Source organism: Buttiauxella sp. JUb87, from assembly GCF_004361975.1.
Classification (GTDB): Bacteria; Pseudomonadota; Gammaproteobacteria; order Enterobacterales; family Enterobacteriaceae; genus Buttiauxella; species Buttiauxella ferragutiae.
Window position 1 is genome coordinate 1,704,100 of record NZ_SNVY01000001.1, and the last position, 57,671, is coordinate 1,761,770.

General features: G+C 51.4%; 47 protein-coding genes (2 of these 47 only partly in view). 18 read left to right on the forward strand and 29 right to left on the reverse strand.

Going from position 1 to position 57,671, the window contains the following annotated elements; all coding sequences use genetic code 11:
• A protein-coding gene (locus tag EC843_RS08010) for a DUF1007 family protein (RefSeq protein WP_232886323.1) crosses the window boundary here: on the reverse strand, positions 1–287 show its beginning. The gene continues 349 nt to the left of window position 1, outside the view; 287 of the gene's 636 nt are visible here — the first part of the coding sequence; the start codon lies at positions 285–287; the stop codon falls past the left edge of the window.
• Positions 288–425: 138 nt separating this feature from the next.
• On the opposite strand from EC843_RS08010, the gene csiE reads away from it, so the two are divergent.
• On the forward strand, positions 426–1,706 hold the full coding sequence (csiE, locus tag EC843_RS08015) for a stationary phase inducible protein CsiE (RefSeq protein WP_133522023.1): 1,281 nt from the start codon (positions 426–428) through the stop codon (positions 1,704–1,706).
• Here the strand turns inward: csiE and EC843_RS08020 are convergent.
• A complete protein-coding gene (locus EC843_RS08020; protein WP_133522024.1) occupies positions 1,693–2,844 on the reverse strand; it encodes a 3-phenylpropionate MFS transporter in 1,152 nt (383 codons plus the stop codon). The genes csiE and EC843_RS08020 overlap by 14 nt on opposite strands.
• Positions 2,845–3,060: 216 nt before the next feature.
• Here EC843_RS08020 and EC843_RS08025 point away from each other — a divergent pair, with 216 nt between their 5' ends.
• Positions 3,061–4,149: a hypothetical protein gene (locus EC843_RS08025; protein ID WP_133522025.1), complete on the forward strand. Its 1,089-nt coding sequence runs from the start codon at positions 3,061–3,063 to the stop codon at positions 4,147–4,149.
• A gap of 1 nt (position 4,150) precedes the next feature.
• Here the strand turns inward: EC843_RS08025 and EC843_RS08030 are convergent, their stop codons facing one another.
• The 3 genes from EC843_RS08030 to EC843_RS08040 form a co-directional block, all read right to left on the reverse strand.
• The gene (locus tag EC843_RS08030; protein ID WP_064544410.1) at positions 4,151–4,972 is read right to left on the reverse strand and encodes an aldose 1-epimerase; all 822 of its coding nucleotides are present in this window, start codon (positions 4,970–4,972) and stop codon (positions 4,151–4,153) included.
• 3 nt (positions 4,973–4,975) lie between these two features.
• Positions 4,976–6,415 (reverse strand): sugar porter family MFS transporter, encoded by a 1,440-nt coding sequence (locus tag EC843_RS08035; RefSeq protein ID WP_064544408.1) that lies wholly within the window; start codon positions 6,413–6,415, stop codon positions 4,976–4,978.
• Between the two features lie 77 nt (positions 6,416–6,492).
• Positions 6,493–9,768: a DUF5107 domain-containing protein gene (locus tag EC843_RS08040; RefSeq protein WP_133522026.1), complete on the reverse strand. Its 3,276-nt coding sequence runs from the start codon at positions 9,766–9,768 to the stop codon at positions 6,493–6,495.
• Between the two features lie 115 nt (positions 9,769–9,883).
• Between EC843_RS08040 and EC843_RS08045 the strand changes: the two genes are divergently transcribed.
• From EC843_RS08045 to EC843_RS24525, 6 genes are all read left to right on the forward strand, one after another.
• Complete coding sequence (locus EC843_RS08045) at positions 9,884–11,080, forward strand: ROK family protein (RefSeq protein WP_133522027.1); 1,197 nt, start codon at positions 9,884–9,886, stop codon at positions 11,078–11,080.
• Between the two features lie 215 nt (positions 11,081–11,295).
• Complete coding sequence (locus EC843_RS08050) at positions 11,296–12,687, forward strand: glycoside-pentoside-hexuronide (GPH):cation symporter (RefSeq protein ID WP_064544403.1); 1,392 nt, start codon at positions 11,296–11,298, stop codon at positions 12,685–12,687.
• The gene (locus EC843_RS08055) at positions 12,684–14,882 is read left to right on the forward strand and encodes an alpha-galactosidase (protein ID WP_133522028.1); all 2,199 of its coding nucleotides are present in this window, start codon (positions 12,684–12,686) and stop codon (positions 14,880–14,882) included. The genes EC843_RS08050 and EC843_RS08055 overlap by 4 nt, the downstream gene beginning before the upstream one ends.
• Positions 14,883–15,059: 177 nt before the next feature.
• Positions 15,060–16,418, forward strand: coding sequence for an OprD family outer membrane porin (locus tag EC843_RS08060; protein WP_243739140.1), 1,359 nt, complete (start codon positions 15,060–15,062; stop codon positions 16,416–16,418).
• A 10-nt stretch (positions 16,419–16,428) separates the two neighbouring features.
• Positions 16,429–19,359: a hypothetical protein gene (locus EC843_RS08065; RefSeq protein WP_208111313.1), complete on the forward strand. Its 2,931-nt coding sequence runs from the start codon at positions 16,429–16,431 to the stop codon at positions 19,357–19,359.
• Entirely contained in the window at positions 19,359–19,532 is a 174-nt protein-coding gene (locus tag EC843_RS24525; protein WP_157092929.1) for a hypothetical protein, read from the forward strand. Before EC843_RS08065 ends, EC843_RS24525 begins: the two co-directional genes overlap by 1 nt.
• A 152-nt stretch (positions 19,533–19,684) precedes the next feature.
• Here EC843_RS24525 and glyA read toward each other — a convergent pair whose 3' ends face one another.
• Positions 19,685–20,938 (reverse strand): serine hydroxymethyltransferase, encoded by a 1,254-nt coding sequence (glyA, locus tag EC843_RS08070; RefSeq protein ID WP_121815087.1) that lies wholly within the window; start codon positions 20,936–20,938, stop codon positions 19,685–19,687.
• Between the two features lie 346 nt (positions 20,939–21,284).
• Between glyA and hmpA the strand changes: the two genes are divergently transcribed.
• Positions 21,285–22,475 carry an NO-inducible flavohemoprotein gene (gene hmpA, locus EC843_RS08075; RefSeq protein WP_133522030.1) on the forward strand — a complete coding sequence of 397 codons (1,191 nt, stop codon included), beginning with the start codon at positions 21,285–21,287 and terminating at the stop codon, positions 22,473–22,475.
• A gap of 98 nt (positions 22,476–22,573) precedes the next feature.
• Here hmpA and glnB read toward each other — a convergent pair whose 3' ends face one another.
• The 5 genes from glnB to purL all read right to left on the reverse strand — a co-directional run bounded on the left by glnB (position 22,574) and on the right by purL (position 31,339).
• A complete protein-coding gene (gene glnB, locus EC843_RS08080; protein ID WP_002438074.1) occupies positions 22,574–22,912 on the reverse strand; it encodes a nitrogen regulatory protein P-II in 339 nt (112 codons plus the stop codon).
• A gap of 49 nt (positions 22,913–22,961) precedes the next feature.
• Complete coding sequence (gene glrR, locus EC843_RS08085) at positions 22,962–24,299, reverse strand: two-component system response regulator GlrR (protein ID WP_064544391.1); 1,338 nt, start codon at positions 24,297–24,299, stop codon at positions 22,962–22,964.
• Complete coding sequence (qseG, locus tag EC843_RS08090) at positions 24,296–24,964, reverse strand: two-component system QseEF-associated lipoprotein QseG (RefSeq protein WP_064544389.1); 669 nt, start codon at positions 24,962–24,964, stop codon at positions 24,296–24,298. The genes glrR and qseG overlap by 4 nt, the downstream gene beginning before the upstream one ends.
• Entirely contained in the window at positions 24,961–26,397 is a 1,437-nt protein-coding gene (locus tag EC843_RS08095) for a HAMP domain-containing sensor histidine kinase (RefSeq protein WP_202914406.1), read from the reverse strand. The genes qseG and EC843_RS08095 overlap by 4 nt, the downstream gene beginning before the upstream one ends.
• Before the next feature lie 1,054 nt (positions 26,398–27,451).
• Entirely contained in the window at positions 27,452–31,339 is a 3,888-nt protein-coding gene (gene purL / locus EC843_RS08100) for a phosphoribosylformylglycinamidine synthase (RefSeq protein ID WP_133522031.1), read from the reverse strand.
• 271 nt (positions 31,340–31,610) lie between these two features.
• On the opposite strand from purL, the gene mltF reads away from it, so the two are divergent.
• Complete coding sequence (mltF, locus tag EC843_RS08105; RefSeq protein ID WP_064544383.1) at positions 31,611–33,179, forward strand: membrane-bound lytic murein transglycosylase MltF; 1,569 nt, start codon at positions 31,611–31,613, stop codon at positions 33,177–33,179.
• Here the strand turns inward: mltF and tadA are convergent.
• From tadA to murQ, 4 genes are read right to left on the reverse strand one after another with little or no spacing between them, the layout of a single operon-like run.
• Complete coding sequence (gene tadA / locus EC843_RS08110) at positions 33,064–33,567, reverse strand: tRNA adenosine(34) deaminase TadA (protein WP_074388536.1); 504 nt, start codon at positions 33,565–33,567, stop codon at positions 33,064–33,066. The two genes, mltF and tadA, sit on opposite strands and share 116 nt — an antisense overlap.
• Positions 33,568–33,626: 59 nt before the next feature.
• A complete protein-coding gene (yfhb, locus tag EC843_RS08115) occupies positions 33,627–34,265 on the reverse strand; it encodes a phosphatidylglycerophosphatase C (protein ID WP_064544381.1) in 639 nt (212 codons plus the stop codon).
• A 3-nt stretch (positions 34,266–34,268) separates the two neighbouring features.
• A complete protein-coding gene (locus EC843_RS08120; RefSeq protein ID WP_064544379.1) occupies positions 34,269–35,636 on the reverse strand; it encodes a PTS transporter subunit EIIC in 1,368 nt (455 codons plus the stop codon).
• Positions 35,637–35,652: 16 nt separating this feature from the next.
• A complete protein-coding gene (gene murQ, locus EC843_RS08125) occupies positions 35,653–36,546 on the reverse strand; it encodes an N-acetylmuramic acid 6-phosphate etherase (RefSeq protein WP_064544600.1) in 894 nt (297 codons plus the stop codon).
• A gap of 126 nt (positions 36,547–36,672) precedes the next feature.
• On the opposite strand from murQ, the gene EC843_RS08130 reads away from it, so the two are divergent.
• Both EC843_RS08130 and EC843_RS08135 read left to right on the forward strand, forming a co-directional pair.
• Positions 36,673–37,521 (forward strand): MurR/RpiR family transcriptional regulator, encoded by an 849-nt coding sequence (locus EC843_RS08130; protein ID WP_064544377.1) that lies wholly within the window; start codon positions 36,673–36,675, stop codon positions 37,519–37,521.
• 55 nt (positions 37,522–37,576) lie between these two features.
• A complete protein-coding gene (locus EC843_RS08135; RefSeq protein WP_064544375.1) occupies positions 37,577–37,837 on the forward strand; it encodes a YfhL family 4Fe-4S dicluster ferredoxin in 261 nt (86 codons plus the stop codon).
• On the opposite strand, the gene acpS is transcribed toward EC843_RS08135, so the two are convergent.
• The 11 genes from acpS to rpoE all read right to left on the reverse strand — a co-directional run bounded on the left by acpS (position 37,834) and on the right by rpoE (position 47,196).
• Positions 37,834–38,214: a holo-ACP synthase gene (gene acpS, locus EC843_RS08140; RefSeq protein WP_064544373.1), complete on the reverse strand. Its 381-nt coding sequence runs from the start codon at positions 38,212–38,214 to the stop codon at positions 37,834–37,836. The genes EC843_RS08135 and acpS overlap by 4 nt on opposite strands.
• Positions 38,214–38,945 (reverse strand): pyridoxine 5'-phosphate synthase, encoded by a 732-nt coding sequence (gene pdxJ, locus EC843_RS08145; RefSeq protein ID WP_133522032.1) that lies wholly within the window; start codon positions 38,943–38,945, stop codon positions 38,214–38,216. Before pdxJ ends, acpS begins: the two co-directional genes overlap by 1 nt.
• A 75-nt stretch (positions 38,946–39,020) precedes the next feature.
• Complete coding sequence (gene recO / locus EC843_RS08150; RefSeq protein ID WP_133522033.1) at positions 39,021–39,758, reverse strand: DNA repair protein RecO; 738 nt, start codon at positions 39,756–39,758, stop codon at positions 39,021–39,023.
• Positions 39,759–39,761: 3 nt separating this feature from the next.
• Positions 39,762–40,664, reverse strand: coding sequence for a GTPase Era (era, locus tag EC843_RS08155; protein ID WP_133522034.1), 903 nt, complete (start codon positions 40,662–40,664; stop codon positions 39,762–39,764).
• Positions 40,664–41,344 (reverse strand): ribonuclease III, encoded by a 681-nt coding sequence (gene rnc, locus EC843_RS08160; RefSeq protein ID WP_064513123.1) that lies wholly within the window; start codon positions 41,342–41,344, stop codon positions 40,664–40,666. The genes era and rnc overlap by 1 nt, the downstream gene beginning before the upstream one ends.
• Before the next feature lie 171 nt (positions 41,345–41,515).
• Positions 41,516–42,490: a signal peptidase I gene (gene lepB / locus EC843_RS08165; RefSeq protein ID WP_133522035.1), complete on the reverse strand. Its 975-nt coding sequence runs from the start codon at positions 42,488–42,490 to the stop codon at positions 41,516–41,518.
• 14 nt (positions 42,491–42,504) lie between these two features.
• Complete coding sequence (lepA, locus tag EC843_RS08170; RefSeq protein WP_064544363.1) at positions 42,505–44,304, reverse strand: translation elongation factor 4; 1,800 nt, start codon at positions 44,302–44,304, stop codon at positions 42,505–42,507.
• 205 nt (positions 44,305–44,509) lie between these two features.
• Positions 44,510–44,989 carry a SoxR-reducing system protein RseC gene (rseC, locus tag EC843_RS08180; protein WP_064544361.1) on the reverse strand — a complete coding sequence of 160 codons (480 nt, stop codon included), beginning with the start codon at positions 44,987–44,989 and terminating at the stop codon, positions 44,510–44,512.
• On the reverse strand, positions 44,986–45,942 hold the full coding sequence (gene rseB, locus EC843_RS08185) for a sigma-E factor regulatory protein RseB (RefSeq protein ID WP_064544359.1): 957 nt from the start codon (positions 45,940–45,942) through the stop codon (positions 44,986–44,988). Before rseB ends, rseC begins: the two co-directional genes overlap by 4 nt.
• Entirely contained in the window at positions 45,942–46,589 is a 648-nt protein-coding gene (rseA, locus tag EC843_RS08190) for an anti-sigma-E factor RseA (protein WP_064544358.1), read from the reverse strand. Before rseA ends, rseB begins: the two co-directional genes overlap by 1 nt.
• 31 nt (positions 46,590–46,620) lie before the next feature.
• A complete protein-coding gene (gene rpoE / locus EC843_RS08195; protein WP_064544357.1) occupies positions 46,621–47,196 on the reverse strand; it encodes an RNA polymerase sigma factor RpoE in 576 nt (191 codons plus the stop codon).
• A gap of 433 nt (positions 47,197–47,629) precedes the next feature.
• On the opposite strand from rpoE, the gene nadB reads away from it, so the two are divergent.
• Positions 47,630–49,246 (forward strand): L-aspartate oxidase, encoded by a 1,617-nt coding sequence (nadB, locus tag EC843_RS08205; protein WP_064544353.1) that lies wholly within the window; start codon positions 47,630–47,632, stop codon positions 49,244–49,246.
• On the opposite strand, the gene EC843_RS08210 is transcribed toward nadB, so the two are convergent.
• Positions 49,231–49,968 (reverse strand): tRNA1(Val) (adenine(37)-N6)-methyltransferase, encoded by a 738-nt coding sequence (locus EC843_RS08210; protein ID WP_064544351.1) that lies wholly within the window; start codon positions 49,966–49,968, stop codon positions 49,231–49,233. The genes nadB and EC843_RS08210 overlap by 16 nt on opposite strands.
• 133 nt (positions 49,969–50,101) lie before the next feature.
• On the opposite strand from EC843_RS08210, the gene srmB reads away from it, so the two are divergent.
• Positions 50,102–51,424, forward strand: a complete 1,323-nt coding sequence (gene srmB, locus EC843_RS08215; protein WP_121815084.1) for an ATP-dependent RNA helicase SrmB — start codon at positions 50,102–50,104, stop codon at positions 51,422–51,424.
• Between the two features lie 145 nt (positions 51,425–51,569).
• Here the strand turns inward: srmB and grcA are convergent, their stop codons facing one another.
• Positions 51,570–51,953 carry an autonomous glycyl radical cofactor GrcA gene (gene grcA, locus EC843_RS08220; RefSeq protein WP_064544347.1) on the reverse strand — a complete coding sequence of 128 codons (384 nt, stop codon included), beginning with the start codon at positions 51,951–51,953 and terminating at the stop codon, positions 51,570–51,572.
• Positions 51,954–52,272: 319 nt separating this feature from the next.
• Here grcA and ung point away from each other — a divergent pair, with 319 nt between their 5' ends.
• Positions 52,273–52,953, forward strand: a complete 681-nt coding sequence (gene ung / locus EC843_RS08225; protein ID WP_133522036.1) for a uracil-DNA glycosylase — start codon at positions 52,273–52,275, stop codon at positions 52,951–52,953.
• A gap of 51 nt (positions 52,954–53,004) precedes the next feature.
• Here ung and EC843_RS08230 read toward each other — a convergent pair whose 3' ends face one another.
• Positions 53,005–54,066 carry a tRNA/rRNA methyltransferase gene (locus tag EC843_RS08230; protein WP_064544343.1) on the reverse strand — a complete coding sequence of 354 codons (1,062 nt, stop codon included), beginning with the start codon at positions 54,064–54,066 and terminating at the stop codon, positions 53,005–53,007.
• Positions 54,067–54,277: 211 nt separating this feature from the next.
• Here EC843_RS08230 and trxC point away from each other — a divergent pair, with 211 nt between their 5' ends.
• The 3 genes from trxC to pat form a co-directional block, all read left to right on the forward strand.
• A complete protein-coding gene (gene trxC, locus EC843_RS08235; protein ID WP_064544341.1) occupies positions 54,278–54,697 on the forward strand; it encodes a thioredoxin TrxC in 420 nt (139 codons plus the stop codon).
• 73 nt (positions 54,698–54,770) lie between these two features.
• Positions 54,771–55,472 (forward strand): tRNA-uridine aminocarboxypropyltransferase, encoded by a 702-nt coding sequence (locus EC843_RS08240; RefSeq protein WP_064544339.1) that lies wholly within the window; start codon positions 54,771–54,773, stop codon positions 55,470–55,472.
• A 32-nt stretch (positions 55,473–55,504) separates the two neighbouring features.
• A protein-coding gene (gene pat / locus EC843_RS08245; RefSeq protein WP_133522037.1) for a protein lysine acetyltransferase crosses the window boundary here: on the forward strand, positions 55,505–57,671 show its 5' portion. It continues 494 nt past the right edge of the window; 2,167 of the gene's 2,661 nt are visible here — the first part of the coding sequence; its start codon is at positions 55,505–55,507; the stop codon falls past the right edge of the window.

Here is a 57,671-nt window from a genome sequence, read left to right on the forward strand (position 1 = left end):
TGGCCGTTGTGCCAGAATTCAGTGAAGTAATGTTGCCCTAAAACATTGGCCATCACTTCGGCGGCGAGCTTCTTCCAGACCGGTGAATCAGGCTTTGCGTCACCGGCGTCATACAGTAGATCTGCTGAAGTAATTTCATCCATTGTCCACTGCATTTTCAGACCCGTTAGCTGGTCATCTTTGGTTATAACCGTGGTCACAAGCGTAATAAAGCTGTGCGGATGGGCCAATGCTAACGGGCTAAAAAGCGCCGTACCTAAGGCAAAAAGAACAACTCTGTTACACATTTTCCTGCTCATTATTCTCTCAAGCTTAAAATTCTGTGAGCCAGTCAAAATTCCGTAATTAAAAAGCTCAAATGTGACTCTGTGCGATAAAAGCTTTAGCTACGCTTAGCATTAATCAACTTTGATTTGGTAATGCGGATGATGACACTGCTCTCCTCTCCACCATCTGTACTCTCCAGTCCGCAGCGTCGCTGCCACCTACTTTTGTTGCTTTACTTACCGGGATACACCGTGACTCCAGAGATCCTCGCCAGACTCAACGGGGTTGATGGGACTAAAGCCCTGCAAGATATAGCCGACACGGGGGATGAAATCCAGCGCTATCACCGGCTGAGGCTTATCACACAACAGGATGGTAGCTACCGGATTGAGGGTACGCCTTTAGACCGTCGTCTGTGCTTACTGCACTGGTTACGCCGTGCGCTACGATTAAGCCCACACTTTGTGCAACAACATTTTACCCCAGCGCTCAAAATCCAGCTTAAACAACAAGGGATTTTGACCGCGCTATACGATGAAAAGAATCTCCAGGCACTGATTGGTCTGTGCTCACGACGCTTGCAACGTCAATTTGATAGTCGTGATGTGCAGTTTTTAACGCTATTTTTGCAGTACTGCCTGCATCAGCATCATGCGGGAATAACGCCTGAATTCACCGAGCAACAACGGATATGGACGCAAATGCGCCCGGAGTATCTGGCCGCGCTTGAAATTGCCCGCCACTGGAAGCGCCGGGTGATGCAATCGGCCAATGAAAACGAGCAGCTATTCCTGGCGTTGTTATTCCAGTTACTGCGCACTCCCGATCCGATTCGCGATAACCATCAGCAAGACTTACGCCTGCGTACCGCAATTTGCGGGATGATTACGCGTTTTCGTGAGCAGGGGGGAATGTCGTTTAGTGATGAACAAGGCCTGAGCGACCAGTTGTATATTCATCTTGCTCAGGCACTGGATCGCTGCCAGTACGGTATCGGCATCGATAACAGCCTGCCTGAAGAAATTACTCGTTTATATCCGCGGTTAATGCGCACCACGCGCGAAGTGTTCCGCGACTTTGAAGCGCATTTTGAAATGCGTTTTTCTGACGAAGAAGTCGGTCTGGTGGCGGTAATTTTTGGGGCGTGGTTAATGCAGGAAAATGACTTACATGAGAAGCAGGTTTTACTGCTGACCGGCAACAATATGGAACTTGAGCAGAATATTGAACAGCAGCTTCGCGAATTGACCTTGCTGCCGCTCAATATTAAACATCTGACCATTCACAGCTATCAGAAAGAGGGAGCGCCGAAAGAAGTGGTGCTGGTGATTACGCCCTATTCCACTTCGTTACCGCTCTTTTCCCCGCCGCTGATTCACGTCACGCTGCCGCTGGGCGAACACCAGCAGCAGCAGATCCGTAAGATTATTGAGTGTTAACACAATACGCGATGGGGCGCGGTCGTATGAATAGTGCAGGTACGGCCACCAGCGCCATAATCCAGAATACATCGCCCTGCATGTGCTGATAAAGGTAGCCGGAGAACATCGTCATAATCGCGATACCCCCGCCCATCGCCACGGCAGAATAGACCGCCTGCAAACGGATAACTTCGTTGCCTTCACGCGCGGAGATATAACGCATTGCCGCCAAATGGCAGACGGTGAAACTGCCACAGTGCAGGATTTGCGCGGCAATCAGCCACGGCAACTCGGTCGTGTACGCCATCAGGCTCCAGCGTAGAATCCCGGTAATCCCCGAAAGCAGCAGCAAATCGCGCGCGCTCCAGTTGCGGAACAACTTTTTGCTGAGTGCGAAAACTACAATTTCTGCCACGACCCCCAGCGACCATAAATAGCCAACCACCGAGGCGGAATATCCCGCGCCTTGCCAGTAAATTGCACTGAACCCGTAATATGCCGCGTGCGCACCTTGTAATAACGTCACGCAGGCAAGGAAGCGCCAGGAACCGAGCACCAGTTTCTTCCACGCAGGCCAACCCGCGCCTTCGCTATGGCGGGTTTCACCTTGCGGCATCACCGATGGGCGCAGCAGCATGCCGACAAGCATCGACGCGACACCAATACTCAGCAGTACAAGAATCGCCTGATAGCTAAACACGCTCACCAGTTTGCCGGTCATCGCCGAACCAATCACAAATGCCAGCGAGCCCCACAAGCGCACGCGCCCGTAATCCATGGTGATTTGTCGCTGCCAGGTTCCAGCAAGCGCATCGGTAAGCGGCACCAGCGGTGAGAAAAACAGGTTAAAGCCGACCATCACCACCAGCAGCCAGGTGGCGGTTTGCCCAAACCAGAAAGCCACGGCAAATAGCAGTGTCAGTAAGGCAAGAAGACGCAGGGCAAAAATCAGCCGGGAAGGATCGGTCACACGAGGTGCCAACAGCAAACTGCCGAGGAAACGGGCGATTAAACCGGCCCCAAGCAACAAACCGATAGTTTCTGGAGGCAGACCGACTCCGGCAAGCCAGACACTCCAGAATGGCAGGAAAATCCCGTAACTAAAGAAGTAGGTAAAATAACTGAGCGCCAGCCAGCGCGTTGAATGCAAAACCATGATCCCTCCCGTTTTGGACGGCGTTAGTGTCGCCGAGCACCGACAGGCTTGCAAGCAATCATTAACAGACTAATAACACACATGAACTATATTGTTATGATCTATGTATCGGATTTAACTGTGTAATTTATTTTTGGATGAAACGCTTAACTCTAACGGATACTCATTCCATTAAAATCACGCACCGTAAATTCGAATCAAAAGTTCATTGTATTCATGTCTAACACTACCCTTTTCAGGGGCTTAATCCTGACTTTGTCGATGCTCACGTTACCGGCTACTGCCGCTGAGCCATCCTCTGCTGAAGCCAAAAAAGAGACGCCATCGCCGTGGTTGTTTGTTCCGCTATTCAGCTCCAGCCCAAAACTCGATACTGCCGCGGGTGGGATGGTGGCCTATATGCACCGCTTCGATGAAAAATCGCGCCCTTCGATGTTCGGGGTGTCAGCCAAATACACCACTTCGCAATCACTGATTGCCAACGCCTTTGCCAAAACGTCGTTTGGTGAAGATCACCACCGTATTCTGGGTGGCATGATGGTCGGTGATATTAACAACGACTACGAAAACTATTTGGGATCCGGCCAGCCGCTAAGTACCAACGACAACTACAGTTTCGCTTTTTTGCGCTACCTGTATCGTGTCGAGGGCGACTGGTTCATCGGTGCGCAAGGTGCCTATTCCAACTATGAGTTGCAAGGGCAAGATCCTTCGTCGAGCGAAATCCTCGATGAAATGGGGCTGGTCGGTTACAAGTCCGGCGGTGTGGGTGCGGTCATCATGCACGACTCCCGCGACAGCGATTTTAAAGCCACCAAAGGCTGGTATCTCAACGTTAATAACATGGCGTATCGGGAAGCGTTGGGCGGCGAACAAGACTTTGATATCTGGCGCGTCGATTACCGTGGTTACTGGCAACACGGCGATGGCAACGTCTTTGCCGTGCGCAGCCGCCACCAGTTTTCCAACGATGCGCCAGCTGGCGCCTATTCCCCGGTTTATATTCGTGGTTACACGCCCGGTGAATACCTCGCTCAGCACATGTCTTCCATCGAGATTGAAGAGCGTTACAAACTGGCAGAACGCTGGACCGCAACGGTATTTGCCGGTACCGCCTGTCTTTATGGCGACTCCACCAGCGGTGAGCAACTCAACTGTGGCGACAGTGAAAACCTGTACCCGGCGTGGGGCGCAGGCGTCCAGTATTTGCTTAAACCCGAAGCGGGGATTGTCGTCAATCTCGAGTACGCGATGGGTAAAGATGACAACCAGGGCATCTATTTAAAAATGGGCTACAGTTTCTGATCTACAAAAGCGCAATCTCCATGGTTAACGCCGTTGATTGCTGGTTTGCCAGCAAAACCAGCCCCGGAAGCCCAGCCATATTGTGGGCATTCACCGGGTGGCTTTGCGGTTCCAGGCAAATAAACGGCTCGTCGGCCATGCGGAATACCATCAAGTACGGCGTGGCGCATTTTAACTGCACACGCATCTCGCCCGTTTCAATCAACGCACTACCGCTCCAGCCGGAATAGCCGACATTCAGCCACTGGTTGTCCGGGGTTTTCGGGCTGATGAAATTGGTTTGCGGCGTCAATTCGCCACACCATTGCTGCGGTAAATGATTAGCACCCTCCGGCCAGAATCCAGTGGCAGAAAACTGCACTTGCGTAGCAGGCGTAAGATGGAAAAAGGGGTGAAAGCCGAGGCCATAAACCATCGGTTTGTTGGCCTGGTGAGTCAATTCCAACTCAGCAATAAAGCGTTTTCCTTCTAGCCGGTAAATCAGCCGGGCGTGATAGTCAAACCCGCAGTCATACTGACTTTCAAGGGTAAGGACGAGTTGCAAAACATCATGCTTTTCGACCTGCCAGTCTTTCAGCCAGCCGTCGCCATGCAGAAAGAATTGCTTATCCGCCGGGCTTTGCGGCAGTTCGATTTTCTCGCCATGAAGGGTAAAACTATTCCCGGCGACCCGGTTTGCCAGCGGCAACATCGGGAACAAGGCTTTTTCACCGCCATACAAAATCGCCTGCTGATGTTCCAGAGAATCCAGACTGAGAATTGCCGCCCCTTGCGGGGCGACGGTTAAACGCAGAAATTCATTTTCGAGTAATAAGGTTTCCATAGTTTAATGCGCCGTTCTTTGCGCACGCGCTTTCGCTTCTGCGCCGTATTGGTCCGCCATGCGTTTTTCCAGCGCTTCAAGGCTGACACCTTTGGTTTCAGGCACATAACGGCGCACGTAGATAAAGCCAGCTGCGCAAATCACACCGTACAGCAGGAAACTCCCCGCCGCCCCCAGCCCCGCATTCAATAATGGGAAGGTGTAGGTCAACAGGAAACACGCCACCCACAAGGCCAGCGTCCCTATAGACATCGCAAGTCCTCGCACACGGTTCGGGAAAATCTCTGAAAGCAGCACCCAGGTCACCGGTGCCAGCGTCAGTGCATAAATCGCAATCGCCGCCAGAACCAGAATCAACACCGGCAACCCCATAATACCCAGGCCATATGCCGCGCCGATTAACGCATAAATAATGGTTAAACCCGCTGCGCCAAACAACATCAGTTTGCGACGACCAATTTTGTCCACCAGCGGCAATGCGGCCAGGGTGAAGATCAGGTTAACCAAACCGGTCGCCACAATGGATTTCAACGTGCTGTTAATATCAAACCCGGCAGAGGCAAAAATTTCCTGCGCATAATTGAATATTACGTTAATGCCGCACCACTGCTGGAACACCGCCAGCACCATACCGATGATAATGATCGGTTTGACCTGTGGCTGCCACAACGCACTCCAGGAAACTTTTTGCGTGTCTTTGTTCAGAGTTTGCAGAATGTCATTGAGCGTTTCATCGGCATATTTCTGGTTACCAATGCGTTTGAGCATCTGGTGAGCACGTTCATTTTTACCGGCGCGAGCCAGCCAGCGCGGTGATTCAGGTACAAAGAACATCAGCACTAAAAACGCCAGCGCGGGAACCAGTTCCGCACCAAACATCCAGCGCCAACCGACTTGCCCATTCCAGCTTTCAGTGATTTGCTGCATGGTCGCGGTTGAGGTCACCGGTTCGGCAATCATCAGGTTAATCAACTGAGCCGCCAGCACGCCCACCACGATAGTTAACTGGTTGATGGCAACAAACTTGCCGCGTTTTTCCGCCGGACTGACTTCTGCGATGTACATCGGACTTAACGCTGAAGCCAGGCCGATGCCCACACCGCCAACGATACGAAACACCACAAACATATCGAAGTTGCTGGCCATCGCCGTACCCCAGGCCGAGGCACTAAACAGGATAGCCGACATAATCAGCGGGACTTTGCGCCCGAATTTGTCCGCACTCCAGCCAGAAATCAATGCGCCAAAAATGCATCCAGCCAGGGCAGAACTCATCGCCCAGCCAGATTGAGCCGGATCGGTAATCGAAAAATAGGCTTCGTAGAACGGTTTCGCCCCACCAATCACCACCCAGTCATAACCAAACAGCAAACCTCCGCAGGCGGCGACCAGGCAGATAGTCCAGACATACCCCATGCGTAATTGTGTCGGTGCATTAATCATGTTGTTTCCTCAATAAAATCTTGTAGAGATACAGAGGAGCGGGATTGTTCTCCCGCCGTTTATTGTTATTTCAACGCTCAGGCAAACACACCGCGCTGCACCGCAAGCTGCAATAAATGAGCTTTATCGTGAGCCGGGTTTTGCGACAGCAAGGCTTTCAGTGCTGATTCAAACTCGGGATATTCCTCCAGTCCAAGATGCCCAAGGGCGGCGACAAACAGGCAGTGCTGTTGATGTGCAGATTGACGATCGGCATCCAGCGCGACCAGATCAGGTAGCGAGACGGCGAAGAAATCAGGCTCAGAATGGTGGTTAAAATGTTCATCCGCCCAGGCAATAAAGCTGCGGAATTGCACCTCGGCCTGGTTTTTGTCACCGATACGGCTTAACGCCATCGCTTGATAGAACAGGTAATCGACCGGCTGATCGTTGTAGTAGCGCCCGGCTTCCAGAGTGGCCCCCCCTTCCAGCGCGCGTTCGAAATAGCGCTGCGCACGCTCCGATTGTTGAAGTTGCTGTGCACACCAGCCGAGCAGATACCAGATATCGTTATCGCTCTGGCCGACTAAGCGCCCTTCACCAAGGTTTTCGGGATAGCTCAGCGCCTGCTGTAGCAGTTCTTCCGCTTTGCCATACTGCTTATTAGCAATCGCGTTCAGCGCCCGGCGTTGCAGGTTAATCAGATACTGCCCGGTGACTTTGCCCTCCCCGCCTTCCCACGGATGGAATTTACGCTGCGCCAACACCTGGGCTGCCGCGTCAGTTTCACCATGAATGTTCCACAAGCTGAGTAATTCAGCGGTCAGATCATCGCGTTTGAGGACCACATCGCGACGTACTGCAAGGAATGCGAGCCGCTGCTCGGTTGAGCGGCCAGTGAGTTTTTGCAGATAGTCGAGTTCAAACAGGAAGCGGGCGTTTTCCGGTTCAAGTTCAACCGCATGTTGCAGATACTGTTCCGCCACTTGCGCATTGTGTTGTTTATTCCACGCATGAATGCCCAGCACACGCTGCACCGCGCCAAATTCAGGCAACTGCTGCGCCGCAAACTCCCAGCAGGCGACAGCTTCGCCATAACGACGTTTGCTGTACCAGAAACAACCCAGCAGATATTGCGCGAAGCCATCGTGCGGCAAGCGTTGCAGCATTTGCACTTCATCCAGCGTGTTGGGGAAACGCACTTTGCGAGCAAAGAATTGCTGCGCCTGTTTCACCAAAGCCAGTTGTTGTGCGTGGTCAGTTTCCAGAGCGGCTTGCCACAACAGCGGCATCGCTTCCTGGGCATCGAGAACGCTCAACACTTTTTTGGCCGCCGTTTCCTGACCCAAACTCACCAGCCACCCCGCCAGAACACTGGCGTTGATCCCGCGCCGTCCGGTGACTCGCAGCAGTTCTGCTTTATCAGTTTCGTTTTGCGTGCTGGCCCAACGGGCGTAATGCAGCACGTAGCTCAGCGGATATTCTTCAAGCTGCTGGTCAATCCACTGTTGTGCCTGTTTTACGGCACCCGTTTGCTGTAACAGCAGGGCTTTTAGCCCCATCGCCAGGTTATTACTGCCATTAAATTTCAGACTTTGATTCACAAACGCCAGCGCCTGGGCGTCATCGCCTTTGCGCAGCGCCAGGCGCGCCAGGGCATAAAAAGCCGCATCACGGCAGTTGCCACTCCAGCTCGCTTTGAAGTAATCATCAAACGCGCCTGCAAAGTCGCCCTGCTTCTCTTTTGCCGCACCGCGTAACATGCTGGCGTCGCCGTTTTGCGGGTTCTTGTTCAGGCGATGGGCGCGTTTCAGTGCCGCATCTGCCAACTGCTCAGCAAGCGCCCAGTTCGCACGGTTAAATTCAAGCTGCCCTAATGCCACGTTGCAGCGGTAATCTTCGGGATCTAACGCCAGCGCACGCTGGTAGTAATCGAATGCCGAACGACTGGCGTGCAGATACTGCTCCAGATGCTGGCCGATAAAATACAACTCGTCGCAGTTAGTAATTTCTTGCAGTTTGGCAGGAACGCAGGCGGGCTGTGGCAGCGGCAAGTCTTCTGCAACATGTTCGCAATAAGTGAGAATCAGCTTGCCCTGCGCATCTCGCAAATTCAGGGTCAGGCGTTGCGGCCAGCTGTCTGCGAGAGTTTCCTGCCACGCCTGCGCCGGTTGCAGCGTCAGCGCTGTTTTCCAAAACAGGCTGCCAGCCGATTCAATTTCAAGCGTGGCGCCTGTCAGCGGCGCGATGGCATAAACACCAAGACGGAGTTCGCCATTGTGGCGCTCCAGTTTAATTGCCGCCTGGGTGTTGGCATTCTGCAACGTACCAAGCTGGCTATACGGCAGGAAATTCTGCACGAAGATTTTTTCTTCATACGGCGCAATCCAGGTGAAATCTGGCTGATTGTCGGTGAACACCCCGGTCATCAGTTCAATGTATGGGCCATTTTCATCCGTCAGATTACGATCCCAGGCCTGGCCGAAATCGCAATTGCCCCATGTCCACTGCTTCTTACCCGGTGAAACATGGTGATCGGCGATGTGCAACAGGCCGCCTTGTTCACCGTGATGGTATGCGCCGACAAAATCGTAATCCGATTTATCCGCCATGTACGACGTTGGAACGGGAATGTTTCTGTAGCGTGAGATATCCACGCCTGCGGAATAGTCGACTTTATAGTAAGTGCCGTGGGCAATCGGGAAGGCCGATACGTCGCGTTTGCCGTGGTCGAATACTGCCGTGACATCTGGCGGGAACACGCTTTGGTGCTCATCGCCCCCTTTCACCGCCGGGTTCGCCCACCACAAGAAATGGCGCGGAGTGGCGTTGCCGTTAAATACTTTGCCGGTGATTTCAATCAGCGCTTTTTGCGGATAGAGCGTAAAGCCGGTCATTACCTGCAAACCGCGCATCGGCTCCACTTCACCGAGCCACACCATTTGTGCGCCGTTTTCATGTTGCTGGAAAGTCACATCCACCGGCATAAAGGTGGTTGGGCGGTGGTGCTGCGGCCAGTTAAATTCAATGCCGCCGGAGATCCACGGCCCCACTAATCCCACCAGCGCGGGTTTCACCACTTCGTTGTAGTAAACGAAATCACGCTCCATCACTTTGTCATAAGCACGGTGAATACGGCCACCCAACTCCGGGAGCAGCATGACCCTGATAAAATCGTTTTCAATCCACACGGCTTTGTAATCACGCATCTCACGCTTGCCGGTGAGAGTGTCAATCACACCGTAAGGATAAACAGCGCCTGAAGATCCCTGATAGACACGGTTTTCTAAAAACATCGGATTCGGGTCTTCCGCACCGGTGGTCCAGGTGGGTAAAGCAATAGTCTCTTGCCAGACGTTAACGGCTCCGTACATTTCGCATCTCCAGTAAACATTAAACAGTTAAATAGGATATGTTTGCAGTGTAGGGAACTCATCGCGGCTTAAAACGCTTAATGCTCACGCAATATAGTTAACGGAGTTAAGTGAAATGCAGATTTCAGGGCTGAACAATCAGCGGGTGCGGCAGGTTAATCGCCAGACCATGATGAAGCTGGTGTGGCAGCATAAGCGGCTCAGTAAGTCGCAGTTTTCCCAGTACACCGGTCTTTCTATCCCTGCGGTCAGTAAGATTCTTGATGAGTTAGTGAATGATGGAAAGCTCAACCACTCCACTGAAAATCTCAGTAATCGCGGCCTTAACAGCGGCAGTTACCAAATCCCACCCGACGGTGATTTCATTCTTTGCATGAATGTGACACCCACCAGCATTGAGAGCCAACTGTGCGATGCGCAACTTTCGCCACTGGGCGAATTTGAACGTATTCATGTCAATGCTGCCACGCCGCAGGTTTTGCTGGCAGCGATTGAGAATATCTGGCGTCATCATCATAAAAACTGGCCGAAAAAAACCATTAACCTGGCGTTGGGCATACACGGGCAAGTCGATCCGGTGACAGGTGTTTCACAAACCATGCCGCAAGCACCGTGGCGTGAACCGATTGAAATCAAATACTTGCTGGAAGAAAAACTGGGTATTACGGTACGTGTGGATAACGATTGTGTGATGCTGGCGCTAGCGGAGAAATGGCAGAATCCGGAAAGCCGCCAGGATTTTTGTGTCATCAATGTGGATTACGGTATCGGTTCATCGTTTGTGATCAACGGGCAGATTTACCGTGGCAGCCTGTACGGCAGCGGGCAAATTGGCCACACGATTGTCAACCCGGACGGCATGGCGTGTGATTGCGGAAGGTACGGCTGCCTTGAAACCGTCGCCTCGCTTAGCGCGCTGAAAAAACAGGCACGCATCTGGCTTAAATCGCAACCCAGCTCGCCTAAACTTGACCCTGAAACATTGACGTCAACGCAATTAATTGCCGCCTGGCACGATGGCAACGAGCAGGTGCGGCGCTGGGTTGAGAGCGCCGCCAATGCCATTGGGCTGAGTCTGTATAATTTTCTCAATATCCTGAATATCAATCAGATTTGGTTTTACGGCAGATGCTGTGCGTTTGGTGATGAATGGCTGGCAACCGTTGACCGGCAGATTGGCTTTAATCCCTTTGATCATGGCGATGCGCTGAAAGTGAAAGCAACGCAGATTAATTTTGGCAAGCTAACTCGTGCCCAGCAAATAATGGGAATTGGCTATTTATATGTCGAAAATGCACTGGAAGCAGAGTAGCAAAACCTGGGTGGGAAATATTAAACCTGTTTTTCCACCCGACATATTTCAATAATTCACTGCAATTATTAGTAATCTCTGTTTAGTTAAATATAAACCCCCGCGCAAAGTCCCACCGATTTTAATCCACTACGCTTAGCCACCTTCGGCATATCAGCTTAATTTACCGAATATCTTTCCGAGTTAATTGTTCCATTAACACAGGAGTGGTTCGAATGGAATTAGCCCGTTCAAGTGAAGGTTCTGGTACTGAAAAAGATAGATATCCACGTGACAAAGTGTCCTGGACTACCGCCATTTCCTATGGCATTGGCAGTTACGGCGCAAATGTGATGTACGCGTTTATCGCTATTTACTTAATGTTGTATTACACCGATAGTTTTGGCATTAAAGCCGCTGCCGTCGGATTATTATTTTTAATCGCTCGTCTGGTTGATGGTGCAACAGATATTGCCCTTGGCATTCTGGTAGATAATACCCACACCAAAATGGGGAAATTCAGACCATGGATTCTGATTGGCAGTATTCTGGTATCGCTGACGACGGTCGCCTGTTTCTTAAGCCCAGACTTATCTGAAGCAGGAAAGCTGGCGTATGCCTACTCCACCTATATTTTGTGGAGTATTTGCTTCGCCATTATCGATATTCCCTACTGGTCATTGTCCGCCGCCATCACGCAGGACCCGACCGAGCGCAGTAAAGTCATCACTATCCCGCGCACCATTGCCACCTTTGGCTTTCTCTCTGTCAGTGCCGCAACGCTGTGGTTGGTCAAATTTGTTGGTAGTTGGGCAGGCGTGGCGGTGATTTACAGCGCTATTTTCTTAATCTGCATGTTGATTACATTCTTTGGTGTCAAAGAAAAATATTCCGTACCACGCAAAGAACGGCAAAGTTTTAAAGGATTCTGGACTTTATTAAAACAACATCGCCCGTTACGTCTGCTGCTGACCGGTATGTTTTTATTAGAAATGATTGGTGTTATTCGCGGCACCTTCCAGCTTTATTTCTTCATTTATAATTTGAATGCCGAAATGATGCTGGGTATTTTCCTCACGGTTTCAATGATTGCTCAGGTTGCTGGCGCGGTCGTCTCGCCGTTTATTTCCGCAAAAATAGGCAAGAAGAACACCGCACTATATAGCAGCGCGATTATGGCTGCCGCCTGTATGTTGCTGTTCTTTTTCCAGACCAACATCACCCTTATTTTCATCATTGGCGCACTGGCACCATTCTGTGGTGGCGTGGGGCAAATATCGCTTTATTCCATGGTGGCAGACTGTGTGGAATATGGCGAATGGCGCAGCGGCAACCGCTCCGAAGGCATGGTGTTTTCACTGAATATTTTTAAAACCAAATTGTCCGGCGCTATCGGCGGTGCCATTGGCGGATTTATGCTGTCGTGGGCGGGTTATATTCCTCACCAGGTACAGGCGGTGGAAACAGCCATGTGGATTGGCCTGTTATTTACCTTAATTCCTGGTGCGTTAACGCTGATTAGCCTGATCCCACTAGCCGGTTATGAAATTACCGAGAAACGCTTTTATGAAATTCTCGACGATATTCATCAGCGTAATACCAGCAAGCCTGAAGAGGTGAAAGTATGATTACCTGGAATGCGCAACAGCAAACATTTCACCTTCACAATCAGCAAATTAGCTATGTGATGGGGATTGAACACCAACGTTATCTGGTTCACTGCTACTGGGGCAAACGCATTGCCACGTTTAATCAGTATCACGATTACCCAAAACTTGATCGTTCGTCATTTTCACCCACGCCAGCAAACTGGCCGGACAGAACATTTTCACTCGATACCGTTTTGCAGGAGTATCCCGGCCACGGCGCAGGGGATTATCGCGAACCGGCATTTGAGGTGCGCTATGCGGATGGCAACCAGGTCAGCAATTTGCACTACCTTTCGCATCAGATAGTTGCCGGTAAACCCCGCCCTGAAGGGCTGCCAGCAACGTGGGTAGAAACGCCTGACGAAGCTGAAACGCTGGTTATCACGCTTGCCGATCCGGTGACTCATTTGCAGGTTGAGCTGAGCTATACGGTGTTTCGTGACCTCCCGGTTATTGCCCGCGCGGCGCGGCTGGTTAACAAAGGTGATAAGCCGTTACGCCTGCTGCGCGCTCTGAGTTGTGCCGTTGATTTCCCGGATGGCGAATTTGAGCAGATTCAGTTTCCCGGAGCCTGGGCGCGCGAGCGCCAGTGGCATCGCCAGCCGCTCAACCCAGGCATTAGCGTCCTGGACAGCAAACGCGGAGCCAGCAGCACGCATCAACAACCGTTTATCGGCCTGGTGCGCCCGGAAACCACCGAAATGCAAGGTGAAGCCTGGGGAATGCACCTCGTCTATAGCGGCAATTTCACCGCCCGCACCGAGGTCGATGCCTTTAAACAAACTCGCGTGTTGTTAGGTATTAACCCGCACGGATTCGGCTGGCAATTGCTACCGGGTGAAGGCTTCCAGACGCCAGAAGCGGTAATGGCCTGGAGCGATTGCGGCCTTAACGGGCTTTCGCAGGCGCTGCATCGGCTTTATCGCGATAACCTGGTGCGCGGCCAGCATCGCCATCAAACGCGCCCGATTCTGGCGAATAACTGGGAGTCCACCTACTTCGATTTTAATGAAGAAAAGCTGCTGCACTTTGCCCACAACGCAAAACAGCTTGGCGTGGAACTGCTCATGCTTGACGACGGCTGGTTTGGCGAGCGAAACGGCGATACCTCATCGCTCGGCGACTGGTTTGTCAATCAGCAAAAATTCCCTCTCGGCCTGCGCCCGTTAATCGACCAGGTGCACGCAATGGAGATGAAGTTTGGCCTGTGGTTTGAGCCAGAAATGATTTCCCGCCGCAGTGAGCTGTTTGCGTTACATCCTGACTGGGTACTTAGCGCAGGCGAGCAGCCCCTTTCCGAGGGCCGTAACCAGTACATTCTCGATTTAGGTCGCCCGGAAGTGCGCAACAATATTCTTGAGCAAATGAGCACCTTCCTCGAGCAGCATCCTGTTGATTACATTAAATGGGATATGAACCGCAATATGACCGAAGTGGGGTCGCACACGGCCAGCCCCGAGCGCCAACAGGAAACGGCGCACCGCTACATACTTGGGCTGTACGCACTACTCGAGGCTCTCACCACGCGCTTCCCGCATATTCTTTTTGAGTGCTGTGCGGGCGGCGGTGGGCGTTTCGACCCGGGGATGTTGCATTACATGGCGCAAGCCTGGGTGAGCGATAACACCGACGCCGCTTCACGCGTGCATATTCAGTATTCCACCAGCCTGCTCTACCCGCCGATTGTGCAATGCGCACATGTATCGGAAGTCCCCAATCACCAAATGGGGCGATCCACCAGCATGGAGATGCGGGGCGCAGTGGCAATGAGCGGCAACTATGGGCTGATGCTGGATTTGATGCGCAGCGATACCGAGCGCGACAAAGCGGTGAGCGAACAAATTGCTTTTTATAAGCAGCATCGCGAACTGTTGCAGTTCGGCACTTTCTGGCGGCTGGTTAGCCCGTGGCAGAACCCGGACTTTGCCGCGTGGATGTTTGTCTCGCCGGATAAAAGCGAGGCATTGCTGATGGCATTTTCTCTGGTCAGCGAGGCTTCTGCGCCATTACGTAAAGTGCGCCTTGCCGGGCTGGATGCGCAGGCTACTTATCAGGTAGACGACCAGCCGCGGCCTATTGGCGGGGATGAGCTGATGTATCGGGGGATTTATATCGATCCGCCACTTAGCCGCGACTACACCAGCCGTATCTGGCACCTGAAACGCCTGCCATAGCTTTTTAGGGGGCTTATCGCCCCATTCCTTACTTATTCTAAACCCTAAATAATTCGAGTTGCAGCCAACACCCCTGCGACTCGAAGTATGACGGGTATATTCATGGAAGGATTCCCTATGCGTGACATATCCTTACGGCCCCTGTTTGCCGCAATACTGGCAACAACCCCCACCCTGATGATATCGGCCCCCGTCCAGGCCGAAGGTTTCGTGGACGACTCTCATTTAACCGGCGGCATTTATTACTCGCAGCGTTACCGTGACAAACGCGATATGACCGTGGGCAGCCCGGATTACGGCCATTACGTCGAAGACCTTCACCACGCGACCTTTAACGCTAATCTCGATTTTGTTTCAGGTTATGCCGGGGGTTTTATTGGCCTTGATGTCGCCGGGTTTGCCGCCGTCAACCTCGCCACCGGCAATGCCGCACACCCCAATGAAATCAGTTTAAGTTCGGCAAACCAGCGTTGGGATGAAGACTGGTCCGGGGACAAAGGCGGTTTCAATCTCTACAAAGCCGCGCTGAAATTAAAACATGACGATTACTGGATGCGAGCCGGTTACATCCAGCCCTCCGGCCAAACGCTGCTTGCCGTGCACTGGGGATTTGTTCCCGGTGCGTATCAGGGCGCTGAAATGGGCGGTAGCTGGGACTTCGGTCAGTACGGCGCGCTTTCCAGCTCTTATTTCTGGTCTGATAAATACAAAGCGCCGTGGTACACCGAAATGTATGAATTCCGCGGCGCAGATAACACCACCAAAATCGATTATGTTCATGCCCTCGGTATGCGCTACGACTTTAAAAATAAGCTGGTGCTGGAAACCTCCTGGGCGCAGGCCGCTGATTTTATGGATCAGTACATGACCAAGCTTTCATACAGCTTCCCTGTCGCGGGCAACGATCTGCGCCTGAGTTATCAGTTTTACGGCGCCAGAGATCAGGTCGGTGACAATTCCATTGCCGCCTACGGCTCGGTCAATGACGAATACGAAGGGCTGGCCTGGCTGCAAGGCATCACGCTCGGCTACACACTCGACACGCTGGATTTCCGTCTGGAGGCGCAAACCGTCAAGGCCGAAGGAAATCAGGGCTTCTTCCTGCAACGTATTACCCCGGCTTACGCCAGCTCCAACGGGCGGCTGGATATTTGGTGGGATGCGGCTTCTGACTTCGACGCCAACGGTGAAACCTCCGTTTTCGCGGGCGTGACGTATGACCTGAAAAATTACGAACTTCCCGGCTGGGCGGTTGGCGCAGGCTACGCCTATGGCTGGGGCGGCAAGCCCTGCACGACGTGTACCGTCAACGACGAACTGGCTGACCAGAGCCAACGCATCGACGAATCGGCCTGGACGTTCAATATTGCCCACGTCGTGCAAACGGGTCGCCTGAAAGGCACGTTGTTCAATCTCCATTACATCAATTACGACAACCACAGCAGCAACCCAAACTACAGCGGTGGCTACAACAATATGTTTCAGGATGAAATTGATATCAAATTCAATGTCATTGCACCGTTTTCAATCTTTTAAGGTGTGAAAAATGATGAACAAAATAGTCTTTACTCTGGCATGCCTCATCACATTCAACGCCGCCCACGCAGCCGATTTTTCTCAGCAGGGGCAGCAGGTTACGGTGCGCCACGGCGAGTATAAATTGAATTACGATCTCAGCCGGGGAACGGGGGATTTGCTGTGGGGCAATGTCCCCGTGATCAAAACCTTTCGTAGTACGGCACAATTAAGCGAGGCAAGTCTGGACAGTGCCAAAGCGGTAGGCCGCACCGCGCTTTGGCAGAAAGTAAAAGACCCGGCCCGCGGTGAAGGTGAAACGCTGACCTTGAACAACCGCTTTGCCGACGGCTCCACCCTGATGGTACGTTTTTGGTTTTTTAACGACAAAAGCTGGCTGCTCAGCGACATGCAGGTATCGGCACAAAATAATCTGCACGTGACCAAACTTACGCCCATCAGCGCCTCGTTTGCCGATATTGGAGAAGGCGGCGATAAACGAATTTACACCACGCCCTACTCCAATAATTTCGACTTTGGCGTAGCGGCGGTAAATCATTTTGGCCTGAGCCAGAACGGAACGGATCGCTTTGCCAACCCTGATGAACCGATGGTGAAGTTCAACGGTGTCAGCCATTGGGTCACCGCGCTATTCGACAATACCAACCACAACGGTTTAGTCGCCGGGGCTGCAAGCGTGCAGAAATGGAAAAGTAGCCAGCTTTTGGGGGAAGCACAGCAGGCGAATGGCGCGCTCAGCGAATTCGCACTTTATAACTGGGGCGGAACCCAAAGTGGCAAACAGGTTAGCTCGGATCTGTTTTTTATCGGCTACTTCAACGATTACCGCGACGGGCTGGAAAGCTACGGCAAAGCTTACAACCAGGGTGAACCCCGCCTCAACTGGCAGGGTGCGGTGCCCGTTGGATTTAACGCGTTTTACTCGCACGATAGCTACGGTAAAGCGCGGGATATGTATGACATCACCGATTATGTTGCTAAAAATCTCAAACCGCTGGGGTACGAGTACATCAATATGGACGGTGGTTTTCAGCCTGATGGCTATCCCGAGGGAATGAAAACCTTCACCGACTATGTGCATAAGAAGGGGCTGAAAGCGGGCGGCTATTTGACGCCCTTTGCCGTCTATGAAAACTGGCTGGATCTGCCGGTAGACGACACGGGTTATACCCATCGCGACGCCTGCCTGCATGATGAAAAAGGACAACTGGTGAAAACCTATCTGGGCAGTTACGCGCTGGATATGTCACACCCGGCGGCGCAGTACATTGTGCGGCGTAATATCAAAAATTATCTCGCATGGGGGTATGACTACATCAAGCTCGATTTCCTGGATATGGGTTTGTATGAAGGGAAACACCACAACCCGGCGGTAAACGGCATTCAGAACTACCGCATCGGCATGAAGATTATGCGTGACGAAGTACTGGCAAGTGGCCGCCCGGTATTCCTGAATGCATCCATTGCGCCACTGCTGCCCGCCGCGTTTACTCACGGCCGCCGCGCTGCCTGCGATACTTCGCTGGGCGTTGCAAACTACAGTGGTATCGAACGCCAGGCCTTTAACAGCGCAGCCTCCTGGTGGAGCAACGGCACGCTATACGATTATAACGATGCCGATATGTTCCTGCCGGAGTACATCATTCAGGGTAATAACCGCTACGGCCAGTTAGCCGCACAGCGCCTTGCCACCACGGTAGCCCTCGGCGGCGGCCACTGGCTGGTTGGCGATAATCTGCCGTTTGTCGATGAAGACCGCAGTGCATGGCTGGAAAATAAAGCCTTACTGAAGGTTGCCGCCGATGGCAGTGCCGCACGGCCTGTTTCCATGAATAATTTCTACCACGCGGGCGAACATAGCCCAGCGATGCTGGTGCGAAAAGACGATAAAGGCGGCGTGTATGTTGGGCTAACCAACTGGCAGAGCAAACCGCAAACCTTGCAACTCACGCCTGCATCACTGGGGCTTAAAGCAGGCAGCAAGTGGCAGATAACCGAACTTTATAGCGGGCAAAGCTGGCAGCAAAAACTCGGCGTTGTGAGCTACCCGCTGGCGGGAGGGGCTACCGCGCTGCTCCACTTCAGTAAACAATCTGGCGTGACGATTCCGGTGCCTGATAACCTCGCGCAGGGCAAAACGATTACCGCAGGAATAAACAGCTATGAACTGGATTTGGGCAAGCTGACGCAATTTAACCAGATAGTGGTTAAAGAGCCTGCACCGTTTGCGATACGCAATTATGCGCTGGCTTATCAGGAAGGCGGCGCATGGCACACGTTAACGCGTGGCTTTATCCTCGGTGATAAGCGTACCTTTTCGTTCCCGGAGATGAGCGCTCGTCGTCTGCGAGTTCAGTTTGAAAACCACGAAGGGAACCTTAACGCGCCTGAAATTGAGGTTTATCAGCACACCACGGCAGTCCCCGCCATGCACATCGTGCAGGAAAGTATTGCGCCGGGCAGCGAACGGACAGACATGCAGGGCGAGCAGCAATTGATGCAGACCTTCACCCTGCAACAGCCCGATCTGCCAAAGCTCGATTTTTGGTTGTTTGAACGCTACGTGGATGCGGTGCCAGGAGATAACTTCCGGATTCAGATTGTCTTGCTCGATAGCAAAGGTAACCCGGCACAAACGCTGTTTTCGGCAGCCCTGCCACCGTTTAATCTGCCGTCCAGGCCGGCGGTTTACTCCCTCTGGCCGCGTCTGACGGGGTTGGATATCCATAAACGCTATGCGCTGATTTTCAGCTCACAGGGATCAACCTCTCAACCTACGGGAAAAAACAGTTACAGCCTCTGGGTAAGCACAAATAATCCCTACGCCAACGGAGAACTTCGCCATTCTGTGGACAACGGAAAAACCTGGCAGACTGCTACCAACCAGGATTTGTTATTTGCCCTTTATAGCCGCGCGCCTTTCAAATCAGGAGTGAAGTGATGTTCAAAGCAGGAGTCATACTTTGCGGGATATTATTAAGCGGATGTGCCGCCCAGACCGTTAACACGCCACCGCCGATGTCGCCAATGGACGAGTGTAACCAGGCAACAAAAAATGGCGATACCGTGACTATTGCTGAGAAATGTTCGGCAATTACGCGCGATCGGCAGTAACGCTAAAAACAACAAAGCCCACATGATGTGGGCTTTCAGATTGCTGACAAAGGGTGATAAATGTGTTTTGTAGGGTGGATAAGCGTTAGCGTCATCCACCAGTTGTGTCGGATGACGCTGCGCTTATCCGACCTACTCTTACAAGTCTGGGATTATGCGTAAACAGGCAAACGTGCGCAGATATCCAGAACTTTTTGCTTAGTGCGTTCGATAACCGCTTCGTCGTTGATGCTATCCAGCACATCACACATCCAGCCAGCCAGTTCACGAACGTCAGCTTCAGTGAAGCCACGACGAGTCACCGCAGGGGTACCGATACGGATACCGGAAGTCACAAACGGGCTCTTCGGATCGTTTGGTACGCTGTTCTTGTTGACGGTGATGTTCGCACGACCCAATGCAGCATCGGCTTCTTTACCGGTCAGGTTTTTATCAACCAAGTCCAGCAGGAACAGGTGGTTGTCAGTACCGCCAGACACCACTTTGTAGCCACGCTCCAGGAACACAGCAACCATCGCTTTCGCGTTTTTAGCCACTTGCTGCTGGTAAGTTTTGAACTCTGGCTCCATCGCTTCTTTCAGTGCGACAGCTTTACCCGCGATGACGTGCATCAGTGGGCCGCCCTGCGCGCCTGGGAATACTGCAGAGTTCAGTTTCTTGTACAGCTCTTCGCTGCCGCCTTTAGCGAGGATCAAACCACCGCGTGGGCCTGCCAGCGTTTTGTGCGTAGTGGTAGTCACAACGTGAGCATGTGGAACCGGGTTCGGGTAAACGCCTGCGGCAATCAGACCCGCAACGTGTGCCATATCAACGAACAGTTTCGCGTCAACCATGTCGGCGATTTCACGCATTTTTGCCCAGTCAACCACACCAGAATAAGCAGAGAAACCACCGATGATCATTTTCGGTTTGTGTTCTTTGGCTTGTTTTTCCAGATCTGCGTAATCGATATGACCGGATTCATCGATACCGTAAGGAACGATGTTGTACAGCTTGCCGGAGAAGTTAACCGGAGAGCCGTGAGTCAGGTGGCCGCCGTGCGCCAGGTTCATACCCAGAACGGTGTCGCCTGGTTCCAGCAGCGTGGTGTAGACCGCGAAGTTAGCCTGTGAACCTGAGTGCGGCTGCACGTTAGCGTAATCAGCGCCGAACAGCTCTTTTGCACGGTCGATAGCCAATTGCTCAACCACGTCAACATATTCGCAACCGCCGTAGTAGCGTTTGCCTGGGTAGCCTTCTGCATATTTGTTGGTTAACTGAGAACCCTGAGCCTGCATCACGCGCGGGCTGGTGTAGTTTTCGGAGGCGATCAGTTCAATGTGCTCTTCCTGACGTACTTTTTCTTGCTCCATAGCCTGCCACAGTTGGGCATCATAATCGGCAATGTTCATTTCACGCTTTAACATCCGCATCTCCTAAACTCAGCTAACAGTAAAAATTTACAGCAACGAGGGTGCCCTTTTGGGCGACGGGCAACAGTGTAAACCGAAACAGTGCTGGGTGATAGGCCTTGACAGAGGTTTTTACGCAAACGATTGGCTTGGCGTCCTGCAAGGGTTTGAAGGGGAAAGTGGCAAGCTATTTCAGCGGATATTAATTCATCATCAACATGCATAAATTTCACGTTCTGTGAGCCGAATCGACTCAGTCAGTATCCATTTACAATGTAGTGCTTTTTTTTTAGCGGAGAGTTTTATAAGATGTATTTTAAATGCAATATTAAATTTTAATGTCAGAAAATGGAGCTATACCATGCTTGATGCCCAGACTATCGCTGTTGTGAAATCCACCATTCCCCTGCTTGCAGCAACCGGCCCAAAACTTACCGCACACTTTTACGATCGTATGTTCAGCCATAACCCTGAGCTAAAAGAGATCTTCAATATGAGTAACCAGCGCAATGGCGATCAGCGTGAAGCGCTGTTTAATGCCATCTGTGCTTATGCGACGAATATTGAAAATCTGGCGGTGTTACTGCCTGCGGTAGAAAAAATCGCCCAGAAGCACACCAGTTTCCAGATTAAACCTGAGCAGTACGACATCGTCGGCGGCCACCTGTTAGCAACGCTGGATGAGCTGTTCAGCCCAGGCCAGGAAGTGCTGGATGCGTGGGGCAAGGCGTATGGCGTGCTGGCGGGTGTGTTTATCAACCGTGAAGCGGAAATCTACCAGGATAACGCGGCGAAAAATGGCGGCTGGGAAGGCACGCGTGCTTTCCGCATTGTGGCAAAAGAGCCGCAAAGCCAGCTTATCACCAGTTTTGAATTTGCACCCGTGGATGGCAAACCGGTCGCGGATTATCAGCCTGGCCAATACCTCGGCGTGTGGCTGAAACCAGAAGGGTTCCCGCATCAGGAAATTCGCCAGTATTCACTGACCCGCAAGCCAGATGGTAAAAGCTATCGCATTGCGGTGAAACGTGAAGACCAGGGCCAGGTTTCAAGCTGGTTGCACAATCACGCACAAGTAGGCGATGAACTGCATCTTGCCGCTCCGGCGGGTGATTTCTTTATGGACGTCAACGCACAAACTCCAGTGACGTTGATTTCCGCAGGCGTCGGCCAGACCCCGATGCTGGCGATGCTGGATACGCTGGCGAAAAATGCCCACCACGCCCCTGTAAACTGGTTCCACGCCGCAGAGCATGGCGACGTGCATGCGTTTGCCGACGAAGTGAATGTGCTGGGTGCGCAGTTGCCACGTTTTGATAGCCACGTGTGGTACCGCACACCGAGCGCGGACTGCCGTGCACAGTCAAAATTCGATAGCGAAGGCTTGATGGATTTGGTTGCACTGGAGAGCAAAATCAATACGCCGGATATGCAGTTTTACCTCTGCGGCCCGGTGAGCTTTATGCGTTTTGCGGCGGAGCAGTTAGTGACGTTGGGCGTTGAGCAGAGCCGAATTAACTATGAGTGTTTTGGCCCGCATAAGGTGATGTGATTTTCCCCTCACCCCGACCCTCTCCCCAAAGGGGCGAGGGAGAAAAGAAAATCCCCTCTCCTGAGGGAGAGGGTTAGGGTGAGGGCAAACGATGCGGATTAAATCGCGGCGTCGTCTTCTTCCCCAGTACGGATACGCACCACGCGCGCCACGTCAAAGACAAAGATTTTACCATCGCCGATTTTACCGGTTTGCGCGGTACGAATAATGGTGTCCACGCAGGTATCGACGATATCGTCGGTCACGACAATTTCAATTTTCACTTTCGGCAGGAAGTCCACCATGTACTCAGCACCACGGTACAGTTCGGTATGCCCTTTCTGACGACCAAAACCTTTAACTTCCGTGACCGTCATGCCGGTGATGCCAACTTCTGCCAGCGCTTCGCGCACGTCATCCAGTTTGAACGGTTTAATAATCGCATCAATTTTTTTCATAATTCTCTCTGTCATCCCGCACTTCGTCGATTGCTCAAACTACCACAGACTACTCTTTAAAGTCATTGGCATCGAGTTCATGCCGTGAGAGTAGTTTGTAGAATTCTGTCCGGTTACGCCCCGCGATGCGTGCCGCTTGAGTGACATTTCCCTTGGTCATTTGCAGCAATTTGCGCAGGTAATTCAGCTCAAACTGATTACGCGCTTCGACAAAAGTCGGCAGTGCGGTGTTTTCCCCTTCCAGCGCCTGTTGAACCAACGCTTCGCTGATAACCGGAGCGGAAGTCAGGGCCACGCACTGTTCAATCACGTTGACTAACTGGCGCACGTTACCCGGCCAGCTTGCTGCCATCAGGCGTTTCATGGCGTCGGTCGAGAAACTACGCACGAAAGGTTTATGGCGATCGGCTGATTGCCGTAACAGGTGATTTGCCAGCAACGGTACATCTTCGGCGCGTTCATGCAGTGCCGGGATCTTGAGACTCACCACATTCAGGCGATAGAACAAGTCTTCACGAAACTCGCCGCGCTCCATCGCTTTGGGTAAATCACGGTGAGTTGCCGACAGGATACGTACGTCGATATCGAGGTCGCGATTACTGCCCAATGGGCGCACTTTGCGTTCCTGCAACACACGTAACAATTTAACCTGTAACGGGATCGGCATATCGCCAATCTCATCAAGAAACAATGTCCCGCCTTCTGCCGCCTGGAACAGCCCTTCTCTGCTGCTGACTGCGCCGGTGAATGCGCCGCGTGAATGGCCGAACAGTTCAGATTCCAGCAATTGTTCCGGCAACGCGCCACAGTTAATGGCGATAAAGGCCTTTTTGCTGCGTGGGCTGGCGTTATGAATCGCCTGGGCGAGAATTTCTTTACCAGTACCGCTTTGCCCGTTAATCAGCACGCTAACATCAGACTGCGCGACCATGCGTGCTTGTTCCAGTAAACGCTGCATGACTGGGTTGCGGGTGACGATAGTATCGCGCCACATTTCATCTCCGGCGATGTGCGAGTGCGACAACGCATCGTCGATGGCTTTGTAGAGCGCGTCTTTATCAACGGGTTTGGTCAGGAAGCTAAAAACACCCTGCTGTGTGGCGGCAACCGCGTCAGGAATAGAGCCGTGGGCGGTCAAAATAATGACCGGCATCCCTGGCTGCACTTTCTGGATTTCGGCAAATAATGCCATCCCATCCATTTCATCCATTCGCAGATCGCTGATAACCAAGTCGATTTTTTCTCGACCCAACAGACGCAACCCCTCAGCACCACTTTCCGCGGTTGAGACGGTGTAACCTTCGCTGGTCAGACGCATGCCAAGAAGTTTTAGCAGACCAGGATCGTCATCAACCAACAGCAATCTGGCGGGTTTACGCTGTGTCATGGTTTCGCCTCCTGCGCGGGTTTGGTGTTGTCCGGTAGTTCGGCAACGGCCGGTTTACGGTTCGAAAGCTGGCGTTCAATATCCGTAAGGTTTTCCAGTTTCCGGGTGGTCAAACTTAACTGGCTTCTGAGCCGTTGCTGCTGCTCACGCAGCGTATCGAGTTCATTGTCTGAACTTTGCTGCAATTTGCTATAGCGCGAGCGTTCGTCAGAAAGCGCCAGTAGAGAAGCCTGGCCATCACGCCAGACCTGGAACAACGAACGCACTTGCGCCGGGACATCAGCGGTCATGGCATCCAACTTCGTCATGTAACGACGACGTTCAGTGGGGGAAATTTTGGCGTTAGAGAGCAAAATGCCGCGCTTGAAGGTGTCACGCCAGTTATCGGCCGGCCAGCGACGGGCTTCCGCTCGTGCTTCTGCGGGCGCTAAACGTTCAGAGCAATCCATCGCACGCAGCCAGTACAGCGGGTTGCTCATGGAATCCTGGCTTTGGTTTTGCCAGATATCATCACAATTCGTCGACAGGTAATCAGCCAGTTGTTGTTCTGGTTCTTCAACGTGTGGCGGGTGTTTAACATCTTTCGGTGCTGTGTTTTGTACACAACTCGCCAGCAACAAGGGCAGTAGCAATGCTGACAGCGGACTAAAAATCGTCACTTTCATTTTTTATTTTTCTCGGGAAATACAGGTAACTCGATCCGGAAGCAAACATCTGCCGTTTCATCGTCAATCAGGTGCAATTCGCCACGCATGCGACGAATACAATCCAGGGCAATACTCAGACCCAGACCGCTACCTTTTACCGCACCTTTACGCTGGTGGCTTCCCTGATAAAAAGGTACAAAAATCATCTCTCGCTCTGCAGCCGGAATGGGGTCGCCGGTATTCGCGACATCAATCAGTAGCATGTTTCCGACCTGCGAGCTTCGCAGATAAATGGTACCGGATTCAGACCCATAGTGCACCGCATTGGAATAGAGATTATCCAGCACACTGGCTAACAACATGGGTTCCGCGAGGCAAGCCTGCGGGCTAAAGTGGCACTCGGTACGCATCATTTTAGCCCGTGCTGGCAAACTGTGAGCGGCGATAATCACATCCATCAGCGGTTTGATCTCAACTTTTTCAAGTTCGACCGGAACATCCGCTAGTTTGCGGTTGTAATCCAGTAATTGCTCAATCAATTTTTGTAAGTGACGGCTACTATTATCGAGAATTTCTACCACTTCTTTTTGGTCGTTAGTCAGTGGCCCGACGACCTGGTCGGCAAGCAGTTCGGTGCCTTCACGCATACTGGCGAGTGGCGTTTTTAGTTCATGGGAAATATGGCGCAAAAATTCATGGCGCTGGGATTCGAGCCACGACAAGCGCTCGCTTAACCAGACAATCCGCTGCCCGACAGAACGCAGTTCGCGCGGCCCGCCTTTAAACAATACCGTATTGCCCAGTGAATGCCCTTCGCCAAGCAAATTAATCATCCGCTCAATGCCTTTTACCGGACCGATAATCATGCGCGTAAAGATCATTACCAACGCGAAACTCAACAGAAACAAAACCAGCGCCTGCCAGCCAAAGAATTGCCCGCGCTCGGCGATTTCTTGCTGAAGTTGTTGCCCACGGGAAAAGACCACCGCGCGTGTGGCTTGTACCATTTCGGCATTTTTGGTAGCGAAGGTTTCAAGGTGTGCAGAAGCGGCGACATCTGGCCCGCTATTTTTACATTGTATTTCGGCAAGATCGTTTAGCGACTGGCGTAGAGCGCTATAAAGTTGATTGTCCGGTAAAACCCCTTGATGGGCTTCTAGCATTTGCGCATAACGCTTACGCTGCCCTTGATAAAGCGTGGCAAGCGTGGCGTCATCCAGCACACAGTACTGCCGGTAGCTACGTTCCATTTCCAGCGCCACGTTCGTCATAGCCTGGCTACGACGGGCATCCACCAGCGTAGTGCGGTTGGTGAGTGCCGCTTGATCGCTAAGTGCGTTGAGGCTTTGCCAGGCTTGCCATGCCAGAACCAGCAGCGGCACCAACACCAACAAAAAAGCCATCATCACAAGCTGGCGTAAAGAGCGCGGGAAAAAATGCCACTGGTTCAATAGCTTCATCTCATTGGGATTGTGAATAATTCGATGCTAGCTGGGAATGGGGGGAGTTTAAAGTTCAGAAATGACAAAGGCAGAGAATAATCTCTGCCTTTGTTCTGAAATCAGGCGGTGCCTTACTCAACGTTTCGCCCGGAGCATGATAAAGCAGCACGAAGCTGGCAATAATCAAAAGTCGGACGGCAGGCACCTTGTGTGCGTCATTCTATGGTTTATGTAGCACTACCCTTGCGGGGGCTGACATAAGAAGGTGAATGAGCCACTGCGCAGTATTATGCAGTATGTGTGCCACATTTGCTACAAAATAGACAACTAAATGTTTTTATTATGTTTATTTGCAGTAATGCTTGTTTATGAATTTGTTTGTTTTTTGCACATGGTGTCGCTAATTTGCAACAATATTATTAATGAAAAATTAAACCACTTTAAATCAATAAGATAAATGTCTCCTTTAGGAGACATTCAGGGTGAGGTAGTGTCGGGGATTGGGGACATATTTGTTTGCCCTTACCCCGGCCCTCTCACACGGGAGCTGTCTCTTATACATACACAACTTACCCTGGCAATTTTGTCAGGGTAAGATCTGTTAGCCTCGCAGGTATTCCGTTCACCCGTGCGTTCAGCTATCTCTTTAATTCCTGAAAACGGTGAACGTATCAAGGTGTTAACGCCAACACCTTGATAATCCAGGCGCTCGGCAAATCAATCGCCGCTAAAGCGGTAAACACCGTTTTTTACCCTTCATTCGGGGTCGTTCGCGATTCGTTCCCGACGATCGCTCTCTCACGAGGTTCCCGACCACGTGCCCCCGACTGAAGGGCGAAAAACGGTGCGATTGAAGCCGGGAACAAGGTCAAAACCGGCCTGGTTTTTGACTTTGACCTTGAATTTCTGGTCCGGCTTAAATCGCCTCCATTTTGACTCCAGGTGGCAGGGTCCAGCCGTCGGGAGCGGCCCTCAAAGATGTGACTAAGAGACAGCCCCCAGGAGAGGGGGAAAGTCAAAGTCCCTTCTCCCTCAGGGAGAAGGTCAGGATGAGGGTGGTTAATTAACCCAGTTGCTTACGCGCATTGCGGAAAATACGCATCCACGGGCTATCTTCGCCCCACTCAGCAGGGTGCCAGGAGTTACTAACGGTACGGAACACGCGCTCCGGGTGTGGCATCATAATCGTGACGCGCCCGCTTTCGTTGGTGACCGCCGTGATGCCGTTTGGTGAACCGTTCGGGTTCGCCGGGTAGTTTTGTGTCACGTTGCCGAAGTTGTCGATAAAGCGCAGCGCCACCAGACCTTTGCTTTCGAGTGCCGCGAGATGTGCCGTATCGCGTACTTCAACATGCCCTTCACCGTGAGAAACCGCGATTGGCATGTGCGAGCCCACCATGCCTTGCAGCAGCAACGACGGGCTAGAAGTGACTTCCACCAGGCTGAAGCGCGCTTCAAAGCGGTCTGAATGGTTGCGCACAAAACGCGGCCACAGCTCGCTGCCCGGAATCAGTTCACGCAGGTTCGACATCATCTGGCAGCCGTTACACACGCCCAACGCCAGGGTTTGTGGACGGTGGAAGAAGGTTTCGAACTCATCACGCACGCGGGAGTTAAACAGAATGGACTTCGCCCAACCTTCGCCTGCGCCCAGTACGTCGCCGTAAGAGAAGCCACCACAAGCTACCAGCGCCTGGAAATCTTCCAGACCGCGACGGCCTGCCAGCAAGTCACTCATATGCACATCGATGGCATCAAAGCCCGCACGATGGAAGGCCGCAGCCATTTCAACGTGTGAGTTAACGCCCTGCTCACGCAGTACGGCAACTTTCGGGCGCGCACCCGTCGCGATAAACGGTGCTGCGATATCTTCTTTGATATCGAAGCTCAATTTAACGTTCAGGCCAGGATCGTTGTCATTGGCTTTCGCTTCATGTTCCTGATCGGCACACTCTGGGTTGTCGCGCAGACGCTGCATCTGCCAGGTGGTTTCTGCCCACCACATGCGAAGCGTCGTTCGGCTTTCGCTAAATACCGCGTGGCCGTCAGCCGTCAGCGTGAAACGGTCACCCGCCACGGCTTTACCGAGGAAGTGAACACAATCAGCCAGGCCATGCTCTGCCAGGGTTTTCTCAACCGCATCACGGTCAGCAGCTTTAACCTGAATCACTGCGCCCAACTCTTCGTTGAACAGTGCTGCCAGATGGTCTTTACCGAGGGTTGCGATGTCAGCTTCCACGCCGCAGTGACCCGCGAAGGCCATTTCGGCCAGTGTCACCAGCAGGCCGCCGTCAGAACGGTCGTGGTAGGCCAGCAATTTCTGCTCGGCAACCAACGCCTGAATCGCGTTAAAGAAGCCTTTCAGTTGTTCAGCACTGCGCACGTCCGCAGGTTTGTTGCCCAGTTGACGGTAAACCTGAGACAGCGCGGTAGCGCCCAATGCGTTGTGGCCTGCGCCTAAATCAATAAGCAATAAGGCATTATCTTCAGTTTGCAGTTGTGGCGTCACGGTACGACGAACATCTTCCACACGGGCAAATGCAGTAATAACCAGCGACAGCGGAGAAGTCATATCACGCTGTTCGTTACCTTCCTGCCAGCGGGTTTTCATCGACATGGAGTCTTTGCCCACCGGAATAGTCAGGCCGAGCGTTGGGCAAAGTTCTTCACCCACGGCTTTCACGGCTTCGTAAAGACCGGCGTCTTCACCAGGGTGACCGGCTGCGGACATCCAGTTTGCCGAGAGCTTAATTCGGTTCAGCGCGCCAATTTGCGTCGCCGCAATGTTAGTCAGTGCTTCACCAACCGCCAGGCGACCTGATGCCGCAAAGTCCAGCAATGCAACTGGTGCGCGTTCGCCAAGAGACATCGCTTCACCGTAGTAGCTATCGAGGCTCGCGGTGGTGACCGCACAGTTAGCGACCGGAATCTGCCACGGCCCAACCATCTGGTCGCGAGCAACCATACCGGTTACCGAACGGTCGCCAATGGTGACCAGGAAGGTTTTTTCTGCCACGGTCGGCAAGTGCAGCACGCGATTGACCGCATCAGCAATGGTGATATTGCGGCAATCCAGCGCATCACCTGTTGCTTTCAGGGTTTCAACGTTACGTTCCATTTTTGGCGTTTTACCAAGCAGAACGTCCAGCGGCATATCAATCGGCTGGTTGTCGAAATGGCTATCGTTGAGTGTCAGATGTTTTTCTTCGGTGGCTTCACCAATGACGGCGTACGGCGCGCGTTCGCGGCGGCACAGTTCGTCAAACAGCGGCAACTGGTCTGGAGCAACCGCCAGGACATAACGTTCCTGGGATTCGTTACACCATACTTCCAGCGGGCTCATGCCCGGCTCGTCGTTCAGAATGTCACGTAGTTCGAAACGCCCACCACGCCCACCATCGCTCACCAGTTCTGGCATTGCGTTGGAGAGGCCACCCGCGCCGACATCATGAATAAACAGGATTGGGTTGGCATCGCCCAACTGCCAGCAACGGTCGATAACTTCCTGGCAACGACGTTCCATTTCTGGGTTGTCGCGCTGTACGGATGCAAAATCCAGATCCGCGTCAGACTGACCTGAAGCCATAGAAGAAGCAGCACCGCCACCCAAACCGATGTTCATGGATGGGCCACCGAGCACGATAAGTTTCGCGCCAACGGTGATTTCGCCCTTCTGAACGTGGTCAGCACGAATGTTGCCAATACCGCCCGCCAGCATAATTGGCTTGTGGTAACCGCGCAGTTCTACGCCGTTGTGGCTGTTGACTTGCTCTTCGTAAGTACGGAAGTAGCCCGTCAGCGCCGGACGACCAAATTCGTTGTTAAATGCCGCACCGCCCAATGGGCCGTCGGTCATAATATCCAGCGCCGTTACGATACGGTCTGGCTTGCCAAAATCTTCTTCCCACGGCTGCTCAAAGCCAGGAATACGCAAGTTGGAAACCGAGAAACCGACCAGACCGGCTTTAGGTTTAGCACCACGGCCTGTCGCACCTTCATCACGGATTTCGCCACCGGAACCGGTCGCCGCACCCGGCCATGGGGAAATAGCAGTTGGGTGGTTGTGGGTTTCGACTTTCATCAGGATGTGCGCATCTTCCTGGTGGTAGTCATAGCGGCCCGCTTCATGATCGGCAAAGAAACGCCCGACGACCGAACCTTCCATCACTGCGGCGTTATCTTTATAAGCCGATAACACGTAGTCCGGGGTTTTCTCAAAGGTGTTTTTAATCATTTTAAACAGCGATTTAGGCTGTTCTACGCCGTCAATAATCCAGTCGGCGTTGAAAATTTTGTGGCGGCAATGTTCGGAGTTAGCCTGCGCGAACATATACAGCTCGATATCGTTCGGGTTGCGCCCCAGTTTGCTGAACGCATCCTGCAAATAATCGATTTCGTCTTCTGCCAGTGCCAGACCCAGACGGATGTTAGCTTCAACCAGCGCTTCGCGACCTTGCGTTAACAGATCAACACTTTGCACTGGAGCAGGCTGATGTTGAGAGAACAGTTGCTGGGCATCATTGAGCGAGTCAAACACGCTTTCCATCATGCGGTCATGCAGTAGTGCGGCAACTTGCTGGCGCTGTGCATCTGTCAGCGTGCTGCCAGACACGTAATAAGCCACACCGCGTTCCAGACGCTTAACTTTGGCTAAATCGCAGTTATGGGCAATATCAGTCGCTTTAGAGGACCAGGGTGAGATGGTACCAGGACGCGGCGTGACCAGAATCAGGTGGCCGGTCGGGGCGTGGTCGGCAAGGGTTGGACCATATTTCAACAACCGTTGCAGACGGGTTTGCTCATCAGCGCTCAGCGGCGCGTCAAGATCGGCAAAGTGAACATACTCGGCATAAATGTCGCTGACCGGAAGGTTGGCGTCATTAAAGCGGGCCAGTAATTTGTTAATACGAAATGCCGATAAAGCGGGCGAACCACGCAGAATTTCCATCATCAAAGATCTCTCGTCTTCGAAACGCCAGGGGGACGCTTCAGTGGGCGCAAGGGGAAAACGGGCGCCATTATAGAGAATCCGCGGCCTTGACGAAACCGTTTGCGTATAAATAAACGGATTAGTTTTCAGTGGCGAGAATTTAGCCATAAATGTTGAATAAGTTGCACAGTGGCGTTTTGTTAAGCAAAATGCGCCACACCTTATTGTATAACCTCCATTTTTGATGCTCTGTTGTTAGCGAAAACTCGACGCCTCGTTGCAGATTAAATACTTGAAAAGATTTAAGATTAATTATCTGCTTATCGGTGCCGTAACCGTGTTGCTGGCAGTGGCGCTCTGGCCCTCCATTCCCTGGTTCGGACAAGCCGAAAACCGCATCGCCGCCATTCAAGCGCGGGGGGTTTTGCGCGTCAGTACTATTGAGTCTCCGCTGACCTACACCCTTTATCAGGGTAAAAAAATTGGCCTCGATTATGAGCTGGCGGAACAGTTTGCCAGGTATCTGGACGTGAAGCTGGAAGTGACTGTTCGCCCAAATATTCAGGAACTGTTTGACGACATTGATAGTGGCCGGGCCGATATTATCGCAGCGGGTCTGGTGTATGACACACAACGTAGCCAGCATTACCAGGCGGGGCCGGCATATTATTCCGTTTCCCAGCAGATGGTTTATCGCATGGGTAGCCAACGCCCAAAGACGTTGGCTAGCATCAAAGAAAACCAGCTGGTGCTGTCACCTGGTGTCACATCGCTGGGTGCATTGAACAAACTTAAACAACAGAAATACCCGGATTTAAGCTGGCGCATTGATAATCAGCTCAGCAGTACAGAGCTGATGCAGCAAGTCGTGGATGGGAAGATTGCATTTACCATTGCCGATTCCGTGGCAATCAGCACCTTCCAGCGCGTTCATCCACAGTTGGCTGTCGCACTGGATATCACCGACGAGCAGCCGGTGACGTGGTTTAGCGCATTAGATAGCGACGACAGCCTTTCCGCTGCCCTGCTCGACTTTTATAACCGTCTCAATAGCGACGATACCTTTGCGCGCCTCGAAGAAAAATATCTCGGCCATGTTGGCGATTTTGATTATGTCGATACCCGCACCTTCCTCAAAGCGGTAGATTCCGTGCTGCCAGAGCTACAGCCACTCTTTGAAAAACATGCCACCGAAATAGACTGGCGTTTGCTGGCTGCCATCTCTTATCAGGAATCACATTGGGATAACCAGGCGACCTCGCCAACCGGTGTGCGTGGGTTGATGATGCTGACCAAAAATACCGCACAAAGCCTTGGAGTGACTGACCGGTTAGATCCAGAGCAAAGTATTGAAGGAGGAAGCCGTTATCTGAGAGATATGATGACGAAAGTCCCTGACAGTGTGCCAAAGGATGAACAAATTTGGTTTGCGCTGACCGCCTATAACATGGGATACGCTCATATGCTGGATGCCCGTCAACTGACGGCGAAGCAAAAAGGTAATCCGGACAGCTGGGCGGACGTCAAAATGCGCCTGCCGCTACTTAGCCAAAAACAGTACTACTCGAAAACAAAGTATGGTTACGCCCGTGGTCATGAGGCGTATGCCTATGTGGAGAATATCCGCAAATATTACATTAGCCTGGTGGGATATTTGCTCGAAAAAGAGAAACTGATAGCGCAAACGGAAAAACAAGAAGAAGAAAATGCACTACAAGATCCCGTCGCTGACGCTGAAGATCAGGCTACTCCGCACTTCGGGCCTTTTCCTTTAGGGCCTTTTTCTCAAGGCGACGAGCGCGAAAAAAATCGCTCAACATTGCCGAACACTCTGCTGCCATTACGCCCTCAGTCACATTAACCTGGTGATTCATACCAGGGTGGCCCAGCACATCCATTAGCGATCCAATCGCGCCAGTTTTGGCATCACGCGCGCCAAAGACTAAATGACCGATGCGGCCATGAACCATCGCGCCTGCACACATGACGCAAGGCTCGAGGGTGACGTAAAGTGTGGTTTCCAGCAGGCGATAATTTTGCAATACCAACCCACCCTGGCGCAGTGCCATAATTTCCGCATGCGCTGTCGGATCGTGTCTACCAATCGGTCGGTTCCAGCCTTCGCCAATCACCTGGTTGTTATGCACCAGCACCGCACCAACCGGAACTTCACCTTCTTCCCACGCACGACGTGCAAGGGTCAGCGCATGACGCATCCAGTGTTCGTGGGTAAATTCACTTTCTGACAAGGGACTCTCCGGGCTAGCTTAGGGCGGCGCATTATACACAGTCGTTACAATAGACGGAATTATTCGAGTTGCTGGAGATTACCCTGCGGTGTAACCCTCCAGCGGTGCTGGCAGAAAAAGAGTAGCGGGTTGTCTTGATTGCTGTCGCTGTAACCACTGTAGAGTTGCAGTGGCGTGCCGATTTGTTGTTCCAGCTGTGACACTTTTTCATGCCCGAGGCAACGCAATGTGAGTACCCACCCACCGTGGGAGCGCTTGATTTGGCTGGCGATAAGCTTCACTTTTGGCAGCCACGGCGTATCGAAATAAACCTGCTGCACCAGCGGTTGTGGGGAGCCGGTGATAAGCCAGACATCAGCATCTGAACTGGTCAGGTAATCGGTCAGGCGCTGTTGTACTACGGGGAATGCAGTCACGCGCTCACGGAACCACGTCACGAAATTCGTTTCCAGTTGCTTGAGGCGCGTTTCGCTGTGACCGAAGGTTGCGCCCCACAACAACAGGCTCATTGGCCAGCGAGCGGCGCGCCCCTTAAACAATAACGCGCCACCTATCACCGGCAGAAGCGGAATGACAAGTAACAGATTGAGGGGCTGATGGCGCAACAAGTAGCGCAAGAAGCTGCCGAACATATCCTGCTGATGCAGCGTGCCATCTAAATCGAAAAAAACTACCCGACGCTCACTCTGAGTTGCCAAACGTTACTCCTCTGGATCATTAAAGCCCATAAACCATGTAAATAAGAACCCGGCGATAACCGCTATCAGAAAGCCTAACAGATAGAACATCACTTTTCCGGCAACAATGGTTAATGCCAGCGGTAAACCTGAAATTCCGAAGGTGATGACAGTCGCCACTTTCCAGTAACTGATGAGCGCCCCACCCACCGCGCCGCCTAAACAGGCGCCGATAAATGGTTTACCCAACGGCAACGTTACCCCGAAAATCAACGGTTCACCGATACCCAGCAACCCAACGGGTAATGCGCCTTTAATCAGTTTTTTCAGGCGTTGGTTACGCGTTTTCAGCAATACCGCCAGTGCCGCCCCGACCTGCCCGACACCGGCCATCGCCAGAATGGGCAGCAAAGCGTTTTGGCCGTGTGTCTGGATAAGCTCAACATGAATCGGCACCAGTCCCTGATGTAACCCCGACAAGACTAGCGGCAGGAAGACGCCAGAAAGTATTGCACCGACCACCAGTCCACCTTTATCAATTGCCAGGGTCGCACCGTGGGCAATCGCATCAGAAATCAGGCCACCCAGCGGTTGCAGCGCCACAATCGCAATCGATGCAGTAATTAAGGTGGTCAGCAGTGGGTTGAGGATCAGCTCAATTGAACCTGGCAATAACTTGCGTAACCGTTTTTCAATCCAGCACATCAGCGCCACCACCAGCAACACCGCGATAACCCCGCCGCGCCCCGGTTGCAGGTTTTCGCCAAACAGGTGGATTTGCGCCAGTTGCGGGCTGGAAAGAATCCCGGCCATCACGCCGCCCATCGCCATTGAGCCGCCGAATACTTTAGCGGCATTTACGCCCACCAGAATATTCATGATAGCAAACACGGCACTACCGAAGATGGCAAGTAAGCCGAGAATGTTCGGATACTGCGTGGCAAGGTCACCCACAATATCCGGGCGTTTTAAGATATTAATAATCCCGGTGATAAGCCCTGAAGCAATAAAAGCTGGAATCAATGGAATAAAGACGTTGGCCAGTTTACGTAGCGCTTCGCTCATCGGAGCCTGATAACGCGCTTTCGCCTGAGCTTTATTCTGTGCAATATCGTCTTCTGCTAAGAGCGTTTGGCCATTGCTTTGCAACAGTTCACGCATGGCATCGACTACCTGAGCTGCACGACCCGGCCCAACAATAAGCTGATGCTGCGTTCCTTGTTTCACATAGCCACTAACTCCCGGCAGTTTCTTCAGACGGGCAATATCAAGCTGGTTATCGTCATGTACTTCGACGCGTACGCGTGTCATACAGTTTTCCAGACGGGCGATATTTGCCTGCCCACCGATTCCAAGCAATATTTCACTGGCAAGAGTTGCTGTCATATCCATGATTCAGTGCCTGCTTTTAGTTTTTCAGTGCTGGGCGAAGATAACCATTGCTGTCTGCCAGACGCGTGTAAGCCGTCTGCGCATCCACACCAGTGAGTATCATTAGAATGGCGGGCTTCACTTCGTAATCTGTTTGTTTGAGCGCATTTTCAGCATCAATACGAGCGGCTCCGGTCGCTTCCATGACAATACGACACGCCCGATCCACAAGTTTAATATTGGTGGCTTTCATATCGACCATCAGGTTCTGGTAAACCTTACCCAGTTTCACCATCGCGCCAGTGGAAACCATATTCAGCACCAGTTTTTGCGCAGTGCCTGATTTCAGACGCGTGGAACCCGTCAGGGCTTCCGGGCCGACGACCGGAGAAATGGCAATTTCAGCTTCCAGTGCAATGGCAGAACCTGGATTACAGGAAATCGCTGCGGTACGACAGCCAAGATTGCGCGCATAACGCAGGCCACCAATCACATACGGCGTGCGGCCTGACGCAGCAAGCCCAACCACCATGTCGTTGGCGGTTAGCTCCAGGGCTTTCAGGTCGTCCTCGCCCAATTGCTGGTTGTCTTCAGCACCTTCGACGGCTTTCAGTAATGCGCCAGGGCCACCGGCGATTAAACCAATCACCAGACCGTGTGGCACGCCAAAAGTCGGCGGGCATTCTGAGGCGTCCAGCACACCTAACCGTCCGCTAGTTCCCGCGCCCATATAAATCAAACGGCCACCCGCTTGAAGCGACACAGCGGCAGCATCAACGGCTTTGGCAACTTCGGGCAGTGTTTTCTCAACAGCCTCTGCCACCAGGGCATCCTGTTGATTAAAGCGCTGGACCATTTCAAGTGTAGAGAGACAATCGAGATCCATGGTTTGTGGATTACGAGTTTCAGAAACGAGTGAGCCGAGATTCATCATGTGCCTTTGAATATTTAATTCCTTAAAGTTTCTACATGATGGAATATTAAATTCATTCAGGCGAGCGTAATTTACGTTATTATGGAGCCGCTCACATAATTGACCCGACGGACTGGAGAGGACATGAACTGCTTATTGCGTATTCGAAGCCGCTACCCAACCCTGGCACAAAGCGACCGTAGACTGGCTGACTTTTTGCTGGAGAAGCCCGACTACGCGCGCCATTTAAGTTCACAGCAGCTTGCCACCGAGGCAGGTGTCAGCCAGTCCAGCGTGGTGAAATTTTCCCAAAAACTGGGGTTCAAAGGCTTTCCGGCTCTGAAACTGGCAATCAGTGAAGCACTGGCCAGCGGCCAGGAACCACAATCTGTGCCTGTTCATAATCTGATATTGGGTGATGACCCACTGCGGTTAGTGGGCGAAAAGCTGATTAAGGATAATTTGGCCGCGATGCGTGCCACGCTTGATGTCAACAGTGAAGAAAAACTGCTAGCGAGTGTGGATATGTTGCGCAATGCACGCCGGGTGCTACTGGTAGGCATTGGCGCCTCTGGCCTGGTTGCCAAGAATTTTTCCTGGAAGCTGATGAAAATTGGTATTAATGCGGTGGCGGAGCAAGACATGCATGCATTACTGGCGACGGCCCAAGCTTCAAGCAGTGACGACGTGCTATTGGCTATTTCCTATTCTGGTGAACGGCGTGAGATAAATCTTGCCGCTGATGAAACACTGCGTACCGGAGCAAAAATCCTCGCGATTACCGGTTTTACACCTAACGCTTTACAACAACGCGCCACTCTTTGCCTGTATACCATCGCTGAAGAACAGGCGACACGCAGCGCGGCAATTTCATCCACCAGCGCGCAAATGATGCTGACCGACCTTCTGTTTATGGCGCTGGTACAAAGGGATTTGGAACATGCGCCGGGGCGAATTCGCCACAGTGAAGCACTGGTAAAAAAACTGGTTTGACCGGTGATTGGGCGTATAATGCCCGCCCTGTTTCTGTTGTTATCGAGATCTTCCCATGGCACTGCTCATCACTAAAAAATGTATTAACTGCGATATGTGCGAGCCGGAGTGCCCGAACGAAGCTATTTCCATGGGGGAGAGCATTTATGAGATCAACACCGATCGCTGCACTGAATGCGTCGGGCATTACGAAACGCCAACCTGCCAGAAAGTCTGTCCGATCCCGAATACTATCATTAGCGATCCGGCGCATATTGAGAACCAGGAGCAACTGTGGGACAAGTTCGTTCAGTTGCATCATGCAGACAAACTTTAGTTCTCAATAATTACCGTTGCACACGCATAGTGCCGTTCATCGGCAAGCGTAACATGCACTGAGCGCACGCCCATTCTTTGCGCGACTCGTTCCGCCTCTTCCCAAAACCGTAATTGCGGTTTGCCTAGTGGATCGTTAAAAACCTCGAACTGATTAAACGCCAGGCCATTGCGAATTCCTGTCCCAAACGCTTTGGCTGCAGCTTCCTTTACTGCAAAGCGTTTGGCAAGAAAGCGCACCGGCTGCTGGTGCGCCTGGTATTGCAGCCATTCATTGGCACTAAGCACACGCTTCGCCAGGCGGTCGCCGGAACGTGAGATAACGCTTTCGATACGCGCTATCTCCACGATATCGGTGCCAAGGCCAAGAATAGCCATTAGCTACGTGCTTCCAGCATCAGACGTTTCATTTCTGCTACCGCTTCTTTCAAACCGCTCATTACCGCACGGCCAATTATTGCATGGCCGATATTCAGCTCATGCATTTCTGGCAAACGGGCAATAGCTTTGACGTTGTGATAAGTCAGCCCGTGTCCGGCGTTCACTTTCAGGCCTTTTCCGGCGGCATAGGTTGCAGCTTCGGCAATACGCGCCAGTTCTTTGGCTTGAGTCTCGTCGTCTTTTGCATCAGCGTAGCAGCCGGTGTGAATTTCGATATATGGCGCACCAACAGCTACCGCTGCATCAATTTGCGCGTGGTCAGCATCAATAAACAGAGAAACCAGAATGCCAGCATCGGCCAGCCGTTTGCAGGCATCACGCATTTTATCCAGTTGACCGGCGACATCTAGCCCGCCTTCGGTAGTCACTTCCTGACGCTTTTCTGGCACAAGGCAGCAGAAATGAGGCTTGGTTTCGCAAGCAATATCAAGCATCTCTTCGGTAACGGCCATTTCCAGATTCATACGTGTGTCGAGGGTCTGGCGCAAGATGCGTACATCGCGATCGGTGATGTGCCGGCGATCTTCACGCAGGTGAACGGTAATACCGTCAGCCCCTGCTTGTTCGCAGATAAATGCCGCCTGCACTGGGTCTGGGTATGCCGTGCCACGTGCGTTACGTAAAGTTGCGATGTGATCGATATTGACGCCTAACAGTAATTTAGACATGCCTTTCCTCGGGTCAGAACGGTTTGAGTTCAGGCAGTTTACACCGGGTAAGGAAAGCATGGCTACGACCAGACGTTATTGCGGGTCTTGCGGTGATTTGAGTGGTGGAATTTTAGGCACAAACTGGCGGAATAATTCGCGGCTTTTAAGCGGTTTGCCACCGAGGTAAGGTTTCAGCGCCATTCTGGTAAAACGTTTCGCGGCGCGTAAGGATGCAATATCAGGGAATTCGCGATTGGCGAGAGCTTTGAGTTCATGCCCAGTGAAACTACGGTTATCCACCACCAGGCTCGCGATAAACCCTTTCTCTTCACGATAGCGATAAGTCATGGTGTCGCTGACTTCTTCCCCGCTTCCTGTGCAGTGCAGGAAATCCACGCCATATCCCAGGTGCCCCAGCAGAGCCAATTCAAATCGGCGCAATGCCGGTTCCGGCGAGCCGCTGGTACCCGCTAATGCCTGAATGCAATGAAGGTAGTCGAAAAATAATTCAGAGAAACGCGTTTCATCTTCCAGCACGCGTGAAACCAGTTCATTCACGTACAGGCCGCTGTAGAGCGTAATACCACTAAGTGGAAGTGCCAGTGAGACAGCTTCGGCGCTACGCAGTGTTTTGACTTCACCACGACCGCCCCAGCGAACCAGCAAAGGGGTAAAGGGTTGTAGAGTCCCTTTAAGGTTAGAGCGGCGAGAACGAGCGCCTTTCGCAATTAAACGAACGCGCCCGGACTCTTCAGAAAAGAGGTCTAGCAGAAGGCTGGTTTCGCTCCAGGGGCGACTATGCAGGACAAAAGCCCGTTGCCAGCCTTCCATTGGTTAGTCGTCTGTGTAGCCGAGGCTGCGCAACGCGCGCTCGTCATCTGCCCAGCCGGATTTAACCTTCACCCACAATTCCAGGTGAATTTTCGCTTCAAACATGTCTTCCATGTCTTTACGCGCTTCGATACCGATGGTTTTGATTTTGGCGCCTTTGTTGCCAATCACCATTTTCTTCTGGCCTTCACGTTCAACCAGAATCAAACCATTGATGTCGTAACCACCGCGAGCGTTAGTCACAAACTGTTCAATTTCAACGGTCACGGAATACGGTAATTCCGCGCCAAGGAAACGCATCAGCTTTTCACGGATGATTTCAGAAGCCATGAAACGCTGAGAACGGTCAGTGATGTAATCTTCCGGGAAGTGATGAATCGCTTCTGGCAGACGTTTACGCACGATGCTGGCGATAGTATCCACGTTCATGCTGTTTTCAGCAGAAATAGGCACAATATCGAGGAAGTTCATCTGGCTACCGAGGAATTGCAGGTGCGGCAGCAAAACGCCTTTATCCTGAACGTTATCGACTTTGTTCACCGCAAGAATTACCGGCGCTCGCGCGTCACGCAGTTTGTTAAGCACCATCTCGTCATCTGCGGTCCACTTAGTGCCTTCAACCACAAAGATAACCAGCTCAACGTCACCGATGGAGCTGCTGGCAGCTTTGTTCATCAGGCGGTTGATGGCACGTTTTTCTTCCATATGCAGCCCTGGGGTATCGACGTAAATCGCCTGATACGGACCTTCAGTATGGATGCCCATAATGCGGTGACGAGTGGTCTGCGCTTTACGGGAAGTAATAGAGATTTTTTGCCCAAGCAACTGGTTTAGCAGCGTGGATTTGCCGACATTTGGGCGACCAACGATGGCCACGAATCCGCAAAAGGTTTGTTCTTCGCTCATTATTCCAGCTCCAGCTTGATAAGCGCCTGCTCAGCTGCAGCCTGTTCCGCTTTACGGCGGCTTGAACCGGTACCAACGACCGGCTCAGGCAGGCCACTCACCTGACAGTGAATGGTAAATTCCTGATCGTGCGCTTCACCACGAACCTGCACCACCAAATAAGATGGCAGTGGCAAGTGGCGACCCTGCAAATACTCTTGCAGACGCGTCTTAGGGTCTTTTTGCTTATCGCCTGGGCTAATTTCATCCAGACGAGATTGATACCAGGAAAGAATTAAGCGCTCAACGTTCTGGATATCGCTGTCGAGGAAAACACCACCAATTAAGGCTTCGACGGTATCGGCCAGAATAGATTCGCGGCGGAAACCACCGCTTTTCAATTCACCCGGCCCAAGGCGCAGACATTCGCCTAATTCAAATTCGCGGGCAATTTCTGCCAGCGTATTGCCGCGCACCAGCGTCGCACGCATACGGCTCATATCGCCTTCGTCAACACGAGGGAAACGATGGTAAAGCGCGTTTGCGATAACGTAGCTAAGAATTGAGTCACCCAGGAATTCCAGACGCTCATTGTGCTTGCTGCTGGCACTGCGATGCGTTAATGCCTGTTGCAACAGATCCTGATGTACAAAAGTGTAGCCCAGCTTACGCTGCAGCCTATTTATTACGATGGGGTTCATGCGATACCAATTAATGAATGCGTCAATTATTCAGCACACGGAACAGACCTGAAAAAGAGAACCAACGCTGTTTCGTTTGCCGTGGCTCCTCTAAGAGGAGCCAACCTTAATACGGGGGGATATTCTATAGATAACGACATAGAAAGTCGTTATCTGAATAGATTTAATTGATCAATGAATTCCGCCAATACGGCTTAAACGAACACCCGTTGGCCATTCACCTTCTTGTTTCTCAAAACTCATCCAGATTGCCGTCGCTTTACCTACCAGATTTGCCTCAGGAACAAAGCCCCAATAACGGCTATCAGCGCTGTTATCGCGGTTATCACCCATCATGAAGTAATGGCCTGGTGGAACAATCCAGGTCGCCAGTTGTTGGCCTGGTTGCTGGTAGTACATCCCCAGTTGATCCTGAGCGATTGGCACCGTCAATATGTTGTGAGTTACATCACCCAACGTTTCTTTGCGCTCAGACAGCCGGATACCGTCTTCTTTGGTCTGGTTCAGCGGCAACTGGAAAAAACCAGAATTCGCTTCACTGCCGTTACGGCGCGCAAAGGTCTGAACGAAATCGCTCGGCTCTACGTTGCTGTAAGTAATTGGCAGAGCGTTATCACATGCCTGGCCAGAACTGCAATTTGGCTGGACCGTGACTTCTTTTGCAACGGGATCGTAACTGACGTGATCGCCCGGTAAACCAACAGCACGCTTGATGTAATCCAGACGAGGATCTTGCGGGTATTTAAAGACCACAATATCACCGCGTTTTGGATGACCCGTTTCAATGAGCGTTTTCTGGTAAATCGGATCTTTAATGCCGTAGGCAAATTTCTCCACCAGAATAAAGTCGCCAATTAATAACGTTGGCATCATTGATCCTGATGGGATCTGGAACGGTTCATAGATAAACGAACGCACGATCAAGACAATAGCGAGCACCGGGAATACGGATGCCCCCGTTTCTAACCAACCTGGCTTAGGTGCCACTTTTTTTAGCGTTTTGCTATCAAGTGCATCACCAGTGGCAGCTTGCGCTGCCGCCTGTTTTTCCTGACGCTTTGGCGCAAAGATAAATTTATCGATACACCATAAAAGGCCCGTTACCAGCGTCGCTATCACGAGGATTAGCGCAAACATATTCGCCATGCCAACTCCTTAATTTATTTGCTGTCTTTGCCGACATGCAGAATGGCGAGGAACGCTTCCTGAGGCAATTCGACGTTACCGACTTGCTTCATACGCTTCTTACCGTCTTTCTGTTTCTGCAACAGCTTTTTCTTACGGCTTACGTCACCGCCGTAGCATTTCGCCAGAACGTTTTTACGCAACTGTTTCACGGTAGAACGCGCAATAATATGTGCGCCGATTGCCGCCTGAATCGCAATATCGAACTGTTGACGTGGGATCAGCTCCTGCATTTTCTCAACCAACTGACGGCCACGGAACTGCGAGTTGCCACGGTGAGTGATCAATGCCAGAGCATCAACACGGTCGCCGTTAATCAGTACATCAACACGTACCATGTCAGAGGTCTGGAAACGTTTGAAGTTATAGTCCAGAGAAGCATAGCCACGGGATGTTGATTTCAGACGGTCGAAGAAGTCGAGTACTACTTCTGCCATCGGGATTTCGTAAGTCAACGCAACCTGGTTACCGTGGTAGACCATGTTGGTCTGTACGCCACGTTTTTCGATACACAGAGTGATGACGCTGCCCAGATATTCCTGTGGCATCAGCATATGACATTCAGCGATTGGCTCACGCAGTTCAGCAATGTTATTCAGTGCTGGCAGCTTAGATGGGCTATCAACATAAATTGTTTCGCCGCTGGTGGTTTCAACTTCGTAAACTACGGTTGGCGCTGTGGTAATCAGGTCAAGGTCGTATTCACGTTCCAGACGTTCCTGAATGATTTCCATGTGCAACAGACCAAGGAAGCCACAACGGAAGCCGAAGCCCAGTGCCGTTGAGCTTTCTGGCTCAAAGAACAAGGAGGCATCGTTCAGGCTCAATTTACCCAACGCATCACGGAAGTTTTCGTAATCGTCAGAGCTTACCGGGAACAGACCCGCATAAACCTGTGGTTTCACTTTTTTGAAACCTGGCAGCGCTTTATCTGCTGGGTTACGCGAAAGGGTCAGGGTATCGCCAACTGGTGCGCCGAGAATGTCTTTGATCGCACAAACCAACCAGCCAACTTCACCACAACCCAGTACATCGCGATCAACACGTTTTGGCGTGAAGATACCCAAACGGTCAGCGTTATAGACCTGGCCGGTGCTCATAACTTTGATTTTGTCGCCTTTTCTCATGGTACCGTTTTTGATACGAACCAGAGAAACAACGCCGAGGTAGTTATCGAACCAGGAATCGATGATCAGTGCCTGTAATGGCGCATCAGGATCACCTTCTGGGCCCGGGATATCACGCACCAGACGTTCAAGTACATCTGTTACGCCAAAGCCGGTTTTAGCCGAGCAGCGCACCGCATCAGCGGCATCAATGCCAACAATATCTTCAATTTCCTGCGCAGCGCGTTCAGGATCGGCAGCTGGCAAGTCAATTTTGTTCAGAACTGGAACCACTTCCAGATCCATTTCCATGGCGGTATAGCAGTTTGCCAGGGTCTGAGCTTCTACGCCCTGACCAGCATCGACCACCAGCAGCGCACCTTCGCAGGCTGCCAGAGAACGGGAAACTTCATAAGAGAAGTCAACGTGGCCTGGGGTGTCGATGAAATTCAGATGATAGGTTTCGCCATCTGATGCTTTGTAATCCAACGTTACGCTTTGCGCTTTGATGGTAATACCACGTTCACGCTCCAGATCCATGGAGTCAAGAACCTGAGCTTCCATTTCACGGTCAGACAAGCCGCCGCAAATTTGGATAATACGGTCAGACAGCGTCGATTTGCCGTGGTCGATGTGGGCAATAATAGAAAAGTTACGTATATTCTTCATAGTTAGAGGTTTTTATGCCTTACAAATCCGGGAAAGCTCGGCGCAATGCGCTGTACAGAGCGTGATGTCAATGGCTGTCTTTTGCCTGAAACGCCGCATTCTACACTACAACGAGAAAGCGAGGAAACAGGTCATCATGCAAGCGTAGCTGAGAGATGAAAGACCTATAGAAAGTGTGTCTAACAGATTGCGGATATCGGAGACTCTACTGGCTATCCGCAGGAGTCGTCGTTTCGACTCTAAGAACATTTGGTGGTAGTGCGACACTGAGAATAACAGGTTGCCAGGTTTCACGGCGGCTGAGCTTTAATGAGAACCCGCGCGCGATCAGAAAACCGCCCACGCCGCCCAGAACAGCACCGCAAATCGCCGCAAGGTTGGTACCAAACAGCGCCTGAAACACTCCCGAAACCAGAAATAAGCCCAGCAATGGGGACATATAAACCAGCAACGCAGAACCTATCAGGCTGCCTTCAGCAATACCCAATTCGACTTTTTGCCCCGCCACCAGCGGCGTATCGCAAGCAACAGACAAGGTGTGGCTGGTTTGTGGGCCGAGTTTGTTGAGAATGCGGCTGCCGCAGCCTGCGCGTGAAGCACAGCTACTGCATGACGCTTTTACGTCACAGCTTAACAGTGCTTCACCTTTTTGCCAGGAGATAACGGTAGCCCACTCCTTGATCATTGCGCTGTCCTGAATTTGATACTGTCAGCAATACGTTTCGCTGTTTGTGGCGGAAGCTCACCGACGATCGTAATTTCAGTTTTATCCCGAACTTCAGAACTCACCGTGCGGCGCCCGGTGCGCAGTAGCTGATCGGTGCTATTGCTGGCTGCACGGCTAATGTTGACCGAGAAGCTGAACAGACCATCAGAATACAGGCGAGATTCGATAGGAACATCAACAGTCGGCAATGGACGACGGCTGCTGGAGACCTCACTAAAACCTTGCGGCAACCAGGTCGGTGCCCAGGCAAAATTGATTTTTTCAGCACCCGGCACTGACAGCAATGGCGGTAAATTCGCCTTCGCCAGGCTTTGCATCATGCCGTTGGCTTCTTTGCTGACGTTGAAGGAAATAACGCGGAATTGCTCCAGCGTTTCACCATCACGGTCCAGCAAATCAACACGCATAGGTAATTTGGTTTCCGAGTCCAACCACACCATATAGCTGTAACGCGTGCCATCTCGTGCCACGACTCGGATTACTTCGCAAAGCCTGTCGGCAATACGAGTTCGTCCGACAGAAATGAAGTCGTAATAAGGTGTTAAGCGTTTGAAATCGGTGTAGACGATTGATGGAAGCGAGTCAACAATGTAATCACCAGTGAGCGTAAACGGCTCAAGCCCTGGTTCAAAATAGCTGATTTCACTGCCACGCTGGACAACTTCTCGGCGTGGGCCATCCATCTGAAGCAATTGCGCAAGTGGACGATTATCAAGTCTTGCATGGCGATAGCGTAAGGACTCTATCCCTTGCTTATTAATACTGATAAATGCCAACTCATAATTGAGTGACTGACTCGCCTGGTTCATTTGCTGCAACAACGCCCCGGACGAAACTGTGTCCGCCGAGGCATTTGAGCTGAACAACAGGCTGCTTGTCATAAGAGACAGTGCATACCAAAGTTGCTTCATTACTGCGATTGAGTTCCTAACGTTTGGTTTCCTGGCACTTGTACCGCAGCTTGCTGGGTTTGTGCCTGTTCAAACTGGAGTTGCTCGGCGTGTAAACGACGCTGCAATTCGTAATCTTGCAGCATAGCATTGATACGTCGACGTTGTTCCTGTACCTGCTGCTGACCAGTACTTGCAGTGCTGTCAGACGGAACACCCAAGCTTACCGGGCTCGCTTTACCCATCATCGGTAAAGTGTTGAACACAGGAGCTTCAGGCTGCGCAGGATTGTCAGATTGGCCATTATATTGCTGCACACCAACGATTACCGCAAGCGATACGCATGCTGCAACACCCACTTGGGTAAGCTGGCTGGCCCACGGACGTACCTTTTTCCAGAACGACATTTTCTGCCATTGCTGAGGTTCAGGCTGCTGTTCAGTAATAAGTGGCGTGACATGACGCACTGGTTCATTTTCGATTGCCGCCATAACATTGGCTGCAATATCAAAATGAAGCAATTCACTGGTATCGCCGCGCATAGTATCGCGGATTAGGTGGTAGCTCTCCCAGCTTTGCTGCAATGATTTGTCTTGTGACAAGACACTTAGCAGTTCGCTATCCAGAGTTTCCCCATCCATTAAAGCGGAAAGCTGTTCTTTCTGCATGCCTAATTACCCTTCCAGTAACCCGCTATCGTCAACGCCTGATAAGCGGTTGAACTTTATTATCAATAGCTTCCCGCGCACGGAAAATACGAGAACGTACTGTCCCTACCGGGCAATCCATGATGGCGGCTATTTCTTCATAGCTCAAACCATCCAACTCCCGCAACGTAATTGCCATGCGTAAATCTTCCGGGAGTGACTCAATAGTACGGAAAACTATTTGTCTCAGTTCTTCAGACAACATTAAGTTCTCAGGGTTCGAAATTTCTTTCAATGCACTGCCACTTTCGTAGTTTTCCGCATCAATTGCGTCCACATCGCTTGATGGAGGACGACGACCCTGAGCAACCAGATAATTTTTTGCCGTGTTGACCGCGATGCGGTACAACCATGTATAAAACGCACTATCGCCACGGAATGAATCCAGTGCGCGATAAGCTTTGATAAAAGACTCCTGCACCACGTCAGGAACATCTCCTGAAGGTACATATCGGGAAACCAGACTCGCCACTTTATGCTGATAGCGAACCACCAGTAAATTAAATGACGTCTTGTCTCCCTTCTGGACCCGTTCGACGAGGACCTGATCCGTTAACTGCTCACTCATCCGAGGTAATGTCTCCCCAAACCTATTTCCACGCGTAATTGAAAAGCCACCCGAACTCTGCATAAATGAGCAAGTTCACGGTTGGAGCACTCGATTTGAGCAAAGTTCCATTACGCCGTTGTTTTCCTGATCTGTCCCACGAATTATCTCTTCTTGATTATAAGTTTCATGGCACAAATGGTGGCACCTTTTTTGTCCGAAAAGGCGATCGCTAGATTCATGCAGAGTATCGCATGAATGATGATTTTTCATTAGAAAATCTGCCACTAACAGTGAACTGGCACGAAAAAGTGCTTAAAGACACTATTATTCGGATGAAACTGAGCTTTGCCTTACTTTTGTTTAGTTCATATAACACCAGTTTAAAAAAAGCGTGTTACAGCCCACATCGGGTGATATGCTGGCCTGACCTTTGTTTAGTAAATTAAACACGATGAACGCAAATTCCGAACTCGCTTGTGATGTATTAATCGTTGGTAGCGGAGCTGCTGGCCTCTCTCTAGCCTTACGGCTTGCCGAAAACTGCAAAGTTATTGTTCTGAGTAAAGGGCCAATTAATGAAGGCTCAACGTTTTATGCTCAGGGTGGCATTGCCGCGGTGTTTGATGAAACGGATAGCATCGATTCACATGTCGAAGATACGCTGATTGCAGGCGCCGGAATTTGCGATCGAGATGCGGTGGAGTTTGTCGCCAGTAACGCACGCCATTGCGTGCAATGGTTAATCGATCAAGGTGTGTTGTTTGACACTGAGATCCAGGCTAATGGCGCGGAAAGCTATCATTTAACTCGCGAAGGTGGGCATAGCCATCGCCGTATTCTCCATGCTGCAGACGCCACTGGCAAAGAAGTTGAAACCACACTAGTCGGCAAAGCACTGAGCCATCCAAATATTCGTGTTATCGAGCGTAGTAACGCCGTCGATCTTATTGTTTCAGACAAGATCGGTCTGCCTGGCACGCGACGTGTCGTGGGGGCCTGGATCTGGAACCGTAATCGCGAGAAAGTGGAAACTTGCCGTGCGAAAGCCGTGGTTTTAGCCACTGGCGGCGCGTCGAAGGTTTATCAGTACACCACTAATCCAGATATTTCTTCAGGTGATGGCATTGCCATGGCGTGGCGTGCAGGTTGCCGCGTTGCCAATCTGGAATTTAATCAGTTCCATCCAACAGCCCTCTTCCATCCTCAGGCTCGTAATTTCCTGCTAACCGAAGCATTGCGCGGTGAAGGTGCTTACCTCAAGCGCCCAGATGGCAGTCGCTTTATGCCAGATTTTGATGAGCGTGGCGAACTGGCTCCGCGTGATATCGTCGCTCGTGCCATCGACCATGAAATGAAACGTCTGGGTGCCGATTGCATGTATCTGGATATTAGCCACAAGCCCGAAGAGTTTGTGCGCCACCATTTCCCAACGATTTACGAAAAGTTGATGGGGTTGGGTATCGATCTGACTAAAGAACCAGTACCTGTGGTGCCCGCTGCCCATTACACCTGTGGCGGTGTGATGGTTGATGAAAATGGCCGTACTGACGTTGATGGGCTATACGCTATTGGCGAAGTGACTTATACCGGTCTGCATGGTGCAAACCGTATGGCGTCGAACTCGTTGTTAGAATGCCTGGTTTATGGCTGGTCTGCTGCAGAAGATATTATGAAGCGTATGCCATACGCGCGTATTTCCAGATCATTACCTGACTGGGATGACAGCCGGGTCGATAATCCTGATGAGCAGGTCGTTATCCAGCATAACTGGCATGAACTGCGTTTATTTATGTGGGATTACGTCGGTATTGTGCGTTCCACGCGCCGACTGGAGCGAGCATTGCGCAGAATTACCATGTTGCAGCAGGAAATTGACGAGTACTATGCCAACTTCCGCGTGTCGAACAATTTACTGGAACTGCGCAACCTTGTGCAGGTTGCCGAGTTAATTGTGCGCTGTGCCATGATGCGTAAAGAAAGCCGGGGTTTGCACTACACGCTGGACTACCCGGATTTGGCTGAAAATTCTGGGCCAAGCATTCTTTCACCGCTTTACATAAACAAATAGAAGTCCTGGGTCAGGCCACAGTAACCTTCGGAATAGTGTTGGTCTGGCCCACGAATCGTCAAACGCTCGGTAAAATACTCACCATCAGTTGGTGACAGTGCCAACATCACACGATGCGGCAAGCGAGTTTCATTATCTGCGATATCCGTACGGTAACGTACAAACCATCCCTGTGTTTTTGCCAGTTCACAAAAAGCCGTTCCCGACGTTTCAGGCATGATCACACAGAAAAAACCATCTTCAGTGATCAACTGTGCGGCACTACTCAACAACGCGTTATGATCAAGCGTTGTGGTATAGCGAGCCTGAGCGCGCTCCGGCGAAGCACAATCACTGCCCTGGGAAAAAAATGGCGGGTTGCTGACGATTAGCGAGTAACGTTGCGTGGCTTGTTGCGCCCATTCACGAATATCAGCGCAATGAACTGAGATACGCGAAGACCACTTGCACCCTGCGGCGTTTTCCGCAGCTTGCTCAGCGGCAACAGGATCAAGTTCTACTGCATCGATCGTGACATTGTCAGGCGTGCGCTGCGCTAGCATTAATGCCAGCAAGCCGCTTCCGGTGCCAATATCCAACACGTTTTTCACATTTGCTACGGGTACCCATGCGCCCAGCAATGTGCCATCGGTACCGACTTTCATTGCGCATCGATCGTGCGCTACAAAGAACTGTTTGAAGGTGAATCCATCACGACGCAATACTGCTTTTTGACTGCACATCTTAGCTACCCTGTAGAGAAACGGGTGTAGCATAGGGGAAAGTCGCTGCCAGGAAAAGCATCAGTTATCCACACAAACAGATGAAGATCGCAGCCATAACGTCTATAATCGGCGCCCTACATAGAGGAAGACCATGACTGTAACCACTTTTTCCGAACTGGAACTTGACGAGAGCTTGTTGCTCGCGCTCCAGGACAAGGGCTTTACCCGCCCGACAGCTATTCAGGCTGCCGCCATTCCACCTGCACTTGAAGGGCGTGATGTCCTTGGTTCCGCACCAACCGGTACCGGTAAAACAGCCGCTTATTTGCTGCCTGTGTTACAGCATTTGGTCGATTTCCCGCGTAAGAAGTCTGGACCACCACGTATTTTGATTGTCACGCCAACACGTGAACTGGCAATGCAAGTAGCCGATCATGCTCGTGAACTGGCAAAACATACCCATCTTGATATCGCAACCATCACGGGTGGCGTGGCATATATGAACCACGCTGAAGTGTTCAGCGAAAACCAGGATATCGTTGTTGCAACAACGGGTCGCCTGCTGCAATACATTAAAGAAGAAAACTTTGATTGCCGTGCAGTAGAGACACTGATTCTTGATGAAGCCGATCGCATGTTGGATCTGGGCTTTGCGCAGGATATTGAAACCATTGCTGCTGAAACTCGCTGGCGCAAACAAACCATGCTGTTCTCTGCAACGCTGGAAGGCGATGCGATTAAGAATTTCGCAGAACGTTTGTTAGAAGATCCAGTTGAAGTTTCCGCGACATCATCAACACGCGAGCGCAAGAAAATCCACCAGTGGTACTACCGCGCCGACAACGTTGAGCACAAAACTGCACTGCTGGTGCATTTGCTGAAACAGCCGGATACCACCCGTTCGATCGTTTTTGTTCGCAAACGTGACCGTGTGCATGAGCTGGTTGCCTGGCTGCGTGAAGCGGGTATCAACACCTGCTACCTCGAAGGCGAAATGGTGCAGATGAAGCGTACCGAAGCTATCAAGCGTTTGACTGATGGCCGCGTGAACGTATTGATCGCTACAGATGTTGCCGCACGTGGTATTGATATTCCAGAAGTCAGCCATGTCTTCAACTTTGATATGCCGCGTACAGCCGATACTTACCTGCACCGTATTGGGCGTACAGGCCGTGCTGGCCTCAAAGGAATCGCTATTTCTCTGGTTGAAGCGCATGACCATTTGCTACTTGGCAAAGTGACGCGTTACATGAAAGAACCCATGAAATCGCGCATAATTGAAGAGCTGCGCCCAACGACCCGTGCACCAAGTGAGAAGCTCACTGGTAAGCCGTCGAAGAAAGTGCTCGCTAAGCGTGAAGAAAAGAAAAAAGACGATAAAGAAAAGCCGCGTGTGAAGGTCCGTCTACGCGATAAAAAGAATGTCGGTAAGCGCCGTAAACCAAGCAGTGCGAAAACCGAATCCGCTGAATAATTCGTCAGCAGCTATAGAAACCGTCTCCCAGGAGGCGGTTTTTTTATGATTTGAGTTAGAGTTTTAACCGTTCCGTTACATTCTTGAACCAGAACCATAAAAAAAGCCGGTGCAACTGCCACCGGCTTTTTAAATATTTTAAGAATTACAGGCTTGCAGTGAAAGTACGAGCAATAACGTCACGCTGTTGTTCTGGAGTCAGTGAGTTGAAACGTACCGCATAGCCAGACACACGAATGGTCAACTGTGGGTATTTTTCTGGGTGCTTAACAGCATCTTCCAGAGTTTCACGACGCAGAACGTTCACGTTCAGATGCTGGCCACCTTCTACACGAACTTCAGGTTTTGCTTCCACGCCGATTTCGCGATATTCGAACTCACCCAATTTGCTCACTGCGACAACTTCGTCTTCTGCAAAATCAGCTTTAGCACATACACAACGCGCTTCACCTTTTTCGCTGTCTAACAGCCAGATAGAGTTCAAGAGTGAATCATTTGCAGCTTTAGTAATTTGGATACCAGTAATCATTTTATTTCTCCCTTTGGGCTAATTTTGTGATTCTATTTCGGGCCATAAACTGGCTCATTGGTAAAACCATTGTTGCGTTACTGATCTTTATACTAGCCAAACCAGCTTCAAACCTTGATTTAAATCAATTAAATCCATGCCATCAATGTGCCTATGATATCATTTATTTGTTTTACATCAACTTAGCGAGGCTCGTGAAAATTAAAAATTATGTAAATTTTCAACTTTTTTTAAGTTTATGGCGCTTCCGTTGCTGATTCATTTCCTTAGAAGAAAGAAGCCGTTAAGCTAGTCGCATTACGAATCGCAGGAGAGCGAGATGACTACCCCCCTCACCTGGCACGATGTGCTAGCGCAAGAAAAGCAACAACCCTACTTCACGAATACTCTGGCAACCGTTGCTGAACGACGTGCTGCAGGGGTGACGGTTTATCCACCTCAGAAAGACGTCTTCAATGCCTTCCGATTTACTGAGTTGGCTGATGTGAAAGTCGTGATTCTTGGGCAAGATCCTTACCATGGTCCTGGGCAAGCGCATGGCCTGGCTTTTTCTGTTCTGCCGGGGGTTGCTGTGCCACCCTCTTTAAAGAATATGTACAAAGAGTTGCAGAGCGACATTGCTGATTTTATGCAACCAAACCATGGTTATCTCGAAAGCTGGGCGCGTCAGGGCGTGCTTTTACTCAACACGGTATTAACCGTCGAGGCGGGTAATGCGCATTCGCATGCGAAATTAGGCTGGGAAACATTCACAGATAAGGTGATTGCGCTGATTAACGAACACTGCGAAGGCGTCGTCTTTTTACTGTGGGGGTCACATGCACAGAAGAAAGGCAGCTTTATTGACCGGAACCGCCACTATGTATTACAAGCCCCTCATCCGTCACCTTTGTCGGCACACCGTGGTTTTCTGGGGTGCGGCCACTTCTCGAAAACCAATCAATATCTGATGGAACATAACCAGCCAGCAATAAACTGGACGCCGGTATTACCAGATTAAACAGACAAAAAAGCCAGCTTTCGCTGGCTTTTCAAATCAGTCAACAATGCATTACGCTTTGTTTTGACGCCACCACTCAGACAGCAACACACCGGTTGCCACTGATACGTTCAGACTTTCAACGTTACCAGTACCTGTGATAGCAACGCTCATGTCAGCATTTTCAAAGGTTGCGTCAGACACACCTTCGCGTTCCTGACCTAACACCAAAACCATTTTCTTCGGCAGCTCAGCTTTGAAAAGCGGAGTCCCTTTGTGGCTTGATGTTGTGACTATCGCGTAACCGGCTTTACGGAACTGCTCCAGACCTTCTTCGAAAGTCTCGCCGCTGATAGCTTCAACATGCTCTGCACCGCCTTCGGCAGTACGAACTGCAGCGCCAGACTCCAGCATTGCTGCATCTTCCACCAACAAGCCTTTCACACCAAAGTGTGCACAGCTGCGCATAATGCCGCCGAGGTTGTGCGGGTTAGCAACGTTTTCCAACGCCAGTACACAATCTTCTTCGCCAGCTTTAGATAACCAGCTGTCAACAGTAATGCCGCGACGCTTTTTAATGATGAAGCAAACGCCACCGTGGTGTTCTGTACCGGATGCTTTTACCAACTCCGCATCATCTACCACATGGTAGGCTTTACGGTTTGCAGCCATCCAACGTAATGCTTCTTTGAAACGCGGTGTCACGCTCTGGATAAACCAGGCGCGTACGATGCAATCAGGGCGGCTAAGGAACAGAGCCTGACATGCGTTCTCACCGTAAACACGTGTTTCTTCCGCACGTTGGCGGCGAATGATTTCAGGGTCAACAATAGGTCTGCCATTGGCACCCATTTGCTCGCCTGCATCAGACACTTCTTCTCTTGGCGGTCGTGAAACCGTGCGCCATGGATTATCACCACGATCTTCACGATCGTCACTACGATTCCGCTCGCGCCCTGCGCCAGGTTTATCATCGCGACGTGGACCACGACGGCCCTCACCCCGTGACGGTGCTGCTGGACGCCCACCGCCTTTACCTGTGCGCGGGTTTTGGCTGCGTTTTTCGCTGTCATCGTCACCGCGGACATACATCACTTTGACCTTGCCGCTTTTACCTTTAAATTCGTCGTTCATGCTTTTCTCCACCTGGCTGAGCGCGTGGCGCGCAGATTACCCGATGTGGCACTGGTTAGCCATTAACTTTGGTCAAAAGCCGGCAACTATTGTAGCCATCGAATAAATCACTTGGCTGGCACTCGACTAATCGCCAATAATATTTAACATATGAGAAACATCATCTGTGATTTTCGTCATTTTTGGACAACACATCCTTTAGAGGTTAGTTATGAATACCGTTTGTGCCGCCTGCCAGGCAATTAATCGCATCCCCGATGAGCGTATTGATGACGGTGCTAAATGCGGCCGTTGTGGTCATGAACTGTTCGATGGTGAGGTTATTAATGCCACCAGCGAAACCCTGGATAAATTGCTGCAAGACGACTTACCGGTAGTTGTAGATTTCTGGGCGCCATGGTGCGGCCCTTGCGTCAACTTCGCGCCAATCTTCGAAGACGTAGCCGAAGAACGCAGTGGCAAAGTACGTTTCGTTAAAGTTAATACCGAAGCGGAGCCTGCACTTAGCGCACGTTTTCGCATCCGCAGCATTCCGACCATTATGGTTTTCAAAAAAGGTGAGATGGTCGACATGCTAAACGGAGCAATGCCGAAAGCACCATTTGATAGCTGGCTGAACGAAAATCTCTAAGTTCACAGGTACGTTTCTTTGTACCCGTGAACTTCATCTACGTTAGAATGGCGTTTTTAAGCTTGTTTATCTGATGACTGAAAACGCCGTCTTACGTCTTCGTGCCGAACGCCTGGCGCGTGCAACTCGCCCATTTCTTGCTCGTGGTAACCGCATCCGCCGTTGCCAGCGCTGCCTGCTGCCGCTAAAACAATGCCTGTGTGAAACACTACAGCCACAGAATGCACGAAGCCGTTTCTGCCTGGTTATGTTTGACACAGAGCCAATGAAGCCGAGTAATACCGGGCGACTTATTGCAGATATTTTGCCAGACACTGAAGCATTCCAGTGGTCACGAACAGAACCACCACAGGCACTGCTCGATTTAGTCAGCTCCCCGGATTACCAACCAATGGTTGTGTTCCCTGCATCTTATGCAAGCATTGAGCGAGAAGTCCTGACTACGCCTCCAAAAAGTGGCAAACCACCACTTTTTATCATGCTCGATGGCACATGGACTGAAGCCCGTAAGATGTTCCGCAAGAGCCCATATCTGGATAATCTGCCGGTCATTTCTGTGGATTTGAGTATTGTTTCTGCCTACCGACTGCGTGAAGCCCATGCCGATGGACAATACTGCACCGCCGAAGTTGCTGCAGCGTTGCTCGCACTTGCAGACGATGAGCACGCAGCCGTCGGGCTGACAGAGCATTTTACGTTGTTCCGTGAACGATATCTGGCAGGTAAACCTCATCATCAATCCAGTGTCACAGCAGCGGAGCCAGAAAGCGTTTAAACTCACTGGGTTAATTCTCAGGGGAGAGAACAATGAGTCAACGTGGGCTGGAGGCGCTGCTGCGCCCCAAATCAATTGCGGTTATCGGGGCTTCTGCAAAAACAGATCGCGCGGGTTATTTAATGATGCGCAATCTGTTGGCCGGAGGCTTTAATGGCCCGGTAATGCCAGTGACACCAACCCATAAAGCGGTGTGTGGTGTTCTTGCCTGGCCAGATATCGCAAGCCTCCCCTTCCCCCCTGACCTTGCGGTAATTTGCACTCATTCGAAACGTAACCCGGAATTACTGCAATCACTGGGAGAAAAAGGGTGTAAAGCCTGCATTATTCTCTCCGCTCCACCAGAACAACTTCCCGAATTATTAGCTTGTGCTAATCAATGGCAAATGCGTTTGCTCGGTCCAAATAGCCTTGGGCTGCTTGCGCCATGGCAAGGCCTTAATGCGAGTTTCTCACCCGTTCCGATTCAGAAGGGCAAGTTGGCATTCATCTCGCAATCTGCAGCGGTGTCCAACACCATTCTTGACTGGGCTCAACAACGAGAAATGGGATTCTCGTGGTTTATTGCGCTGGGTGACAGTCTGGATATTGATGTTGATGAGCTGCTGGATTATCTGGCTCGCGATACCAAAACCAGTGCGATTTTGCTTTATCTCGAACACCTGAGCGATGCGCGACGTTTTGTCTCGGCGGCACGAAGTGCTTCACGTAACAAACCCATTCTGGTGATTAAAAGCGGAAGAAGTGGCAAAGCCCAGGAGTTGCTCAAAACACATATTGGGCTTGATGCAGCGTGGGACGCAGCCATTCAACGAGCCGGTTTATTGCGCGTTCAAGACACTCATGAACTCTTTTCAGCTGTAGAAACGTTAAGCCACATGCGCCCACTGCGCGGTGAACGCTTAATGATTATCAGTAATGGTGCGGCGCCCGCGGCACTAGCGCTGGACGAATTATGGTTACGCAACGGTAAACTTGCGACCCTGAGTGACGAAATCCTCGGTAAGCTAAAAAGTGTGTTGCCAATCAGTGTTGAAACTGGAAACCCGCTTGATTTACGCGACGATGCGACACCTGAGCGCTATCTCCGGGCAGTGGAAACCCTGCTTGATAGCCAGGACTTTGACGCATTAATGATTATTCATGCCCCGAGTGCAGCAGCCCCGGGAACCGAAAGTGCCACGGCCTTAATTGAGTTAATACACCGTCATCCGCGTAGCAAATATATAACTTTGATCACCAACTGGTGTGGCGAGTATTCCTCGCAGGAATCCAGGCGATTATTCAGCGACGCAAGCATTCCCACTTACCGTACCCCTGAAGGTGCAGTCACCGCCTTTATGCACATGGTGGAATATCGCAGAAATCAGAAACAACTGCGTGAAACCCCAGCGTTACCCGCCAATTTGAAAGCCAATGCCAGCGATGCCCATCTTCTTATCCAGCAAGCATTAAGCGAAGGTGCGACGTCGCTCGATACTCACGAAGTACGTCCGATTTTGCAGGCTTATGGGTTGAATACGCTACCCACCTGGATTGCCGGTGACAGTGCAGAAGCAGTGCATATTGCCGAACAAATAGGTTATCCGGTCGCGCTGAAGCTACGCTCCCCAGATATTCCGCATAAATCTGAAGTTCAGGGGGTAATGCTGTATCTAAGAACCGCCGCTGAGGTTCAGCAAGCCGCTGATGCAATTATTGACCGCGTGAAAATGGCGTGGCCGCAAGCTCGTATCCATGGGCTATTGGTACAAAGTATGGCTAACCGTGCTGGCGCTCAGGAGCTCCGAATCGTGGTTGAGCACGATCCGGTGTTTGGCCCGCTGATTATGTTGGGCGAAGGTGGTGTTGAGTGGCGTCCGGACCAGCAGGCTGTTGTGGCTCTTCCTCCACTCAATATGAACCTCGCCCGCTACCTTGTTATTCAGGCGATCAAAAGCGGCAAAATCCGTGGACGCAGTGCATTACGCCCGCTGGATGTGCCAGGTATTAGTCAGATCCTGGTTCAGGTTTCAAACTTAATCGTTGATTGCCCGGAGATTCGTCGCCTGGATATTCACCCACTATTGGCTTCAGGCAATGAGTTCACGCTTCTGGATGTCACTTTGCAACTCGATAAGTTTGAGGGGGATCCGGAAAGCCGCCTTGCAATACGCCCATATCCGTACCAGCTGGAAGAAAGCATCACTCTCAAGAATG

What these genes read in the sequence shown, in the direction of transcription:
- csiE (WP_133522023.1), top strand. Translation starts at nt 426, where the DNA reads ATGATGACACTGCTCTCCTCTCCACCATCTGTACTCTCCAGTCCGCAG.
- EC843_RS08020 (WP_133522024.1), bottom strand. Translation starts at nt 2,844, where the DNA reads ATGGTTTTGCATTCAACGCGCTGGCTGGCGCTCAGTTATTTTACCTAC.
- EC843_RS08025 (WP_133522025.1), top strand. Translation starts at nt 3,061, where the DNA reads ATGTCTAACACTACCCTTTTCAGGGGCTTAATCCTGACTTTGTCGATG.
- EC843_RS08030 (WP_064544410.1), bottom strand. Translation starts at nt 4,972, where the DNA reads ATGGAAACCTTATTACTCGAAAATGAATTTCTGCGTTTAACCGTCGCC.
- EC843_RS08035 (WP_064544408.1), bottom strand. Translation starts at nt 6,415, where the DNA reads ATGATTAATGCACCGACACAATTACGCATGGGGTATGTCTGGACTATC.
- EC843_RS08040 (WP_133522026.1), bottom strand. Translation starts at nt 9,768, where the DNA reads ATGTACGGAGCCGTTAACGTCTGGCAAGAGACTATTGCTTTACCCACC.
- EC843_RS08045 (WP_133522027.1), top strand. Translation starts at nt 9,884, where the DNA reads ATGCAGATTTCAGGGCTGAACAATCAGCGGGTGCGGCAGGTTAATCGC.
- EC843_RS08050 (WP_064544403.1), top strand. Translation starts at nt 11,296, where the DNA reads ATGGAATTAGCCCGTTCAAGTGAAGGTTCTGGTACTGAAAAAGATAGA.
- EC843_RS08055 (WP_133522028.1), top strand. Translation starts at nt 12,684, where the DNA reads ATGATTACCTGGAATGCGCAACAGCAAACATTTCACCTTCACAATCAG.
- EC843_RS08060 (WP_243739140.1), top strand. Translation starts at nt 15,060, where the DNA reads ATGATATCGGCCCCCGTCCAGGCCGAAGGTTTCGTGGACGACTCTCAT.
- EC843_RS08065 (WP_208111313.1), top strand. Translation starts at nt 16,429, where the DNA reads ATGATGAACAAAATAGTCTTTACTCTGGCATGCCTCATCACATTCAAC.
- EC843_RS24525 (WP_157092929.1), top strand. Translation starts at nt 19,359, where the DNA reads ATGTTCAAAGCAGGAGTCATACTTTGCGGGATATTATTAAGCGGATGT.
- glyA (WP_121815087.1), bottom strand. Translation starts at nt 20,938, where the DNA reads ATGTTAAAGCGTGAAATGAACATTGCCGATTATGATGCCCAACTGTGG.
- hmpA (WP_133522030.1), top strand. Translation starts at nt 21,285, where the DNA reads ATGCTTGATGCCCAGACTATCGCTGTTGTGAAATCCACCATTCCCCTG.
- glnB (WP_002438074.1), bottom strand. Translation starts at nt 22,912, where the DNA reads ATGAAAAAAATTGATGCGATTATTAAACCGTTCAAACTGGATGACGTG.
- glrR (WP_064544391.1), bottom strand. Translation starts at nt 24,299, where the DNA reads ATGACACAGCGTAAACCCGCCAGATTGCTGTTGGTTGATGACGATCCT.
- qseG (WP_064544389.1), bottom strand. Translation starts at nt 24,964, where the DNA reads ATGAAAGTGACGATTTTTAGTCCGCTGTCAGCATTGCTACTGCCCTTG.
- purL (WP_133522031.1), bottom strand. Translation starts at nt 31,339, where the DNA reads ATGATGGAAATTCTGCGTGGTTCGCCCGCTTTATCGGCATTTCGTATT.
- EC843_RS08120 (WP_064544379.1), bottom strand. Translation starts at nt 35,636, where the DNA reads ATGGATATGACAGCAACTCTTGCCAGTGAAATATTGCTTGGAATCGGT.
- murQ (WP_064544600.1), bottom strand. Translation starts at nt 36,546, where the DNA reads ATGAATCTCGGCTCACTCGTTTCTGAAACTCGTAATCCACAAACCATG.
- EC843_RS08130 (WP_064544377.1), top strand. Translation starts at nt 36,673, where the DNA reads ATGAACTGCTTATTGCGTATTCGAAGCCGCTACCCAACCCTGGCACAA.
- EC843_RS08135 (WP_064544375.1), top strand. Translation starts at nt 37,577, where the DNA reads ATGGCACTGCTCATCACTAAAAAATGTATTAACTGCGATATGTGCGAG.
- acpS (WP_064544373.1), bottom strand. Translation starts at nt 38,214, where the DNA reads ATGGCTATTCTTGGCCTTGGCACCGATATCGTGGAGATAGCGCGTATC.
- pdxJ (WP_133522032.1), bottom strand. Translation starts at nt 38,945, where the DNA reads ATGTCTAAATTACTGTTAGGCGTCAATATCGATCACATCGCAACTTTA.
- recO (WP_133522033.1), bottom strand. Translation starts at nt 39,758, where the DNA reads ATGGAAGGCTGGCAACGGGCTTTTGTCCTGCATAGTCGCCCCTGGAGC.
- era (WP_133522034.1), bottom strand. Translation starts at nt 40,664, where the DNA reads ATGAGCGAAGAACAAACCTTTTGCGGATTCGTGGCCATCGTTGGTCGC.
- rnc (WP_064513123.1), bottom strand. Translation starts at nt 41,344, where the DNA reads ATGAACCCCATCGTAATAAATAGGCTGCAGCGTAAGCTGGGCTACACT.
- lepB (WP_133522035.1), bottom strand. Translation starts at nt 42,490, where the DNA reads ATGGCGAATATGTTTGCGCTAATCCTCGTGATAGCGACGCTGGTAACG.
- lepA (WP_064544363.1), bottom strand. Translation starts at nt 44,304, where the DNA reads ATGAAGAATATACGTAACTTTTCTATTATTGCCCACATCGACCACGGC.
- rseC (WP_064544361.1), bottom strand. Translation starts at nt 44,989, where the DNA reads ATGATCAAGGAGTGGGCTACCGTTATCTCCTGGCAAAAAGGTGAAGCA.
- rseB (WP_064544359.1), bottom strand. Translation starts at nt 45,942, where the DNA reads ATGAAGCAACTTTGGTATGCACTGTCTCTTATGACAAGCAGCCTGTTG.
- rseA (WP_064544358.1), bottom strand. Translation starts at nt 46,589, where the DNA reads ATGCAGAAAGAACAGCTTTCCGCTTTAATGGATGGGGAAACTCTGGAT.
- rpoE (WP_064544357.1), bottom strand. Translation starts at nt 47,196, where the DNA reads ATGAGTGAGCAGTTAACGGATCAGGTCCTCGTCGAACGGGTCCAGAAG.
- nadB (WP_064544353.1), top strand. Translation starts at nt 47,630, where the DNA reads ATGAACGCAAATTCCGAACTCGCTTGTGATGTATTAATCGTTGGTAGC.
- EC843_RS08210 (WP_064544351.1), bottom strand. Translation starts at nt 49,968, where the DNA reads ATGTGCAGTCAAAAAGCAGTATTGCGTCGTGATGGATTCACCTTCAAA.
- srmB (WP_121815084.1), top strand. Translation starts at nt 50,102, where the DNA reads ATGACTGTAACCACTTTTTCCGAACTGGAACTTGACGAGAGCTTGTTG.
- grcA (WP_064544347.1), bottom strand. Translation starts at nt 51,953, where the DNA reads ATGATTACTGGTATCCAAATTACTAAAGCTGCAAATGATTCACTCTTG.
- ung (WP_133522036.1), top strand. Translation starts at nt 52,273, where the DNA reads ATGACTACCCCCCTCACCTGGCACGATGTGCTAGCGCAAGAAAAGCAA.
- EC843_RS08230 (WP_064544343.1), bottom strand. Translation starts at nt 54,066, where the DNA reads ATGAACGACGAATTTAAAGGTAAAAGCGGCAAGGTCAAAGTGATGTAT.
- trxC (WP_064544341.1), top strand. Translation starts at nt 54,278, where the DNA reads ATGAATACCGTTTGTGCCGCCTGCCAGGCAATTAATCGCATCCCCGAT.
- EC843_RS08240 (WP_064544339.1), top strand. Translation starts at nt 54,771, where the DNA reads ATGACTGAAAACGCCGTCTTACGTCTTCGTGCCGAACGCCTGGCGCGT.